Annotated in this window: 58 protein-coding genes, 3 pseudogenes and 1 other annotated feature (2 of these 62 only partly in view); of the genes and pseudogenes, 44 read left to right on the forward strand and 17 right to left on the reverse strand. The window is 59.6% G+C overall.

The window, feature by feature from the left end; all coding sequences use genetic code 11:
- On the reverse strand, positions 1–488 hold the 5' portion of the coding sequence (locus LXM96_RS12355) for an AraC family transcriptional regulator (protein WP_239998823.1). Its footprint begins 460 nt before the window's first position; only the first 488 of its 948 coding nucleotides appear in the window; it begins with the start codon at positions 486–488; its stop codon lies off the left edge, out of view.
- A gap of 137 nt (positions 489–625) precedes the next feature.
- Here LXM96_RS12355 and LXM96_RS12360 point away from each other — a divergent pair, with 137 nt between their 5' ends.
- The 5 genes from LXM96_RS12360 to LXM96_RS12380 all read left to right on the forward strand — a co-directional run bounded on the left by LXM96_RS12360 (position 626) and on the right by LXM96_RS12380 (position 5722).
- Positions 626–1876 carry an ABC transporter substrate-binding protein gene (locus tag LXM96_RS12360; RefSeq protein ID WP_239998825.1) on the forward strand — a complete coding sequence of 417 codons (1251 nt, stop codon included), beginning with the start codon at positions 626–628 and terminating at the stop codon, positions 1874–1876.
- A gap of 63 nt (positions 1877–1939) precedes the next feature.
- Positions 1940–2803: a carbohydrate ABC transporter permease gene (locus LXM96_RS12365; RefSeq protein ID WP_239998829.1), complete on the forward strand. Its 864-nt coding sequence runs from the start codon at positions 1940–1942 to the stop codon at positions 2801–2803.
- Positions 2800–3618 (forward strand): carbohydrate ABC transporter permease, encoded by an 819-nt coding sequence (locus LXM96_RS12370; RefSeq protein ID WP_239998831.1) that lies wholly within the window; start codon positions 2800–2802, stop codon positions 3616–3618. Before LXM96_RS12365 ends, LXM96_RS12370 begins: the two co-directional genes overlap by 4 nt.
- 5 nt (positions 3619–3623) lie before the next feature.
- Entirely contained in the window at positions 3624–4670 is a 1047-nt protein-coding gene (locus LXM96_RS12375; RefSeq protein WP_239998832.1) for an NAD(P)-dependent alcohol dehydrogenase, read from the forward strand.
- Positions 4670–5722 carry an ABC transporter ATP-binding protein gene (locus tag LXM96_RS12380; protein WP_239998834.1) on the forward strand — a complete coding sequence of 351 codons (1053 nt, stop codon included), beginning with the start codon at positions 4670–4672 and terminating at the stop codon, positions 5720–5722. The genes LXM96_RS12375 and LXM96_RS12380 overlap by 1 nt, the downstream gene beginning before the upstream one ends.
- Positions 5723–5768: 46 nt before the next feature.
- Here LXM96_RS12380 and LXM96_RS12385 read toward each other — a convergent pair whose 3' ends face one another.
- Positions 5769–6605 carry a helix-turn-helix domain-containing protein gene (locus LXM96_RS12385; RefSeq protein ID WP_239998841.1) on the reverse strand — a complete coding sequence of 279 codons (837 nt, stop codon included), beginning with the start codon at positions 6603–6605 and terminating at the stop codon, positions 5769–5771.
- 199 nt (positions 6606–6804) lie between these two features.
- Between LXM96_RS12385 and LXM96_RS12390 the strand changes: the two genes are divergently transcribed.
- From LXM96_RS12390 to LXM96_RS12415, 6 genes are all read left to right on the forward strand, one after another.
- The gene (locus LXM96_RS12390) at positions 6805–8028 is read left to right on the forward strand and encodes an amino acid ABC transporter substrate-binding protein (RefSeq protein WP_239998842.1); all 1224 of its coding nucleotides are present in this window, start codon (positions 6805–6807) and stop codon (positions 8026–8028) included.
- Between the two features lie 135 nt (positions 8029–8163).
- Complete coding sequence (locus LXM96_RS12395) at positions 8164–9036, forward strand: branched-chain amino acid ABC transporter permease (protein ID WP_239998844.1); 873 nt, start codon at positions 8164–8166, stop codon at positions 9034–9036.
- Positions 9033–9989, forward strand: a complete 957-nt coding sequence (locus tag LXM96_RS12400) for a branched-chain amino acid ABC transporter permease (protein WP_239998846.1) — start codon at positions 9033–9035, stop codon at positions 9987–9989. The genes LXM96_RS12395 and LXM96_RS12400 overlap by 4 nt, the downstream gene beginning before the upstream one ends.
- Positions 9986–10714, forward strand: coding sequence for an ABC transporter ATP-binding protein (locus LXM96_RS12405; protein ID WP_239998848.1), 729 nt, complete (start codon positions 9986–9988; stop codon positions 10712–10714). The genes LXM96_RS12400 and LXM96_RS12405 overlap by 4 nt, the downstream gene beginning before the upstream one ends.
- Positions 10707–11420: an ABC transporter ATP-binding protein gene (locus LXM96_RS12410; RefSeq protein WP_239998849.1), complete on the forward strand. Its 714-nt coding sequence runs from the start codon at positions 10707–10709 to the stop codon at positions 11418–11420. Before LXM96_RS12405 ends, LXM96_RS12410 begins: the two co-directional genes overlap by 8 nt.
- Before the next feature lie 34 nt (positions 11421–11454).
- Complete coding sequence (locus LXM96_RS12415) at positions 11455–12906, forward strand: aldehyde dehydrogenase (RefSeq protein ID WP_239998862.1); 1452 nt, start codon at positions 11455–11457, stop codon at positions 12904–12906.
- A 164-nt stretch (positions 12907–13070) separates the two neighbouring features.
- Here the strand turns inward: LXM96_RS12415 and LXM96_RS12420 are convergent, their stop codons facing one another.
- The 3 genes from LXM96_RS12420 to LXM96_RS12430 form a co-directional block, all read right to left on the reverse strand.
- On the reverse strand, positions 13071–13556 hold the full coding sequence (locus tag LXM96_RS12420; protein ID WP_239998864.1) for an SH3 domain-containing protein: 486 nt from the start codon (positions 13554–13556) through the stop codon (positions 13071–13073).
- Positions 13557–13845: 289 nt separating this feature from the next.
- A complete protein-coding gene (locus LXM96_RS12425; RefSeq protein ID WP_262913638.1) occupies positions 13846–14955 on the reverse strand; it encodes a sensor histidine kinase in 1110 nt (369 codons plus the stop codon).
- Between the two features lie 16 nt (positions 14956–14971).
- On the reverse strand, positions 14972–15670 hold the full coding sequence (locus LXM96_RS12430; RefSeq protein ID WP_239998868.1) for a response regulator transcription factor: 699 nt from the start codon (positions 15668–15670) through the stop codon (positions 14972–14974).
- A gap of 573 nt (positions 15671–16243) precedes the next feature.
- Here LXM96_RS12430 and LXM96_RS21845 point away from each other — a divergent pair.
- Positions 16244–16570: pseudogene (locus LXM96_RS21845) on the forward strand (phosphatase PAP2 family protein); the annotation flags it as partial.
- A gap of 71 nt (positions 16571–16641) precedes the next feature.
- Here LXM96_RS21845 and LXM96_RS12435 read toward each other — a convergent pair.
- Complete coding sequence (locus tag LXM96_RS12435; RefSeq protein WP_239998869.1) at positions 16642–17040, reverse strand: MerR family transcriptional regulator; 399 nt, start codon at positions 17038–17040, stop codon at positions 16642–16644.
- Between the two features lie 66 nt (positions 17041–17106).
- On the opposite strand from LXM96_RS12435, the gene LXM96_RS12440 reads away from it, so the two are divergent.
- The 10 genes and pseudogenes from LXM96_RS12440 (at position 17107) to LXM96_RS12485 (ending at position 26045) form a co-directional block, all read left to right on the forward strand.
- Complete coding sequence (locus tag LXM96_RS12440) at positions 17107–18090, forward strand: aldo/keto reductase (RefSeq protein ID WP_239998870.1); 984 nt, start codon at positions 17107–17109, stop codon at positions 18088–18090.
- 166 nt (positions 18091–18256) lie between these two features.
- A complete protein-coding gene (locus LXM96_RS12445) occupies positions 18257–18607 on the forward strand; it encodes an ArsR/SmtB family transcription factor (RefSeq protein WP_239998918.1) in 351 nt (116 codons plus the stop codon).
- 77 nt (positions 18608–18684) lie between these two features.
- Positions 18685–19212 (forward strand): arsenate reductase ArsC, encoded by a 528-nt coding sequence (locus LXM96_RS12450; RefSeq protein WP_239998871.1) that lies wholly within the window; start codon positions 18685–18687, stop codon positions 19210–19212.
- A gap of 1 nt (position 19213) precedes the next feature.
- Entirely contained in the window at positions 19214–20269 is a 1056-nt protein-coding gene (gene arsB / locus LXM96_RS12455) for an ACR3 family arsenite efflux transporter (protein ID WP_239998872.1), read from the forward strand.
- Positions 20266–20694: an arsenate reductase (glutaredoxin) gene (gene arsC, locus LXM96_RS12460; RefSeq protein WP_239998873.1), complete on the forward strand. Its 429-nt coding sequence runs from the start codon at positions 20266–20268 to the stop codon at positions 20692–20694. The genes arsB and arsC overlap by 4 nt, the downstream gene beginning before the upstream one ends.
- Positions 20695–20707: 13 nt before the next feature.
- A pseudogene (arsH, locus tag LXM96_RS12465) lies at positions 20708–21394 on the forward strand (arsenical resistance protein ArsH); the annotation flags it as partial.
- Positions 21395–21530: 136 nt separating this feature from the next.
- Positions 21531–21581: a sequence feature (sul1 is cis-regulatory element that is thought to sense ions involved in sulfur or methionine metabolism; They are found in Alphaproteobacteria), on the forward strand.
- 208 nt (positions 21582–21789) lie between these two features.
- Positions 21790–23280 carry a SulP family inorganic anion transporter gene (locus LXM96_RS12470; RefSeq protein WP_239998874.1) on the forward strand — a complete coding sequence of 497 codons (1491 nt, stop codon included), beginning with the start codon at positions 21790–21792 and terminating at the stop codon, positions 23278–23280.
- A gap of 13 nt (positions 23281–23293) precedes the next feature.
- Positions 23294–24148: a universal stress protein gene (locus tag LXM96_RS12475; protein ID WP_239998875.1), complete on the forward strand. Its 855-nt coding sequence runs from the start codon at positions 23294–23296 to the stop codon at positions 24146–24148.
- A 193-nt stretch (positions 24149–24341) separates the two neighbouring features.
- The gene (locus LXM96_RS12480; RefSeq protein ID WP_239998876.1) at positions 24342–24515 is read left to right on the forward strand and encodes a TraR/DksA family transcriptional regulator; all 174 of its coding nucleotides are present in this window, start codon (positions 24342–24344) and stop codon (positions 24513–24515) included.
- Between the two features lie 306 nt (positions 24516–24821).
- Entirely contained in the window at positions 24822–26045 is a 1224-nt protein-coding gene (locus LXM96_RS12485; RefSeq protein WP_239998877.1) for an MFS transporter, read from the forward strand.
- A 333-nt stretch (positions 26046–26378) separates the two neighbouring features.
- Here LXM96_RS12485 and LXM96_RS12490 read toward each other — a convergent pair.
- A pseudogene (locus tag LXM96_RS12490) lies at positions 26379–26753 on the reverse strand (ABC transporter permease subunit); the annotation flags it as partial.
- Positions 26754–26830: 77 nt separating this feature from the next.
- Between LXM96_RS12490 and LXM96_RS12495 the strand changes: the two are divergent.
- The 7 genes from LXM96_RS12495 (at position 26831) to LXM96_RS12525 (ending at position 32243) form a co-directional block, all read left to right on the forward strand.
- Complete coding sequence (locus LXM96_RS12495; RefSeq protein WP_239998878.1) at positions 26831–27859, forward strand: LacI family DNA-binding transcriptional regulator; 1029 nt, start codon at positions 26831–26833, stop codon at positions 27857–27859.
- Positions 27860–27953: 94 nt separating this feature from the next.
- The gene (locus LXM96_RS12500; RefSeq protein ID WP_239998879.1) at positions 27954–28622 is read left to right on the forward strand and encodes an amino acid ABC transporter permease; all 669 of its coding nucleotides are present in this window, start codon (positions 27954–27956) and stop codon (positions 28620–28622) included.
- A gap of 10 nt (positions 28623–28632) precedes the next feature.
- On the forward strand, positions 28633–29289 hold the full coding sequence (locus LXM96_RS12505; protein ID WP_239998880.1) for an amino acid ABC transporter permease: 657 nt from the start codon (positions 28633–28635) through the stop codon (positions 29287–29289).
- Positions 29290–29337: 48 nt separating this feature from the next.
- The gene (locus LXM96_RS12510) at positions 29338–30138 is read left to right on the forward strand and encodes a transporter substrate-binding domain-containing protein (RefSeq protein WP_239998881.1); all 801 of its coding nucleotides are present in this window, start codon (positions 29338–29340) and stop codon (positions 30136–30138) included.
- A 23-nt stretch (positions 30139–30161) separates the two neighbouring features.
- Positions 30162–30941, forward strand: a complete 780-nt coding sequence (locus LXM96_RS12515) for an amino acid ABC transporter ATP-binding protein (protein WP_317208245.1) — start codon at positions 30162–30164, stop codon at positions 30939–30941.
- A gap of 60 nt (positions 30942–31001) precedes the next feature.
- Positions 31002–31910, forward strand: coding sequence for a 2-hydroxyacid dehydrogenase (locus LXM96_RS12520; RefSeq protein WP_239998920.1), 909 nt, complete (start codon positions 31002–31004; stop codon positions 31908–31910).
- Between the two features lie 12 nt (positions 31911–31922).
- Entirely contained in the window at positions 31923–32243 is a 321-nt protein-coding gene (locus LXM96_RS12525) for an EthD domain-containing protein (RefSeq protein ID WP_239998882.1), read from the forward strand.
- 125 nt (positions 32244–32368) lie between these two features.
- On the opposite strand, the gene LXM96_RS12530 is transcribed toward LXM96_RS12525, so the two are convergent.
- Genes LXM96_RS12530 through dctP form a run of 6 tightly spaced genes read right to left on the reverse strand, consistent with a single transcriptional unit; the run spans position 32369 to position 37954 of the window.
- A complete protein-coding gene (locus LXM96_RS12530; RefSeq protein WP_239998883.1) occupies positions 32369–33094 on the reverse strand; it encodes a ribonuclease activity regulator RraA in 726 nt (241 codons plus the stop codon).
- Between the two features lie 22 nt (positions 33095–33116).
- On the reverse strand, positions 33117–34853 hold the full coding sequence (gene araD / locus LXM96_RS12535; protein ID WP_239998884.1) for an L-arabinonate dehydratase: 1737 nt from the start codon (positions 34851–34853) through the stop codon (positions 33117–33119).
- 4 nt (positions 34854–34857) lie between these two features.
- Positions 34858–35034, reverse strand: coding sequence for a hypothetical protein (locus LXM96_RS12540; RefSeq protein WP_239998885.1), 177 nt, complete (start codon positions 35032–35034; stop codon positions 34858–34860).
- A 10-nt stretch (positions 35035–35044) separates the two neighbouring features.
- Positions 35045–36361, reverse strand: coding sequence for a TRAP transporter large permease (locus LXM96_RS12545; RefSeq protein WP_239998886.1), 1317 nt, complete (start codon positions 36359–36361; stop codon positions 35045–35047).
- Complete coding sequence (locus LXM96_RS12550) at positions 36351–36872, reverse strand: TRAP transporter small permease subunit (protein ID WP_239998887.1); 522 nt, start codon at positions 36870–36872, stop codon at positions 36351–36353. Before LXM96_RS12550 ends, LXM96_RS12545 begins: the two co-directional genes overlap by 11 nt.
- Positions 36873–36928: 56 nt before the next feature.
- Positions 36929–37954, reverse strand: coding sequence for a TRAP transporter substrate-binding protein DctP (gene dctP / locus LXM96_RS12555; RefSeq protein WP_239998888.1), 1026 nt, complete (start codon positions 37952–37954; stop codon positions 36929–36931).
- Between the two features lie 113 nt (positions 37955–38067).
- On the opposite strand from dctP, the gene LXM96_RS12560 reads away from it, so the two are divergent.
- Positions 38068–38790 carry a GntR family transcriptional regulator gene (locus LXM96_RS12560; RefSeq protein WP_239998889.1) on the forward strand — a complete coding sequence of 241 codons (723 nt, stop codon included), beginning with the start codon at positions 38068–38070 and terminating at the stop codon, positions 38788–38790.
- A 312-nt stretch (positions 38791–39102) separates the two neighbouring features.
- Positions 39103–39441: a hypothetical protein gene (locus LXM96_RS12565; RefSeq protein WP_239998890.1), complete on the forward strand. Its 339-nt coding sequence runs from the start codon at positions 39103–39105 to the stop codon at positions 39439–39441.
- Between the two features lie 157 nt (positions 39442–39598).
- Here LXM96_RS12565 and LXM96_RS12570 read toward each other — a convergent pair whose 3' ends face one another.
- Positions 39599–40591: an MBL fold metallo-hydrolase gene (locus LXM96_RS12570; RefSeq protein ID WP_239998891.1), complete on the reverse strand. Its 993-nt coding sequence runs from the start codon at positions 40589–40591 to the stop codon at positions 39599–39601.
- A gap of 157 nt (positions 40592–40748) precedes the next feature.
- Positions 40749–41663 (reverse strand): LysR family transcriptional regulator, encoded by a 915-nt coding sequence (locus LXM96_RS12575; protein WP_239998892.1) that lies wholly within the window; start codon positions 41661–41663, stop codon positions 40749–40751.
- 384 nt (positions 41664–42047) lie between these two features.
- Between LXM96_RS12575 and LXM96_RS12580 the strand changes: the two genes are divergently transcribed.
- The 5 genes from LXM96_RS12580 (at position 42048) to LXM96_RS12595 (ending at position 47866) form a co-directional block, all read left to right on the forward strand.
- Complete coding sequence (locus LXM96_RS12580; protein ID WP_239998893.1) at positions 42048–43175, forward strand: efflux RND transporter periplasmic adaptor subunit; 1128 nt, start codon at positions 42048–42050, stop codon at positions 43173–43175.
- Positions 43172–43561: an efflux RND transporter permease subunit gene (locus LXM96_RS21610; RefSeq protein WP_262913622.1), complete on the forward strand. Its 390-nt coding sequence runs from the start codon at positions 43172–43174 to the stop codon at positions 43559–43561. The genes LXM96_RS12580 and LXM96_RS21610 overlap by 4 nt, the downstream gene beginning before the upstream one ends.
- Positions 43558–46251 carry an efflux RND transporter permease subunit gene (locus LXM96_RS12585; protein ID WP_317208247.1) on the forward strand — a complete coding sequence of 898 codons (2694 nt, stop codon included), beginning with the start codon at positions 43558–43560 and terminating at the stop codon, positions 46249–46251. The genes LXM96_RS21610 and LXM96_RS12585 overlap by 4 nt, the downstream gene beginning before the upstream one ends.
- Before the next feature lie 291 nt (positions 46252–46542).
- Positions 46543–47037 carry a methyltransferase family protein gene (locus LXM96_RS12590; protein WP_394801952.1) on the forward strand — a complete coding sequence of 165 codons (495 nt, stop codon included), beginning with the start codon at positions 46543–46545 and terminating at the stop codon, positions 47035–47037.
- Between the two features lie 106 nt (positions 47038–47143).
- Entirely contained in the window at positions 47144–47866 is a 723-nt protein-coding gene (locus tag LXM96_RS12595; RefSeq protein ID WP_239998894.1) for a response regulator transcription factor, read from the forward strand.
- 50 nt (positions 47867–47916) lie between these two features.
- Here the strand turns inward: LXM96_RS12595 and LXM96_RS12600 are convergent, their stop codons facing one another.
- Positions 47917–48771, reverse strand: a complete 855-nt coding sequence (locus LXM96_RS12600) for a MipA/OmpV family protein (RefSeq protein WP_239998895.1) — start codon at positions 48769–48771, stop codon at positions 47917–47919.
- Positions 48772–49078: 307 nt separating this feature from the next.
- On the opposite strand from LXM96_RS12600, the gene LXM96_RS12605 reads away from it, so the two are divergent.
- On the forward strand, positions 49079–50410 hold the full coding sequence (locus LXM96_RS12605; RefSeq protein ID WP_239998896.1) for an ATP-binding protein: 1332 nt from the start codon (positions 49079–49081) through the stop codon (positions 50408–50410).
- Positions 50411–50605: 195 nt separating this feature from the next.
- Complete coding sequence (locus tag LXM96_RS12610; RefSeq protein WP_239998897.1) at positions 50606–51187, forward strand: class I SAM-dependent methyltransferase; 582 nt, start codon at positions 50606–50608, stop codon at positions 51185–51187.
- 98 nt (positions 51188–51285) lie between these two features.
- Here LXM96_RS12610 and LXM96_RS12615 read toward each other — a convergent pair whose 3' ends face one another.
- A complete protein-coding gene (locus LXM96_RS12615) occupies positions 51286–51846 on the reverse strand; it encodes a TetR/AcrR family transcriptional regulator (RefSeq protein WP_239998898.1) in 561 nt (186 codons plus the stop codon).
- Positions 51847–51981: 135 nt separating this feature from the next.
- Between LXM96_RS12615 and LXM96_RS12620 the strand changes: the two genes are divergently transcribed.
- The 6 genes from LXM96_RS12620 to LXM96_RS12645 all read left to right on the forward strand — a co-directional run.
- Positions 51982–52713: an SDR family oxidoreductase gene (locus tag LXM96_RS12620; RefSeq protein ID WP_239998899.1), complete on the forward strand. Its 732-nt coding sequence runs from the start codon at positions 51982–51984 to the stop codon at positions 52711–52713.
- 240 nt (positions 52714–52953) lie between these two features.
- Positions 52954–53898 carry a helix-turn-helix domain-containing protein gene (locus tag LXM96_RS12625; protein WP_239998922.1) on the forward strand — a complete coding sequence of 315 codons (945 nt, stop codon included), beginning with the start codon at positions 52954–52956 and terminating at the stop codon, positions 53896–53898.
- Between the two features lie 120 nt (positions 53899–54018).
- The gene (locus LXM96_RS12630) at positions 54019–54768 is read left to right on the forward strand and encodes an SDR family oxidoreductase (RefSeq protein WP_239998900.1); all 750 of its coding nucleotides are present in this window, start codon (positions 54019–54021) and stop codon (positions 54766–54768) included.
- Positions 54769–54823: 55 nt separating this feature from the next.
- Positions 54824–55372, forward strand: coding sequence for a flavin reductase family protein (locus LXM96_RS12635; RefSeq protein WP_239998901.1), 549 nt, complete (start codon positions 54824–54826; stop codon positions 55370–55372).
- Between the two features lie 46 nt (positions 55373–55418).
- On the forward strand, positions 55419–55718 hold the full coding sequence (locus tag LXM96_RS12640; RefSeq protein WP_239998902.1) for a DUF1330 domain-containing protein: 300 nt from the start codon (positions 55419–55421) through the stop codon (positions 55716–55718).
- An 18-nt stretch (positions 55719–55736) separates the two neighbouring features.
- Positions 55737–56287: the 5' portion of a hypothetical protein gene (locus LXM96_RS12645; protein WP_239998903.1), read on the forward strand. The gene runs 31 nt beyond the window's last position; only the first 551 of its 582 coding nucleotides appear in the window; the start codon lies at positions 55737–55739; its stop codon lies off the right edge, out of view.

Below are 56287 nucleotides of genomic sequence, written 5' to 3' on the forward strand. Positions count from 1 at the left end.
ATGAAAAGGCCGAGCCGGCTGCTGCCCTGGCTCTCGTGCAGTTCAATGACTTTTCCGCCGATCTCGATCGCTTCGGGCCCTAGAATTTCTAGCCCTCTATCCGCAGAAGGCTTCAGGCGATGAAGCACCTCGAACTCACGACAGACGGAGCGGGCGCCGATTAGCGCATCGGCATCGAACTGCAGGACCAGATCGCGGCCGGGGAGGTGTGGCGCGCCCGGCGTGATCCAGTTATGGGGCAGGTTCGTCCCGGTCAGCATCAGGTGGCCGGGTTTGAACGGTCCGACATAGTCGCCAACATACGCAAAGCCTTGAGCGGCCGGAATAAAGTGAATTTCCCATTCCGGATGATAGTTCCAGATGCAGATCGGGTTCGGGTAGTCATCACGTCGGACCAGGTAGGACTTGCCCTGTGGCAGGACGATCTGCTCACGTGTCGCCGTAAACGTGTCGGAGACAGAGCGAGGGAAATCTGGTGCCACCGTCATAAGAAATCGCCCAAATGCAAAGCAGAAAGTCAAAATAGTATCACTTCGCGTCAGATTGCAAACTAGTTCACGCTCCTGACATCCACAGAATAGGCCCCGTCGACGGCCATGGGAGTTGCCGTCCGAGGGAGGAAATCATGAGATTGACTATGCTCCGCGCCGGTTGCGCGGCCATTGCAGTATTGGCGGCTTCCAATGCCTTTGCTGCGGCCCAGTGCGAGGATGATCTGCGCATCCTGGCGCAGCCGCGCGACGGCCTGACGTTGCTGGAAGACTACGTGGATGAGTTCGAGGAGCTGGCCGGTGCTGGCTTCGAGATCAGCTATCTCAACGAAAACGACCGCAGGGCGAAGTCGCAAGCGGATGCGTCGACGGTTGGAAGCTTCGACGTGTACTATGTGGATGAGGCTAATCTGGCACTCTTCGCATCCTCCGGCTGGATCGTGCCCCTGGACGGTTATTATCCCGAGCCATATGATTACAACGACTTCGACGCAGGCATGCGGGCGGCGGCCACCTATGACGGCAAGCAGTGGTTTGCACCGATCCAGGGCGGCGGCGACCTGATGGTCTACCGCACCGATCTTCTCGAGAAGGCGGGCATCCAGCCGCCAAAAACCTGGGACGAGTATGTGGCGGCCGTCGAGAAGCTGCATGATCCGGACAATGGCGTCTACGGCACGGCACTGCGCGGCCAGCGCGGTTCCGGTGCAAACGTCTGGCGCTGGATGCCGTTGTTCAAGGCCAATGGCGGCGAATGGTTCAAGGACGGCAAGCCCGCCTTCAACTCGGAAGCTGCCGTGAAGGCAACGGAGGCCTATCTCGACCTTTTCAAGTACTCGGCACCCGGCACGCAGACGGGATCCTGGGATGAGTCGACTGGTGCGTTCCGGGCCGGCAAGGTTGCAATCATCATTGAGTCCGCGCCGCTTGGCGGCATGTCAGTCGATAAGGCGCAGAGCCAGGTGGCCGACAAGGTTGCCTTCTCGGTTCCGCCGTCACCGCTGCCAGGCGGTGGTTATGCCCACGGCTTTGCCATCGCCTCCAAAGCGAACGCGTCCGAGGAAGAAAAGGCGTGCGCCGGTCTCTTCGTTGCCTGGGCAACCTCCAAGGAGCAGGAAGCACGGCGTCTGGAAGCTGGCCAGCCGGGCGAACTGACCCGCACCAGCACCTACCAGAGCCCGGAATACGCCAAGACCTTCGGCCAGAACCTGTCGGACGCCATGGCGGCAACCGGTGAAAAAACCACGGTCACCTTCTGGCAGGATCCGCGCTGGCAGGAACTCGGCAACCAGTGGGGCATCATGCTGGAAGAGCTGATCACCGGCAGCCGCACGGACATCAAGGCAACCCTTGATGAACTCGAGGCCTTCGCTGCCAAGCTTTGACGCCTCCCAAGGCACCCGGGCGCGCTGACGAAGCGCGCCCATTTCGGATGTGAAGGATCTGTCATGCGTCGCGGCCGCTCGCTGCCTTATGTGTTTCTTGGCCCCACCCTGGGCATACTGGTCGTGCTGGCACTGGTGCCGACGATCTACGCGATCAATATCTCGCTGCAGAACCGGACCCTGTCGCAGCCGATGGCCGACTATGTCTGGTTCGCCAACTATGTCGCACTTTTCTCCGATGCTCGTTTCCTCAACGCGCTCTGGGTTTCGTTCAAGTGGGAGATCCTGAGCGTCACCGCGACCATGGTCACCGGGCTGGCACTTGGCATCGCCATGTTCGAGGCGGCAAGCCCGCGGATGCGCAATATCCTCTGCGTCCTTTTCATCATCCCGGTCCTCCTGCCGCGAGTCTGTGCAGCCTTCGTGTGGAAGTTCTCGTTCCATCCCCTTTATGGCGCGCTCACCTGGCCCGTCCGAGAAATCACCGGCAGCACGCCGGACATCCTATCGACGCCGCTTGGGGCGCTGCTTGCGGTTGCCTTCGTCGATGTGTGGCAATGGGGTCTGTTCTTCGCAGTCATCATCCTGAAGCTTCTGGAATCACTGCCCCCGCAGCCGCTTGAAGCTGCCCGGATCGACCACGCCACCCGGTTTGAAGTGCATCGCTTCGTCACGCTGCCCATGCTGAAGGCGCCATTGATCAGTCTGCTCCTCGTCAAGGCGATCGAAAGCCTGCGCTCCTTCGACCTTGTCTATGTCATGACACGCGGCGGCCCCGGCATCTCCACCGAAACGCTTGACATGTACGCTTATTCGCAAGGCTTCATCGAAGCCGGCAAGATATCCTACGCCTCGTCCATGGCGGTCATCATGATGGTGCTGACGATCGTGACCTTCACCTTCACCTGGAAGAGGCTGAACCGATGAAGCTCTCGACCCTTCTACTCAGGCTTCTCTTGGCTTTGGCTGCGGCGCTCGTTGTGCTGCCGTTGTTATGGACCCTGCTCAACGCCTTCAAGACCAACGCCGACCTCCTGGTCAGCACGCCGAAGCTCGTCTTCCAGCCTGTCTGGGACAACATGAGCTATGTCTTGAATCGCCGCTCCGTGGCCCGCGCGCTGACGAACTCGCTGATCATCTGCTCGACTGCCGTGCTGATCGGCGCTGTGATCGGGGTCCCGGCCGCGTATGTCATTGCGCGCTTCAAGAATCGTCTGACCGCAGAGGCGCAATTCTTCGTCCTGTCGCTGCGATTCCTGCCGCCGGTCGCCATCGCCATCCCTATGCTGGTGATCTGGCTCGGGCTCGATCTCTACGACACGCGGCTTTCGCTGATCGTCACGTACCTGATCGTCACGGCCTCCATCACGATCTGGCTTTCGGTGCCGTCCTTTGAACGTGTCAGCCTGCATGTGGAGGAGGCGGCGCGGGTTGATGGGCTCGGGCCCTATGCGACCTTCTTCCGCATCGCGCTGCCGATCGCCCGCTTCCAGATCTTCGGCGCAATCGCCTTCTCTTTCGTGCTGGTCTGGAACGAATTCCTGCTTGCCATGATGCTCACAACGTCGAGAGCGAAGACGCTGCCCATCATAGCCTCGGAAATGTCGCAACTCGGGATGAACGTACCATGGGGCATTCTCAACGCTGCCGTCGTGCTTCTGTCGCTGCCGCCACTGATCCTGCTCGGCGTCATGGCCGGCGGGCTGAATGCCGCCTTCTCCAAGAAAACTGATCAAGGTTGATACCCATGAAAGCACTTGTCCTCGAACGCGTTGGTGAACTCTCCCTGCGTGATATCGACCTGCCTCAGGAGATGGGGCCAGACGATGTCCGTATCCGCCTGCACACGGTCGGCGTTTGCGGCAGCGACGTACACTATTACACACATGGACGGATCGGCAACTTCGTCTTGAACGAGCCGATGGTGCTTGGTCACGAGGCGGCTGGGACGATCACTGAGGTCGGCGCCAACGTCATCCATCTGAAGCCGGGCGATCGTGTCTGCATGGAGCCGGGCATTCCCGACCCAAAGTCCCGCGCTTCCCGCCTAGGCCTTTATAACGTTGATCCTGCCGTGACCTTCTGGGCGACGCCGCCGGTGCATGGCGTGCTTTCGCCCGAGACGATCCACCCGGCAAGCTTCACCTACAAGCTGCCCGACAATGTCTCCTTTGCCGAAGGTGCGATGGTCGAACCATTCGCGGTCGGCATGCAGGCGGCCACGCGGGCTCGCGTCACGCCCGGCGACACTGCGGTTGTGACCGGTTGCGGCGCGATCGGGATCATGGTGGCGCTTGCAGCACTGGCGGGCGGCTGCTCGCGGGTACTGATCTCCGACCTGTCGGAAACAAAGCTGAAGCTGGCCGAGACCTATGACGGCATCACCGCCGTGAACTTGCGTGAGCAGAACCTCCTCGAGGCAGTTGATGCGGCAACCGAAGGCTGGGGTGCGGACATTGTGTTTGAATGCTCCGGCGCGGCAGCGGCCGTGCGCGACCTCTTCAAGGTCGTGCGTCCAGGCGGCACGGTGGTTCTCGTTGGTCTTCCACCCGAGCCGGTGCCGATGGACATCGCGGCTGCCTGCTCGCGCGAATGCCGCATCGAGACCGTGTTCCGTTACGCCAATGTCTTCGACCGGGCACTTGCCCTGATCGCGGCCGGCAAAGTCGACCTGAAGCCGCTCGTCTCCGGCACCTTCTCGTTCGACCAGTCAGTCGCTGCCTTCGAAAGGGCGGCTGAAGCGCGTCCTGAAGATGTGAAATTGCAGATCATCCTGGACGGGGAGGGGAGCTGATGGCGACCGTCGAATGCCGCGACATCCGCAAGGTCTACGGCGCGCTCGAGGTCATGCGTGATTTCAACCTGAAGGTCGACGACCACGAATTCGTCGTGTTTCTCGGGCCCTCGGGCTGCGGGAAATCGACGATGCTGCGGATGATCGCCGGCCTTGAGGAGATCACCGGCGGCGACCTGATGATTGGCGGCCAGCGCATGAACGACCGCGATCCGGGTGACCGGGGTATTGCCATGGTCTTCCAGAACTATGCGCTCTACCCGCACATGAGCGTGCGCGAAAATATCACTTTCGGGCTGGAACGGTCCGGAGTGCCTAAGGCCGAGATCGACAGGCGTCTGGCGCCGGTGGTCGAGAGCCTGGGGCTTGGTATCTACCTGTCACGCAAGCCAACGGAGCTTTCAGGCGGCCAGCAGCAACGCGTGGCGATCGCCCGCGCCATGATCAAGACACCGGAAGTCTTCCTGTTCGACGAGCCACTGTCAAACCTCGATGCGAAACTGCGCGGCAGCCTGCGGGTAGAAATCGCGCGCCTGCACCGCAGCCTGAAGACGACGAGCATCTATGTCACCCACGACCAACTCGAGGCGATGACGCTTGCCGATAGGATCGTGTTGATGAAGGATGGCCGGATCGAGCAGATGGGAACGCCGGAGGAGATCTACCAGACGCCGGCCACCTTGTTCGCAGCCGGCTTTATCGGCACACCGAACATGAACTTTCTCCCGATGGAAGCGTCCGATGGAATGCTCGTTTCCGAAACGATCCGCATTCCCACCAGCCGTTCAATCCGGGCAGGGCGGGTGACGGTGGGAGTTCGCCCGGGTGCGTTCCGGCTGTCTGCCCACCCAGGAGCATTCAAAGGGCGCGTGGAACGAAACGAGTTCCACGGCGAGACGCGGCTTGCGACGATCCGTAGCGGCAGTCACGAGATCAATGTCGCGTTGCCGGCCTCCACCGTCGTTGCCGAGGGTGAGGTCGTTGACCTCGATGTCTCCGCGGAAGATCTGCATCTCTTCGAGCCGCAGACCGGCGAACGGATTGTTCTTTAGCTGACCCAAACGAGCCCTCAACCAAGCGAGATAATCATTTGTTGCCTCACGGCCAGGCGGCGAAGCTCGTTTCGCGTGGGATGCGGGCCATGGCGGCATCTTCGCGGTGGGATCGTGGAGACACGCCAGCTTCCCTCTTGAAGAAGCGGCTGAAGTAGGCGGCGTCCTTGAAACCCAGCGCCTCGGCTATTTCCGCTACCTGCATCGTCGTGCCCTCCAGCAGCATTGCTGCTTGCGACAGGATGCGTCTGTGGATGACAGCCGCCGGTGTTCTCCCCGTTGCACGCCGCACCGCGGTGTTGAGGCGGTCCGTACTGATCCCTAGGGTTGCGGCGTAGCGAGGGATCGTCCAATGCTCTCGTGCGTGAAGTTCAACAAGATGAAGAAAGCTACGAACGATCGCCCGTGGCGAGGGCTGACTTTGTTGTGCGGCCGGTTCAGAGTGGCGCCAAACTGCAAGCAGTAGGAGCGCAAGATGGTGACGGACCGCCTCCTGAGCCCCTGGGAGGTCCGCCTGCAGTTCCTGTTCGATGCTGGAGACGTTTGTCAGGTAGCGCTGCGCGTCGGCGGGCGACAGGCGTGCCCCGAGGATAGGCCTGGCAATGGCCTCTCGAACACGTGCAAAGACAGCTCCGGAGGGCATCGCCGGACCCAGAATATCGTCCGGTATGGCCAAAACCCCACCCTCGGTGCCCGCGTCAAATATGGAAGAACCAACCTCGCCAAGGGGAATCCATACGAGTAGTGGCCCCAGAAGGGAAATGTCACGGCCACCGAGCCGCAGGATCCCGCTTCCCGACCTCAGCAGGAAGATGTGGTTTTGACCCCGACTGAAGGTCCACTCCGCCCGCTGCAGGCTGGCTTTCCAGAGGCGAGCTTCCATCACATCCTTAGTTCCGGTGAGAAGTGGGTTAAACGTAGTCTCGCCAGCTCCCGTGAGAAGTACAAGTATTTCCTGTGAAAGTCTATTTCTCCCTTGCTGCGACCTGCTAACCTTTCCACGTCTGGCTTCAAACGTGGCATCGGCTGCAACTGGATAAGACAAACGGCCTGGTGGAGCAGGCCCAATGGGAGGAACTTCAATGAACATCATATCGCGCAGGAGCGCCCTGCGATTGATAGCTCTTGCTACCACCGTGCTTTCTGCCGGAGCCCTCACGCCGGTCTCGGCGCAAGAACGCACCTCTGTAAAAATTGGTTACGCGCTCTCGCTCACTGGCCCGAATGCCGGTGGCACGGGCATCACAACGTTGCCGAACTACCAGCTTTGGGTAAAGGAGGTGAATGATGCCGGGGGCCTGGAGATGCCGGACGGAAAGCGCCTGCCGATCGAGGTCGTCGAGTATGATGACCGCTCCTCGGCCGAGGAACTGGTGCGGGCACTGCAACGTCTGGCGACGCAGGACGAGGTGGACTTCATCCTGCCGCCCTGGAGTACCGGCTACAACCTTGCGGCTGCGCCAATGTTCGATCGTTATGGCTATCCGCATCTTGCAGCCACCTCTGTGACGGACAAGGCACCAGAGTTCGTCAAACGCTGGAAAAAGAGCTTCTGGCTGTTGGGCGGGGGCCACGATTACACCAGCGCATTGGCGAAGGTGCTCGTCGATGCCTCTGATAAGGGAGTGATCAACAAGAAGGTCGCGATGATCTCCATCGCTGACGGTTTCGGCATCGATCTGGTTACCGCCGCACGCCCGTCTTTCCAGGAGGCAGGCATCGAGGTGGTCTATGACAAGACCTATCCGGTGGGCACCACCGACTTCACGCCGATGATCAACGAAGCGAAGGCAAGCGGGGCAGATACGTTCATCGCCTTTTCCTATCCACCGGAGACATTTGCATTAACCCAGCAGGTGCAGGTGGCGGATTTCAATCCGAAGGTTCTGTATTTCGGTGTCGGAACGGCTTTCCCGATCTATGCCAAGAACAACGGCGATGCGATCACCGGCATCATGGGAATCGGCGGGATCGACGCGACCAGTGAAAAGGTTGCCGACTACCGTCAGCGTCACGAAGCCGCTACCGGCAAGGCACCGGACTACTGGGCAAGTGTTATCACCTACGCGTCTCTGGAGATCCTGCAGGAGGCAATCAAGCGCAAGGGGCTCGACCGCGAGGCGGTCTCCGAGGAGATCGCAACCGGAACTTTTCAGACCGTTCTCGGCGAGACGAAGCTCGAAGACAACCAGCTTCGAGATCTCTGGTGGGCTGGCCAATGGCAGAACGGGCAATTTGTTTCCATTGCCCCAGCCGATCGGCCCGGAGCAAGCCAGCCCATCATTCCGCGGCCCGAGCGTAAGTAGAAGCGACGCCGGAATTTAAGGTCTGGCTCCCTCTCCCCAGCTTGGGAGGGAGCCGTCTATCCTCGCTCGATTCCCGATGAGTAGCATCCCCACCGTCACCTGCTTGGGGATCAACCTGTAGAAAAGGGGCAGGCAATGCTCACCACCACCATCATATCCGGGCTGGTGCTTGGAGGAACCTATGCATTGATCGCCATGGGGCTGACGCTCCAGTACGGCATCGCCCGCATCATGAACCTCTCCTACGGAGAGATGATTATTGCCGCAGCCTTCCTTGCCTATGTGCTTTTCGGCCAATGGGGCGTGAATCCTGTCCTCGGACTATTGGTTGCCGTCCCACTCGGCTTCGCGTTCGGTTATCTGGTCTACGGTTTGATGCTTAGGCCGCTCGTTGCCCGTGCCGCCAGTCGCGAAAGCCTGGAGATTGACTCCATCCTCGTCACCTTCGGACTGCTGTTCGTCATCCAAGGGGCGATGCTGGTCGCTTTTGGCTCCAACTATACCAGCTACAACTATCTTAACGTCGGGATCGATGTCTTTGGTGCCGTGATCGCCGCCAACCGTCTGGTGGCGCTGGGGCTTGCCGTCGTTGCCGGCGGAGCTCTCTACCTGCTGTTCACCTATACGCTCTGGGGTACCGCCTTGCGCGCCGTTGCCGTCTCGCCGAGATCGGCGCCGTTGGTCGGCATAGACGTCAACCGGGCTGCGCGGTTCGCCTTTGCCATCGGCTGCGGCCTCGCCGCCGCGGGCGGGGTGGTGATTTCGACCTATCAGACATTCACAGCCACGGCCGGCGTGGTGTTCACGATGAAGGCCCTTGTCGTCGTGATTATGGGGGGCGTCGGAAACATCCTTGGCGCGCTTTCGGCGGGTCTGATCCTCGGGCTCGTCGAGACCTTTGTTGCCACCTACCTCGACCCCGGCCTTACGCTTGCAGCGACGTATCTCATCTTTCTGGCGGTGCTGCTCTGGCGCCCCGCCGGCCTGTTCGGGAGATCCTCGCGATGACCCTGAAGTCTTTTGGTTCCGTCCTGTTCTTCCTGGTGGTACTCGCTGCACTCGCCTTCCTGCCCTTCTATGCAGGTGAGTACGTCGTGACCCTGATGATCGGCATGACGGGCTACGTCGTTCTGGCCACCGCCTGGGCTCTGTTCTCCGGTCCCACCCGCTATATTTCGCTTGCCACCGTCGCCTTCTTCGGGATCGGCGCCTACACCGTGAGTGTCCTCAGTGAGACCTTGCCTTACGTGCTTGTGCTTCTTGCCGCAGCGCTGGTTGGCCTTGTCGTTGCCCTGGTTGTTGGGCTTGCGACACTAAGGCTCGCGGGCGTTTACTTCGTGATATTCAGCTTTGGCCTTGCTGAACTCGTGCGTCAGCTCGTGACCTGGTACGAAGTCAATATCACCGGCACGCTCGGCCGCTACATCTTCCTGCCTGTTACCTCCGACGGAATTTACTGGCAGTTGCTCGCGCTTGCGGCGGCAACGCTTCTCTTTTCCTGGGCGATCGGTCGCAGCCGGCTGGGCCTCGCGCTGAAGGTGATCGGTGACGATGAAGTGGTGGCAAGCCACTGCGGCATCAACATCGCGGGCGTGAAGCTTGCGCTGTTCTCCGTGAGCGCCGTTATCATCACTCTGGTCGGCGCCATCCAGGCTCCTCGGTGGACCTACATCGAACCGAGCATGGTCTTCAATCCGACGACGTCGTTCCTGACGCTGATCATGGCATTGCTGGGCGGCGTCGATCGCCTGTGGGGTCCGCTGCTGGGCGCGATCCCGCTCTTTCTCCTGTTCGAATGGCTGTCGGCGAACTTCCCCAACCACTACCCGATCATCCTGGGCCTGATCTTTATTGCCATCGTGTTCGTGCTGCCAAACGGTGTTCTTGCTGCGGCGGAACGGATATTTTCGAAGCGGAGGGGCGTCACAGTTCCGGCTGCGAACCAGGGGGGCGCGCTGTGACGGAGATCCTGACCCTATCCGGTATCAGCAAGCGGTTCGGCGGCTTGACCGCCGTTAGTGATCTCACCTTCTCGTTGAAGGCCGGCGAGGTGGTCGGTCTGCTCGGCCCGAACGGGTCGGGCAAGACGACTGTGATGAATATGATCTCCGGCTTCTTTGCCCCCTCGCAGGGTACCATCGCCCTGAAGGGCGAGGCCATCCAGGGATTGCCCTCGCACCGCATTGCCCCAAAGGGAGTGGCCCGGACCTTCCAACTCGTGCGTGCCTTGCCGTCACTGACTGTCGCTCAGAACGTAGAGACGGCGCTTGCATTTGGCAGGCACAAGCTGTGGGGAAGGATCGCGCGGGAACGGGCTCTTCATCACCTGGAGGAAGTTGGGCTTGCCGGTCGTGCCGAAGAACGCGCTTGCGATATCACCTATATAGATCAGAAGCGCATGGAGCTTGCCCGTGCGCTTGCCACAGAACCTGATCTTCTCTTGCTGGACGAGTGGCTGGCGGGGCTCAACCCAACGGAACTGCAAACGGGTATTTCACTCATCCGTTCGCTTGAACGGCAAGGCATGACGATACTGCTCGTAGAGCATGTCATGGACGCGATCCGCGCGCTTTGTAGCCGCTGCGTGGTAATGAATGCTGGCCGTAAGATTGCAGATGGTGCCACCGACGAGGTCTTGCGTGATCCCGATGTCGTGCGCGCCTATCTGGGGGACGATCATGCTTGAGATCAGTCACCTGTCGCTTCACTACGGTCGGCACCTGGCGCTCGACGACTTCTCGCTTTCCGTAGGCAAGGGAGAAACGGTTGTCATCCTCGGTGCCAATGGTGCTGGAAAGTCGTCGCTGCTCAAAGCCATCGCCGGGGTAACCCCGGCGGACAAGGGGACATCGATTTCCTTCAATGGCCGACCGATCCATTCGCTTCCGCCACATCAGATTGTGGAGGCGGGAATCGCCCTCGTGCCCGAAGGACGGGGCGTCTTCGGCGATCTTACCGTCGACGAGAACCTCGCACTCGGCGCTTTTGCCAAGAGAGCCCGCGCCCACGCCAACGACAGCCGGACCTTCGTCTACGAACTGTTTCCGAAGCTGGAGGAACGCCGCCGGCAGTATGTGAACACGATGTCGGGCGGCGAGCAGCAGATGGTCGCGATTGGCCGGGCCCTGATGTCGAAGCCTGACCTGCTGATGCTTGATGAGCCAAGCCTGGGTCTTGCACCTGTTGTCGTTGGGGACTTGTTCCGGAGCCTCGGACAAATCCGGCAACGCGGCTTGGCGCTTCTGATTGTCGAGCAGAACGTCAAGATGAGCCTGTCGATCGCTGACCGGGGATATTTGGCTGAGGCCGGCCGCATTACCGGCGAAGATGCCGCTACTAGTCTGCTGAGCACCCCGGCCGTGCAACGTGCCTTCCTGGGCGGCGCGGCATGACCATCACCTCAAAACAAGAACATTGGAGAACCGCATGAGCATCCTGGGCTTGAAGATCAACAACATCGAGATGGAAGCCGCCGACGGCCGGACCTTCGATCGCATGAACCCCATTACGGGGGAGGTCGCATCGACGGTTGCCGCAGCCTCCGTTGATGAAGCGCGTCAGGCTGCCAATGCCGCAGCCAAGGCCTTTCCAGTCTGGGCTGCAACCGGGCCGGGTCAACGCCGCAAGCTGCTGATGGCAGCCGCCGATCGCCTGCAGGAAAAGGTGCAGGATTTCGTTGCTGCCATGGCGGAGGAAACCGGTGCAACCGCAGGCTGGGCGATGTTCAATGTCGGTCTGGCGGCCGATATGCTGCGCGAGGCGGCCTCGATGACGACGCAGATCACAGGTGAAGTTATCCCTTCCAACCGCCCCGGAAGTCTAGCGATGGCCGTCCGCCAGCCCGCCGGCGTGGTTCTGTCCATGGCGCCGTGGAATGCACCGGTCATCTTGGGTGTCCGGTCGATCGCCATGCCTCTTGCTTGTGGTAACACCGTGGTGATGAAGACATCGGAAATCTGCCCACGCACCCACCGGCTGATCGTTGACGCCCTGCATGAGGCGGGCCTTCCGGAGGGCGTGTTGAACGCCATCTCCAACGCGCCCGAAGATGCCGGCCAGATCGTCGAAGAACTAATCGCTCATCCCGCCGTGCGCCGCATCAACTTCACCGGATCGACGCGCGTCGGGCGCATCATCGCCCAAACGGCCGCTCGTCATCTGAAGCCGGTGCTTTTGGAGCTTGGCGGCAAGGCGCCTTTGGTCGTGCTGGACGATGCGGACATAGACGAGGCCGTCGCGGCCGCGGCCTTCGGCGCCTACATGAATCAGGGGCAGATCTGCATGTCGACGGAGCGCCTCGTGGTAGACGAGCGGATAGCGGACGATTTCGTCGGCGCCATGACGGCTAAGGTGCGCACACTGAAGGCAGGTGATCCTCGCCGCAGTGACTCGCCCTTGGGTTCCCTGGTGGATCTGAAGGCGGCACAGCGGGTGGAGGCCTTGATCAAAGACGCCGTCTCCAAAGGAGCCGTGCTGGCAGCGGGAGGCGGCATCGAGGGCACGCTGATGGATGCGACGCTTCTGGACAAGGTGACGCCTGCCATGCGCATCTACGGTGAAGAGAGCTTTGGTCCCGTCGCTTCGGTGGTTCGCGTGGGATCGATCGACGAGGCGGTACGGGTCGCCAACGACACCGAATACGGCCTGTCTGCCGCCGTGTTCGGCCGCGATGTCAACCGCGCCATGAGCGTCGCACGCCGCATCGAATCCGGTATTTGCCATGTCAATGGTCCAACAGTGCACGATGAGGCACAGATGCCGTTCGGCGGGGTGAAGGACTCCGGCTATGGGCGCTTCGGTGGAAAGGCAGGGATCGCAGAGTTCACCGAGTTGCGCTGGCTTACGGTGCAGGACGGACACATCCACTATCCGATCTAAGCCTCGAGGCGGCCTCCTGTTCTACCCTTTGAAGTAGCGTCTTACCATGACGGAATTCGGCGTACTTCCGTTGGATCCATCGTCGCTACGAGGAGAAAAGTGACAGCCGCCGGTCGCAAAGGCATTTGCGAACGGCGGTACACGTCTCAGGAGGTTAGCACTTTTCAAAGATGCCGTTGATCTTGGTGGCCCGGTCGACACAGAAAGATGCCGCCCCAGTGATAGCCTGTGCCGTGGGGAGTCGCGACGACGTACCACTTGTAGTCATTGAACCAGACGCCCGTGTCCTCGAGAATCTCGATCTGGTCTCCTTCGCGGAGACTGGCAACGCGTCTATACTCCATTCCAGGGCCCGACCTGAGCACGCCGCCATAGGACATCCCTGTCATAGTGTCGTTCTGGGCCGTGTTGCGGGCATTCTGCTCTGCCTGGCCTTTACGCCCCATCTCGACCATCGGCTGGATGTCGCCGACGCATTTCGGCGGTAATTGGCTCATCATGTTCGGCTTGCTCATGCACGGTGTCAGTCCTTCATCGCCGCAGAGGATCGCGGCAATCTTGAAGCACTGGTCGCTGTCCTGAGCTGATGCAGCGTTCGAGGAGGCCAATGAAAGCACAGCGGCAACGAAGGAGACCAAAAATTTCGTCATGTTCGCTCCATTCATGCCTTTCGAAGGCAAAGGCTGATTGCTCAGCGCCTGATGTTAGCGGCAATGAGCATTGCTGGGAAGAGCGCGTAGGCGGTCCGTCATAGACGTGTGCAATTGTTAGCTTTCGACACTGCGGAGCGGTCTACGACCGTGTCGTTGAGCCGCGACGCCGGCTACGACCTCCGCCCACAATCCAGGACCCGTCATCGCCCAGCCTCCAGAGCCTTGCCGATCGGGGCAGTTCTGAATATCCCCCACGGCTTTGTAGAAAGGCCGTTTTCTCCCGGATCTAGAACGTGATGGTCGCGTAAGCACCTCCGTCAGCGTTGTTTCCTACTTCGAGCCGCGCGTTGTGCCCTTCCGCAATGGCCTTGACGACCGTAAGACCAAGCCCGGATCCGCTTGAACCACGGCCGTTAAGCCTCTCGCTTCTCCAGAACATATCAAAGGAGGAGTGCTGGACATAGTCCGGCAGTCCTGGCCCTTTGTCTCGAACAGAAATGAAGGAGCGCTCGGTTTCGTCCAAACCGGTATGAACCTCGATTGGCCCGCCATCACCGGCGTATTTGCGCGCGTTTTCGAGCAGAGCGAGAAGAGCCTGGCGGAAACGGTCCGGATCGATCTTCGCCGGTGCAGGTTGAAGGTAGGTTCGGACCTTGACGGCGCCGCCTGCGGAGGTCTGAAACAAGGTCACCGTTTCAGAAACATGCAGGGCCAAGTCGGTTGTCGTGGTTGCTGTGACAAAGTTGGTGGTGCCTGCCAATGAAAGTGTGTTCAGTTGGTCTACGAGACGCGACATCCCCTGTGTTTGCACCAGCAGCGCGCGCAGGTGTTCCTCATTGGCGGAAATCACACCGTCTGTCATGCCCTGCAGATTGCCCTGCAATACGGTAAGCGGCGTGCGCAATTCATGAGCGACCGCCCGCGTGTTGAATTTCAGACGCGTTTCCAACGCGAGCAAGTCGCTGGCCATGCTATTGATCGTTAGGGCCAGCGTTTCGACCTCTTTGGTTGCGCCGGGTTCGACAGTGACTTGGAAATCGCCTTGCCGAATCTTTTCCGCGGCCGCAGTCAATCGGGTCAGCGGCGCCACGAGCCTGTACGCCAAGACGACCCCGATGATGCTTGTGAGAACGATCAGTGCGAAACCGAAACCCAAGACACCCTGAACGGGCGATGCCTCTGTTGCCTCCTCCAACTGCGGGTAAAGGGGCGCGAGTGCCGCGAGGGCGTTTGGATCGGGGATTTCGCCACGATTCAGGCTCACCAAAGCCGCTCTTGCATCCTGAGGGAGCTTTTCAACGGCAGCTACTTCAGCGTGATCGATATACCAATCAACTGCGACGTAAAGCACCGCTATCGTCACAAGTTGAATGACAGACGCCAATGCGGCTGTCATGGTCGAGAGAGCGGGTCTAGACACCTGTCGACCTCGCGAAACGATACCCGATACCGCGGACTGTCGTGATGTACCCGTCTTGGCCAGATTCTGTGAGCTTCCGCCTCAGATTGGCGATATGCGTGTCAATGGTGCGATCGAGAGCGTCGCTTTCGGGCAAACACGCGTCCAACAGAGATGTTCTTTCAAACGTCTTGAAGGGGGAGCTTATCAAACAGACCAAAAGGCGAAATTCCGTTGCCGTCAGCGGCAGTTCAATCCGGCCTTTTTCGGTTGAGGCGATCGCCAGGTGCGAATCCAGTTGGACCTCGATGGCGTCGTGCCGGATAACCTCACTACCGGCGATACCTTTTGTTCGCTTGAGTACGGCCCCCACACGTGCCACGACCTCCTGCGGGTTGAACGGTTTCGTGACGTAGTCATCCGCGCCGAGCTTCAAGCCGAGCAACTTGTCCGTGCTGTCGTCCATCGCGGACAAAAATATCACTGGCACGGTGGAATTTCCCCGAACCTTCGTCAGAAGGTCGAAGCCGTCAATATCGGGGAGGCCGATATCGAGCAATATCAGGTCCGGCTGTAATCGCTGTACATGGGTGAGAGCCGTGAGGCCTGTTGATGCTTTGGTCGTCCTGTAGCCGGCTCTTGCGAGATATTTTTCCAAGAGGGCCGCTATTTCTTCGTCGTCCTCGACCACCAGCACGAGAGATGAAATCATAGTCAAACTCACTGATTTTTAACATGCTCTTCTCCGGTCCTCTGTCAAATCTTGACAATCGGACGAGAGAACGCGGCCCTCAATCGAGGGACCACCGATGAACCTAACTCACCTAAATCACTTTCAAAATGCAATTTCACAAACCGCAGATGATCATACTCGCAATTTGCTTTCGTGGGCGCTTATACTTTTGGGTTTCGCCTCCATGATTTTTGCGGCGGTTCCAGAACTTGACCTCATGGTCAGTCGCGTCTTCTGGGAGCCTGCCGCTGGCTTCGTATTCACCAACGAATTCCTTATTGGAGTTCGCGACTTCAACAGGTTTCTCCCCTGGATCTTGATCGGTAGCGCAACGGCGCTGTTGATTGCAAATCCGTTCCTTAGGCAGCTGAAGTATAGACCTGCGCCGCACAAATTATTGTTTTTTCTTGCTTTCTTTGCAGTGGGTCCAGGGTTGAGCGTTCACCTGATCAAGATGTTGGTTGGGAGAGCGCGTCCAAAAGCACTCGAAGAGTTTGGTGGTAAGGCCTCTTTACGCCTCCATGGGAGCTCACCGATCACTGCGTCAGGCATTGTTCCTTTATCTCGGGAGAGGCGGCGAGTGCCTTCGCGCTGCTCACACTCGTTGTGTTCATCAGTCCCAGATACTCGAAACTCTATCTCGGCGCGGTTGGCACTGTCGCGTTGGCCTTCTCACTCAACCGAGTGGTGTTCGGAGCCCATTTCCTGTCCGATGTGGTGATCGCCTGGAGTGTGATGTTCGCTTTGGCGGTGCTCCTTTGGCGAATGTTTTCACGAAACGCGTCCCAGATCGATGCGATATTCACCCGTGGTACCGGCTTAGGCCAGAAGCCGGCACGGCATCGCCTACACAGAACGCGATCGGACTCCGATCGCTGACCAAGAAAGAACGTGCCCCGCTCGGAGCCACCGTCGATATGGTCGCCGACTTTGGTTAGGCGGATGTCTGTTCAGCACTGATAGTCGTCTAGACGCGGCGCCGGGTCCGGCTTTCCGGACTTTATCCAGGCGACCTTCCCGCGCAGAAAACTCAGGGCCGCTTCGAGCGCGTCTTTGCGATGCTGAAGTCGTTCTATCTGTAGTTCCAGAACCTCAATGGTCTGTTCCGGGGAGTGCTCGCCCGCTCGGTACTTCTCGTTGAGAGCAAGGATTTCTGCCAGCGTATAACCGAGCGTCTGCTGGAGCCGGATCATGCGAGCGGCGGTCACATCCTCAGGATTAAACAGTTGGTACCGGTTCGAGCCGCCCTTGAGGCTCCGCTCAGGTGTCAGAAGACCCTTGGCTATATAGAACCGGATCGTGTCGACCGGGAGACCCGTGGCTTTCGCAAATTCCGAAATGAGCATCATGAACGCTTGACCCTGGAGTGCACTCCACACTTATAGACGGTGCTTGTCAAAATGTGGAGATCCGACATGACAAGCGAAAAGACACCCCTCTCTCAGGTCCAGCTCGGCCAGAATGGCCCCATGATCGGTGTCCAGGGCCTCGGCTGCATGGGCATGAGCGAATTCTACGGCGACACAGACGAAGCCGAGTCTCGATTAACATTGGAGAGAGCGATAGAGCTCGGGGTCAATATGTTTGATACCGCCGATATGTACGGTGTCGGTGCCAACGAAGAGTTCTTGGCTTCCTTCCTTTCGGTACACCGCAAACAAACGATCATCGCCACGAAGTTCGGCTACCGCCGTACACCGGAGCGCCCCGATGACTGGAGCATCGACAATCGCCCGGAATATATACGGGCAGCCGTCGATCGATCCCTCCAGCGCCTGGGCACCGACGTTATTGATCTCTATTACATGCATCGCCGCACCGACGGCGTGGTGCTGGAAGATTCCGTCGGTGCCATGGCGGACTTGGTCAGGGCAGGAAAGGTGAAGTGGCTCGGCTTGTCTGCGGTCACCGCGTCGGAGCTTCGCGCGGCACATACCATTCATCCCATCGCAGCCGTGCAGTCGGAATGGTCGATCTTTACGCGCGCTATCGAACAAGACGTGGTCCCGGCCGCGGCCGAACTCGGGGTGACCGTCGTGCCCTACTCACCCCTTGGGCGTGGCATGCTGACTGGCCGAGCTTTTGCAACATCGTTGACGGCCACCGATGCACGCCAGCAGTTCCCGCGGTTCTCAGCCGAGAACCGTGCGGCTAACATGCTGCTGGTCGCAAAGATCGAGGATATTGCGTTGTCACGCGACGTGTCGTCGGCCCAAGTCGCGCTGGCCTGGCTTTACACTCAAGGTCGCAAGCTCAAGGTCAAGACGGTGCCAATTCCGGGAACGCGCAAGCGCAGCCGTCTTATGGAAAACGTGGCGGCTGCGTCCTTGGTGCTTTCCGAACCGGAGATGGAAGCGCTGGCGCCGCTCGCCTCCGCAGTCCAAGGGGTCAGCGTATAGAGTGTTTCTGGAGCGCATCGTCTCATGCGGGAGCCCCTTCGGCTCCAGGCATTGAGACTTCGTGATCACGATCCTCCAGCCGCGCTTGATATTGCCTTACTTCACCATTGCTATCTCCCGCCACTCGCGATATCTACAGATTAAGATTTCAAAGGTTGTAGAAATGTTGAATCAGAAGCAGGCACTTGGTGTCTTCAGTGCCCTCTCACAGGAGACCCGCCTCTCGATCGTGCGATTGCTCGTCGTCGCGGGGCCGGACGGCATGGCAGCGGGTTTGCTCGCCGAGAAAGCAGGCGTCTCGCCCTCCAACATCTCTTTTCACCTGAAGGAACTCGAACATGCCGGACTGGTGTCCCAGCAAAGGGAATCACGTTCGATGATCTACCGCGCGAATATCGGGATGCTCGGAGACCTGGTTCGCTTCCTGATGGAAGATTGCTGTGCCGGGCATCCGGAAGTATGCGCCCCGGCCGTACAGGCAGCATCCTGCAGAACGCCCGCCCAGACCACGTCGTGAATTCATGAAGTCATCCGGCTGCCAATGGTGAGCCGGAAACCAGATGTCTGTCATCCACCGTTACCGAGGACAAAGTCATGTCGGAGCGCATCTACAATGTTCTGTTCCTCTGCACGGGCAATTCGGCCCGCTCCATCCTTGCCGAAGCCATCCTGAACAAGGAGGGCCGTGGACGCTTCAGGGCATTTTCTGCCGGGAGCCAGCCGAAGGGGGAGGTGAACCCGCATGCGCTGAAGGAACTGGCCGTTCTCGGCTATCCGACGGAAGGTTTTTCCTCGAAGAGCTGGGACGTCTTCGCCGAACCTGGCGCTCCCGAGATGGATTTCATCTTCACGGTCTGCGACAGCGCGGCCGGCGAAGCATGCCCGGTCTGGATCGGCCATCCGGTAACCGCCCATTGGGGCGTCGAGGATCCGGCATCCGCTGTTGGAACGGAAGCGGAGGTGCAGCGTGCCTTCGCTCAGGCTGCCCGCTATCTGAAGAACCGCATCACCGCATTCCTCGCTCTTCCCCTCCAATCCATCGACCGCATGGCGCTTGAGGCAAAGCTGCGGCAGATCGGCTCCATGGAGGGAAGCACTAACCTGGAAGAAAAGGCGTCCTGACATGTCGACGTTCGAACGATATCTGACCCTCTGGGTGGCCCTCGCGATCGGTACGGGCATAGCGCTCGGTTCGATCTTTCCCGATCTGTTCCGGTTGATCGGTGCGGCGGAGATCGCAAAGGTCAACCTGCCGGTCGCCGTCCTGATCTGGCTGATGATCATTCCCATGCTGATGAAGATCGACTTTGCGGCAATCCGCGAAGTTGGAAGGCATTGGCGCGGGATGGGCGTGACCCTGTTCGCCAACTGGGCAGTCAAGCCTTTCTCGATGGCCGTGCTCGGCTGGATATTCATCGGCTGGCTCTTTGCACCTCTGCTGCCCTCGGACCAGATCGACAGCTACATCGCCGGCCTGATCCTGCTCGGAGCCGCACCCTGCACCGCCATGGTGTTTGTCTGGTCCAATCTCACGCGGGGTGACGCTCCGTTCACGCTCACCCAGGTCGCGCTCAACGACGCCGTTATGGTTCTCGCCTTCGCTCCTATCGTCGCGATCCTGCTCGGGGTATCCTCCATCGTCGTGCCGTGGGAAACCCTGCTGATCTCGGTCGCCCTCTTCATCGTGGTTCCGGTCGTCGTGGCGCAGGCGCTGCGGCGTATCCTGGGGGGCGGCGACGGTCGCGCCATGCGGCGGTTCCAGGACAAGATCCAGCCGCTGTCGATCGGCTCGCTGCTTTTGACGGTGGTGCTGCTTTTCGCCTTTCAGGGCAACCAGATATTGGCGCAGCCGGTCGTGATCGCGATCCTCGCCGGCCCGATCTTCCTGCAGACCATCTTCATCTTCGGCTTCGCCTATATGCTCAACCGCATGACGGGGGAGGTGCATTGCGTCGCCGGTCCCTCCGCCCTGATCAGCGCATCGAACTTCTTCGAACTGGCCGTGGCAACCGCAATTAGCCTCTTCGGTTTCAGTTCCGGGGCCGCACTTGCTACCGTTGTCGGCGTCCTCATCGAGGTTCCGGTGATGCTGATGCTGGTGGCGATCGTCAACCGATCGAAGGGCTGGTACGAGGCTGCACCCTCCGTTTCCCGCAACACGCTCAGCGAAAGCGCATGACCATGGACGTCACCATCTATCACAATCCGGCCTGCGGAACGTCGCGCAACACGCTCGCCCTGATCCGGGCTGCCGGGATCGAGCCGAAGGTCGTCGAATACCTGAAGACCCCTCCGAAACGCGACGAGCTGGCGAGGGTGATTGCCGATGCAGGCCTGACGGTCAGGCAGGCGATCCGGGAAAAGGGGACGCCCTTTACGGAACTGGGCCTCGACAGTCCGGACCTGACCGATGAGCAATTGCTGGACGCGATGCTGAAGGACCCCATCCTCATCAACCGACCGTTTGTCGTGACACCTTTGGGCACGCGGCTTGCCCGCCCGTCCGAGGCTGTCCTCGACATCCTGCCGGAGACGTTCAAGGGCTCCTTCGTCAAGGAGGACGGCGAGCAGGTCCTGGACGAGAGGGGCAAGCGCATTGGCTGAAACATTCCCTGCTCTGGACGAAGGGCATCTCCACGCAATAGACTTGGAATGCTTGCGGCCCCCGTTCTCGACACACAAGCCTCGCATCCTCATCCTCTACGGATCTCTCCGCGAGGTCTCCTACAGCAGGCTGCTCGCCCACGAAGCGCGGCGTCTGCTGCAACGCCTCGGCTGCGAAGTGCGGATGTTCGACCCGAAGGGACTGCCCCTTCCGGACGAGGCGCCTGCGACCCATCCGAAGGTCCAGGAGCTCCGGGAACTCTCCGAGTGGTCCGAGGGGCAGCTGTGGGTGAGCCCCGAACGGCATGGCGCAATGACCGGCATCATGAAGGCGCAGGTCGACTGGATTCCCCTGTCGCTTGGATCCATACGCCCGACGCAGGGAAGGACGCTTGCGGTGATGGAGGTTTCCGGAGGCAGCCAGTCCTTCAATGCCGTGAACCAGATGCGCATACTGGGTCGCTGGATGCGGATGATCACCATCCCGAACCAGTCGTCGGTGGCACGCGCCTATCAGGAGTTCGATGCCGACGGCAGGATGAAACCCTCCTCCTATTACGACCGTGTCGTGGATGTCTGCGAGGAACTGGTGAAGTTCACGATCCTGACGAGAGACGCTTCCTCCTATCTGACGGATCGCTATAGCGAGCGGAAGGAAGATGCGGCGAAGCTTGAAGACAGGGTAAAGTTGACGTCAATCTGGTCAACTCGAAGGATGTTACAGCTTGCCAGTGAAAATGACGGCTCGAGCCATACTCGAGACCAAAACCTGGAATCGGTCACCGCAAATTTCCGCTTGATCGGGTTTTGGTTTCCCGCAATATTGCGGCGCATCAACCGGACCCGCTCGCGGGTGGCTTCTCCGAGCGCCTATCCCTCGGCAACCAGCTAACTCCTGCACATCTCATTTCAGATACCGCAGCGAGCCTTCCGATTGGACCTTCCAAATGACTGCGACGGCCTGATCACGTCTTGAACTGATGCCGCCAGCTTCGCTTGCGCGTTCGCGACTGAACGGCTGATGCGGCTACTTCCCCGTACATTTCGCTGACCGGCGGCCTCCTAGGCGCCGGACAAGCACAGGAGAACCTCAACTTGAACCAGGATTTTCTTGGCAATCTCAAATCCGAGTGGTTCGGCAACGTCAAAGGTGACGTTTTGGCCGGACTTGTCGTGGCGCTGGCCCTCATTCCCGAAGCCATCGCTTTCTCTATCATCGCCGGTGTCGATCCGAAGATCGGGCTGTACGCCTCCTTCTCCATTGCTGTTCTCATCGCCTTTGTTGGCGGACGTCCGGGCATGATCTCGGCGGCAACTGCCGCAACGGCCGTCCTGATGGTGACGCTCGTTCGTGATCACGGCCTGCAGTATCTTCTGGCCGCCACTGTGCTCGCAGGCCTGATCCAGATCGTCGCCGGTGTGTTGAAGCTTGGCTATGTCATGCGCTTCGTCTCACGCTCGGTGATGACCGGCTTCGTCAACGCGCTGGCCATCCTGATCTTCATGGCGCAACTGCCGGAACTGATCAACGTCCCGATGCTGACCTATCTGATGGTCGCAGCAGGTCTCGCGATCATCTACCTGTTTCCCTACCTGACGAAGTCGATCCCGTCGCCGCTCGTCTGCATCGTTGTCCTGACGGCGATCTCCATCCTCTTCGGCTTTGACATCCGTACCGTCGGCGATATGGGCGAACTGCCCTCGACGCTGCCGGTCTTCCTGATCCCGGACATCCCGTTCAACCTCGAAACGCTGATGATCATCCTGCCTTATTCGGTGGCGGTGGCGGCGGTTGGGCTCCTGGAATCGCTGATGACGGCGCAGATCGTCGATGACCTGACCGATACGCCGAGCGACAAGAACCGTGAATGCGTTGGACAAGGCATCGCCAACACCGCCACCGGCTTTATCGGCGGCATGGCGGGCTGCGCTATGATCGGCCAGTCGATCATCAACGTGAAGTCCGGCGGTCGGGGACGTCTATCGACGTTTTGCGCTGGGATATTCCTGCTGTTCATGATCCTGGTCTTGGGTGGCCTGGTCAGCCGTATCCCGATGGCCGCTCTGGTCGCGATCATGATCATGGTCTCCATTGGTACCTTCTCCTGGTCGTCGATCAAGAACCTCAAAGATCATCCTCGCTCCTCCTCCATCGTGATGATCGCGACGGTGATCGGCGTGGTGTACACCCACAATCTGGCAATCGGCGTTTTGATTGGCGTTTTGCTGTCGGCGATTTTCTTCGCCTGGAAGATCGCACAGATTTTCCGGATCACCTCGGTCCTTTCATCCGATGGCAATCATCGAACCTACAAGGTCGAGGGCCAGGTCTTTTTCGCTTCGGTCGCCGACTTCAACAATGCCTTCGATTTCAAGGAAGCCTTGGACAAGGTCACCATCGACGTCAGCCAGGCGCATATCTGGGATATTTCCAGCGTTGCCGCGCTCGACATGATCGTGCTCAAGTTCCGTCGGGAAGGCGCCGAGGTCGAAATTCTGGGTCTCAACCAGGCCAGCGAGACCATCGTCGACAGGCTGGCGATCCATGACAAGCCCGGCGCCATGGAACGCCTGATGGGCCACTGAGGGAGGAACGATAATGACAAAGGTACTCGCACTCATCGACGGCTCGCAATACGCTCAGAGCGTCTGCGACCACGTCGCCTGGATTGGCAGCCGCACCGACATTTCCGTCGACCTCTTGCACGTGATTGGCCGCCGTGACCTCTCGACGGAGCCGGTCAATCTCAGCGGTAATATTGGGCTTGGCGCCAGGACGGCGCTGCTGGAAGAACTGAGCGAACTCGATGCCCAGAAGGCAAAGGTCGCCCACAAGCGTGGCCGTCTCCTGCTGGACGGCGCAAAGGATCTGCTTAGTGCGGCAGGCGTTGCGCAGATCGAGACGAAGCTGCGCAATGGTGACCTCGTTGATACCGTCCTCGACTTCGAGAAACAGACGGATCTGATCGTCATCGGGAAGCGAGGCGAAGGAGCCGACTTCGCCAAAGGACATCTCGGTTCGAACCTTGAACGGGTCGTCCGCTCAACCCGCAAGGCGATCGTCATAGCATCGCGGGCGTTCAAGCCGATCCAGAAGGTTCTGATCGCGTTTGACGGCGGATCGACGGCGCTCAAGGCCATCGATCAGGTGGCGCGCAATCCGATCCTGCAGGGCCTGCCCTGCAAGCTGGTAATGGCGGCAGCCGACACGGCGGAGAACCGGAGGAAGATCGAGGACGCCTCCATCATTCTCAAGGCTGCAGGGTTTCCTGTTGAGACGGAGGTGGTTCAGGGCGAGCCGGAGAAGGTGATCTCGGAGATGATCGAGCGAGACAAGTTCGATCTCCTGGTCACGGGAGCCTACAGCCATTCACGGCTGCGCAGCCTGTTTCTTGGTTCCACCACGACCGAGATGATCCGCTCCTGCAAGGTGCCCGTCGCCATAATCAGGTAATGCATACGGGAGGATGCGATGCGGACCATTGAAGATCCTGGCATCGTGGAGCAGTCCGAGGCAAGGCTACGGACGGAACTGAACTGAGACAGTAGCGCTGAGCGAGGAAAGCGGGGAGTATCGCGCTCCCGTCGAACTCGATCAGCAGAGCGTCGGGCGCCTCTCGCGGACGGATGCGATGCAGCAACAGGAGATGGCCAAGAACCTCACGCGCCGCGGGCAGCACCGCAAGGTGGCAATAGAGATGGCGCTGTCGCGTGTTCGGGACGGCGACTATGGCTACTGCACCGCATGCGGCGAGCCGATCGCAGTCCGCCGCCTGGAGATCGATCCGACGTTCGAGCAGTGCGTGAGGTGCGCCCCTTAGCCAGGCGCAGGATCGAGGAGATGTTGAAGAGGAACCGGGTTTTGGTGATCACCGATGGCAGCCACTGTTGTGGTGGTGCCGGAGACGAAAAGCTGGCGCCTCTTTGCCTCGCATTCAAAGATCGAAGAGTGCACATACGCTCATGTCCATGCTTGACGACCCGTTATCGCGCCTCCGCCAATCCTGCAGGACGTGCCGACAACTTGGATGTGGCGGACCTGCTCGACGCAGTTGCCATTTATGCCCTGGCAGGCAGTCGATGCGACGCTAGATGACGACTGACCCTCCTCCTGTTTCCATCGGCACATGATCAAGAGCTATATAGATTTCTCGCGGCGTAACTGGTCGCTGCTGCTCTTCGGCGCGATGTTGATGGCGCTCTCGAGCTTCGGCCAAACCTTCTTTGTCGCCATGTCTGGCGCCCATTTCCGTGAAGCCTTCAACCTTAGCGACGGCGGCCTCGGCACCGCCTATGCCGTCGGCACCTTCGCCAGCGCCATGACGCTGACCTGGGCGGGGCGTTTGATCGACTATACGACCGTTCGCAGGTTCACCTGGTCGGTCGCTTTCCTGCTCGCGTTTGCCTGCATCCTCGTCGCCGTCAGCCCCAACTATTTTGCGCTCGCCATCGCGTTCTATTTCCTGCGCCTCGGCGGCCAAGGCTTGATGACGCACACCGCTCTGACGGCAACGGCCCGGGCATTTCCGCAGGATGCCGGAAAGGCACTTGGACTGATCGCGCTCGGGCTCTCCCTGTCGCAGGGCATTCTCCCGTTTGCCACCGTTTCCGTCATGGACGCGTTTGGCTGGCGCAACGGCTGGCTCCTGAACGCGTCTGCTGTTCTTCTCGGGGTGACGGTGGCGCTACGCTTTCTCCCTGTCGCGGGAGATATGCCCTTGCGCAGCAGGACGTCTAACGATCCTACGGAGTCAACTCCGTCAGTGCCGCTGTGGCGCGACCGTCGCCTCCTGCTGACACTGCCTGCTGTGCTGGCGACGCCCTTCGTCGTGACGGGCTTCTTCTTTCATCAGGCTCGTCTGGCAGAGCAGAAGGGGTGGGACATTGCGACTGTAGCCGGAAGTTTGGGGGCCTTTGCCATAGTTCAGGCTGCCGCACTCATCCTGATCGGTCCCGTCATCGACCGGTGGGGTCCAAAGCGGCTACTCCCACTCTTCCTTCTGCCGCAGGCGGCTGCCATGCTGCTGTTAGGGATTGCGAGCCATCCTCTTGTCGCGCCAATCTACATGCTTCTGATGGCGATCAGTGCTGCATTCGGTTCCACCCTCGCCACCGCCCTGTGGGTTGATCTTTTCGGTGCAAGGGAGCTCGCTCGGGTGCGGTCTGCGGTTGAAGCGGGAGCTGTCCTGGCGAGCGGCGCCTCGCCAATTATCATGGGACTGCTGATCGACGCGGGGGTGTCGCTCAGCCTTCAAGCCTTCGGCTGCTGCGTCTACAGCATCGGGGCATCAATCGTTGCGCGCGGCGTGCGAAAACGAGCGGTCGAGACAGTGGGAAAAACGATCACCTGAAGTTCGTCGGACGACAGTCTTTCCTTCGGCAGAAAAGGCGGCCTGAGCATGACCAAGACGCATGCCCCCTTGTGGACCTTCACCTCGGCACGCCCGTTGGTTCACCTTTTGCGCCCGACTTCTCACACTGGGGGTGTTTGGGATAGGCGGCGAGCTGATTGGCGAAGCCAAGCGCAGCTATGGTCGCCTGCAATTGTGGGTCTTCCAGCAAAACAACCAGGCAATCAGCTTCTATCAACGGCATGGCTTTGTGAAATTCCGTGAAACTGATGGCTCGCAATGCGAAGACAAATGCCGGACGCGCTTTTCGGATGGCGTCCTGCCACTTCCGTCACCTTTCACACCTGATGAGATCATAACCGCCTCTGTTACCTTCTTCTGGAAGATCAGATAGGCAATCGCGACCGGCATCGTTCCCAAAAGGGCCACAGACATCAGACGAGCGTAGAAAACTCCGAAGGCGTCGTTCACTTGCGTAATCCCGACGGGGATCGTCATCATGTCATCGGTAGTGACCGCTAGGACCGGCCAGAGAAACTGGTTCCACGCCATGATGAAGGTGATGATGGCGAGCGCGGTTGTAATGCCCCAATTGAGGGGCAGGTAGATCTTGAACAAAAGCGTGTAGTCGCCGCCGCCACCTAACACCACGGCCTCTCGCATTTCCTTCGGGACCGCATCGAAGAACTGTTCATAGACGATGATAAGGTCTCCCCGACCCCGGCCGCTGCTCTTGCTGCCTGACGTGATGCCCATTAACGATGGCGATCCTGTGGTGCGAAGAGATGTCCAGGCAAGATCAGAAACGGAACAAGGTAACGCTGCTCGACGTCGCCAAACACGCCGATGTTTCGCGTGCGACAGCGTCACTCGTCGTTCGAAAGAGCCCATTGGTGGGAACTGAGACGCGCCAGCGGGTCGAAGCCGCGATGCGCGAGCTCGGCTATGTCTACAATATGGGTGCTGCGAGGCTACGCGCCGAACGAAGCCACACTATAGGTGTCGTCGTGCCCAACCTCACCAACCCCTTCTTTGCGGAGTTGCTCGGTGGAATGGAGGCCTCGGTCGGCGCAGCCGGATTGGTAATGATCATCGCCAACAGCGGAGACGGCCCCTCTCGGCAGGCAGCAGTCCTTCAGCGTTTGCGGGAGCATGGGGTTGATGGGATCATCCTGTGTCCGGCGGCCGGCACGACCGACGAACTCGCCAGCCAGGCCAGTGGATGGAAGTTGCCATTGGTGCAGGCACTGAGACATGTCACAGACGAGCTAGACTACGCCGGTGCAGATTATGTTGCGGGAATGGAGGAGGCGGTCGACTATCTCGTTTCCCTCGGACATCGAACAATTTGCTTTGCGGTCCACGGCCCGATCCACTCGGCCTATCGGGAGCGCGTTCAGGGCTTCCGGGATGCGATGAAGCGGTCTGGTCTGCAGCCTGAGCTTGTGATTCGTGTTCCCGATCGCGTAGACCAGATCGCTCAGGAAGCCGATGCAGTCTTTGCGCAGGGCAAGGCTCCGACGGCTGTGATCTGCTTCAACGACCTCGTCGCACATGGACTGGCCGCCGGCTTCTATGATCGCGGTTTGAAGATAGGTCGTGACATCTCGCTGATCGGTTTTGACGATGTGGCGGATGCCGAAGCGATGCGACCTCGTCTGACCTCCGTTTCGACGGCACCCAACGAGATCGGCCGGCGGGCTGCAGCGCTGCTCCTCGATCGTATCGCCCGGCCCGCTTTGCCTCCACGTCGGTGGATCAACCCCACCAGGCTCCATATCCGCGATTCCTGCAGCCCGCTGTCCTCTTCGTGAAACCGGCGGGCCAACTTCGCGGTTGACTCATCGATGCCTGGATTTTAGATCGATCTAACGGCGTTATGAGGAGCGCCGGCCTTGGGAGGCCCACGTGTATGAATTCAACTTCGCGCCGGTATTTGCGTCGTTTGACCAGTTGCTGCTGGGCGCTTGGCTGACGATCCGTCTGTCTTGCGCTGCAATGCTGCTTGGACTGATCGTCTCGATCATCTGCGCCTGGGGCAAGACTGCTGGTCCGTCGTTGATCCGGTTCGTCATCAACGCCTACATCGAGATCATTCGCAACACGCCGTTCCTGGTCCAGATCTTCTTTATCTTCTTTGGTCTGCCATCGCTCGGCCTGCGACTTTCGCCGAATAGCGCGGCTTTGCTGGCACTCGTCGTCAACTTTGGCGCCTATGGCACTGAGATCATCCGCGCCGGCATCGAATCCATTCAGAAGGGGCAGGTGGAGGCAGGGACAGCACTCGGCCTGTCGAAGCTGCAGGTCTTTCGCTACATCATCATGAAGCCGGCGCTGCGCACTGTTTATCCGTCTCTGACGAGCCAATTCATCTACCTGATGCTGACGTCGAGCGTTGTCTCGGTGATCTCTGCGGACGACCTCGCGGCTGCCGGCAACGACCTGCAATCGGCAACCTTCGCGAGCTTTGAGGTCTATATTGTCATCACCCTGATGTACCTCGCTCTGTCGATCGGCTTCTCGGCGATCTTCGCCGCGATCGAGAAGATGGCGTTCAAGTACCCGCTGAGCCGATAGGAGCGACAGGATGATCAGACCCTTTGGCTGGAACGAGTTCCTCATCATCGTCATGGCGGCGCAGTGGACGATCGCGCTTTCGGCGATCGCCTTTGCCGGCGGCGGGATCGGCGGTTTGCTGATTGCCCTTGCCCGTGTCTCCGATGTCCGGCCGCTGCGCTTGGCGGCTCTCGGCTTCATCCGCGTCTTCCAGGGGACGCCGCTTCTGATGCAGCTCTTTCTGGTGTTCTTTGGGATGAACATCTTTGGCCTTGCCATCAACCCATGGATTGCCGCAACGATCGCGCTGACGCTGCACGCGAGCGCATTCCTAGGAGAAATCTGGCGGGGCTGCATCGAAGCGGTGCCGTCGGGCCAGCGTGAGGCGGCGACTGCACTTGGGCTCAAGTACTATAACCGGATGCGCTACATCGTGCTCCCTCAGGCGGCGCGGATTGCTGTGGCGCCAACCGTCGGTTTCCTGGTCCAGCTCATCAAGGGCACTTCGCTTGCCGCCATCATCGGCTTTACCGAGCTCACACGACAGGGGCAGATCATCAACAATGCCACCTTCAGCCCGTTCATGGTCTTTGGAACGGTGGCCGTCCTCTATTTCATCTTGTGCTGGCCGCTTTCGTTGTTGGCACGGCGCATGGAACTGAAGTTTTCTCGAGCAACGCAACGTTGACGAGACCCCGTCGGCGGGAGGGCCGGCAGATCAAGAAAGGGTAGGAAAATGAACATCTCCAGACGCGCAGCAGTCGCCGTGATCGGCGCAGGCCTGATGGCCGCGATGGCCTCGTTCCCCGCGATGGCGCAGACCGTCGAAGACATCAAGTCTGCCGGCACGGTCAAGATCGGAATGCTGGTGGACTTCCCGCCATTTGGGATCATGAACGAGAACAATCAGCCTGACGGCTATGACGCAGATGTGGCAAAGCTACTTGCAAAGGAATGGGGCGTCGAGGCGCAGATCGTTCCGGTGACCGGCCCGAACCGGATCCCCTACCTCCAGAGCAATCAGGTGGACCTGCTTGTCGCATCCTTGGGGATCACTGAGGAGCGTGCAAAGAGCGTTGACTTCTCCGAGCCGTATGCGGGCATCTCGATTGGTGTGTTTGGCGCCGAGGACGTGGAAGTCACCAAGCCGGAAGATCTTTCCGGCAAGACCATTGGTGTTGCTCGCGCCAGCACACAAGACACTGCCGTGACGAAGATTGCTCCGCAGGACGCAACGATTCAGCGCTTCGATGATGATGCGAGCGCCGTACAGGCCCTGCTGTCTGGTCAGGTGGAACTGATCGGTGTCTCGAACGTCGTGGCCGCCCAGATCGAAGAGGCCGCGCCCGGACGCTTCAACCAGAAGCTCGAACTGAGCCAGCAGGTCCAAGGCATTGCGGTTCGCAAGGGGTCCGATGAACTGTTGGAAGCCGTCAATGCATTCCTCGAGAAGGTCAAGGCGGACGGCCAGCTCAGCGCGATCCACGAAAAGTGGCTCGGCACGCCGCTGCCGAACTTCGTCGCCGAAGGCAAGTAAGAGAAAGAAGAGGAGTTCCTCGCATGGCTGATACTCATGCTCACACATCGAAGGCAGACGTGCGGGGAGCTTCTGGTCCAGCGGTGACGATGGAGGGCGTCAACAAGTGGTACGCTGAGTTCCACGCACTGAAGGACATCAACCTCTCGGTGGATCGCGGAGAGCGCATTGTCATCTGCGGTCCCTCTGGTTCCGGCAAATCGACCCTGATCCGCTGCATCAACCAATTGGAGATGATCCAGAAGGGGCGCATCGTAGTCGACGACCACGACCTGACGGCGGGCGGCAAGAATGTCGACATCGTGCGGCAGGAGACCGGCATGGTCTTCCAGAGCTTCAATCTTTTCCCCCACATGACCGTTTTGGAGAACTGCACGTTAGCGCCCATGAAAGTCCGTGGAATTTCCAAGGCGGAGGCTGAAGGAACGGCCATGCAGTTCCTGGAGCGGGTGCGCATCCCGGAGCAGGCTGAAAAATACCCCGCCCAGCTTTCCGGCGGCCAGCAGCAGCGCGTGGCCATCGCTCGGGCGCTGTGCATGAACCCGAAGATCATGCTGTTCGACGAGCCGACCTCTGCGCTCGACCCGGAAATGGTCAAGGAGGTTCTCGACACGATGATCGATCTTGCCAATGAGGGGATGACGATGCTGTGCGTCACGCATGAAATGGGCTTTGCCCGCCAGGTCGCCGACCGCGTGATCTTCATGGACCGTGGAGAGATTGTTGAAGTCGGTGCGCCGGAAGACTTCTTCAACAATCCGCAGCATGAGCGGACGCGCAACTTCCTCGGCCAGATCTCCTGAGCCCTAGGGCTAAGGGACGGAGTACCCAAGATGAAACCTGAAATCCTGCTGGTCGAGCCGATGCTCGACGTCATCGAGGCGCGTCTCGATGACGCTTACCTTGTTCACCGTCTGTATGCTGCGAATGAGAAAGAGGCCATCGAGAAAGCCATGCCGGCCATACGCGCCGTGGTGACGGGCGGGGGCACCGGACTATCCAACGATCAGATTGATTATCTGCCGGCGCTCGGCCTCATTGCCATCAATGGCGTAGGGACCGACAAGGTCGACCTTGTCAACGCCCGAGGGCGTGACATCAACGTCACCACGACGCCGGGCGTGCTGACCGACGACGTCGCCGATACCGGCATAGCGCTGATGCTCTCCGTTCTCCGTCACATCGCAAGCGGCGATCGCTTCGTTCGTGAAGGACGCTGGGCGAAAGGCGATACCTTTCCGCTGGGAACGAGCCCGAAGGGCAAACGCATGGGCATCCTCGGGCTAGGTCAGATCGGGCGCGCCCTCGGCCGCCGCGCAGAAGCCTTCGGCATGACCATCGCGTATTGGAACCGCTCGCCTCAAAGCGATACCGGCTGGATTTCATATTCTACGCCCAAGGAACTTGCCGCAAACAGTGACGTGCTTGCCGTTTGCGTGGCCGCCAACGCGGCGACCGAAGGCATTGTCGATGTGGACGTGCTGGAGGCTCTCGGGCGGGAAGGTGTCATCATCAACGTCGCGCGCGGTAGCGTCGTGGACGAGAATGCGCTGCTTCAAGCTCTCGAGGATGGCACGATTGCTGGGGCGGGCCTGGACGTCTTCGTCGGGGAGCCACGCATCCGAAAGGAATTCCTTACCTCACCCAACACGGTGTTGATGCCGCATCAAGGGAGCGCGACGCGCGAGACGCGGATTGCGATGGGTGAGCTTGTCCTTGCCAACCTCCACGCATTCTTCAACGGCGAAAAGCCGCCCACCACGGTCAACTGAATCGGACGTATTATGATCATTCGCCAGGCAGTCTTCGAAGGTCGTATCCACGAGGGCAAGGAAGCCGCCTTCAAGGCATATGTGGCGGATAAGCTGATGCCGATGTGGCTGGACATCCCCGGCGTTCGCGAAGTCCGCGTCCTCTATGCTCTAGAGCGGGACGAGGGCGCTCCCGCTTATCCGATGGTGCTGTCCACCATGTACGACAGCCGGGAGGCGCTGACGGAGGCGCTTGACTCGCCGGTCCGCTACGAAAGTCGCGAAATGACAAAGGGCTTGCTCACCATGTTCGACGGCGTCATCCATCATCACGTATTTGATCTGAAGGCTTAGCTTTGCGGTGACGCTAGAGCAGTAACGGCGGGCTCGATCAGACTGTCCGCGTCGCGTTCAACGCCATTAGACATGCCTCAGTGGGCTTTCGAACCGCTGAGGCAGGTCAAATCCCACCGGTAGTGTCAGCGTCCTTCTCGCTTTCGCCACTCAGCATAGTCGGCCTGCACCTGGTCGTTGGTCGCAGGGTAAAGCCCGATAATGGATGCACCATTGTTGACCTGGTCGAGTACGAAGTCCTCGAAACTCTCCATGCCGGCGCATTCCTCGGCAATTTCGTCAGCCAGATGCGCGGGAATAACCATGACGCCGTCGCCGTCACCTAAAAGCACATCACCGGGGAAAACCGGGGCGTCGCCGCAGGAGATGGGGACGTTGATGTCGAGCGCCTCATGCAAGGTGAGGTTCGTCGGTGCCGATGGACGCTGGTGGTAGGCCGGCATATCCAGTTTGCCGATCCCTTCTGCATCGCGGAAGCCGCCATCCGACACGACGCCGGCGCAGCCGCGAACGGCGAGACGGGTAACGAGGATCGAACCGGCAGACGCAGCGCGTGGATCCTTTCGGCTGTCCATCACAAGAACCCAGCCCGCTGGGCAGGTGTCGACGGCGACGCGCTGAGGGTGGTCGGCGTTGCGGAAGACCGTGATCGGATTGCGATCCTCGCGCGCCGGAATATAGCGAAGCGTGAACGCCTGTCCGACCATGTTCTTACCCTTCCAGGAAACCGGCCGGACACCCTGGATAAACTGGTTGCGAAGGCCTCGCCTGTAAAGCGCGGTCGCCACAGATGCGGTCGATACCTTCATCAGCTTGTTGCGTGTGTCGTCGGAAAGCACATAGTCGGGCATCTTGTTCTCCGGGTCTTGGACGTCAGTTGATCACAGGTTCTTCGACCTTCGGACCGAAGTCGGTTTTCAGGAAATCGAAGTCGCAGCCCTTGTCGGCCTGCTCGATATGCTTCGAGAACATCAAGCCATAGCCACGACCATAGCGAGGTTCCGGTGCAACCCACGCTGCTTGGCGTTCAGCAAGCTCCGTCTCTTCGACCAGCATGTTGAGGCTGCGGTTCGGGATATCGAGTTCAACAATGTCTCCTGTCTTCAGGAGAGCCAGCGGGCCACCGACATAGGCTTCCGGGGCGGCATGCAGGACGCATGCGCCAAACGACGTGCCGGACATCCGAGCATCGGATATGCGAACCATGTCTCGCAGACCGAGCTTCAAAAGTGCTTTTGGCATCGGGATCATCCCCCATTCCGGCATGCCGGGGCCGCCCTGCGGACCGGCATTGCGCAGCACCAGGACCGTGTCGGGCGTCATCGGGTAGTCTGGATCATCGATGATTGTCTTCAGTTCAGCATAGCTATCCGCCACCAGCGCCGGTCCACGGTGATGATGGAACTTGGGATCGCAGGCAGCAGGCTTGATCACAGCGCCATCGGGGCAGAGATTGCCCTTGAGGACGGCAAGCGAACCCTCGTGGTAGACCGGGTTTGAGAGCGGCCGGATCACATCGTCATTCCACACCTTCACAAGCTCAAGCCCGTCCGTCAGCGGCTGGCCCGTGACGGTGATCGCGCTGGCGTCCAGCTTGTCGCCGAGCTGCTTCATCAATGCTCGAAGTCCGCCCGCGTAGTAGAAATCCTCCATGAGGTACGTCGTGCCTGACGGGCGGATGTTGGCGATGACGGGTGTCGTGCGACCAACACGGTCGAGATCGTCGAGCTCCAGCGGCACGCCGGCCCGACGGGCCATGGCGATCAGATGGATGATCGCGTTGGTGGAACAGCCGGTCGCCATCGCCACCGTAACCGCATTTCTCACAGCAGCCGGCGTGATGATTTGGTTTGGCGTCAGGTCCTCCCAGATCATGTCGACAATCCGGCGTCCGCACTGGGTCGACATGCGTTGGTGCCCGGCGTCGGCTGCGGGAATGGAGGAGGCACCGGGCAGGGTCAGGCCCATGGCTTCGGCAATTGCCGTCATCGTGCTGGCCGTGCCCATCGTCATGCAATGGCCGTAGGATCGGGCGATCCCGCCTTCGATGCCCTGCCACTCTTCCTTGGAGATCGTGCCAGCACGGCGCTCGTCCCAAAACTTGAAGCCGTCGGTACCGGAGCCAAGATGCTTTCCTGCCCAGTTACCGCGCAGCATCGGTCCCGCTGGAAGATAGATGAATGGCAAGCCCATGCTCACCGCACCCATGACAAGGCCCGGTGTGGTCTTGTCGCATCCGCCCATGAGGACGGCGCCGTCCACTGGATGGGAGCGCAAAAGCTCTTCGGTCTCCATGGCCAACATGTTGCGGTAGAGCATGGTCGTCGGCTTCACGAAGTTTTCCGACAGCGAGAGCGCTGGGAGCTCCATCGGGAAGCCGCCTGCCTGGAGCACGCCGCGCTTCACCCACTCCACGCGGTCCTTGAAGTGCATGTGGCAAGGCTGCGCGTCCGACCAGGTGTTGATGATCGCGACGATCGGCCTCCCCTCCCAATCGGCCGGGTCGTAGCCCATCTGCATGGTGCGCGAACGGTGGCCGAAGGAGCGCTGGTCATCCGGTACCATCCAGCGGGCAGAGCGGAGTTGTTCATAGGTCTTGCGGGGGCTCATGGTCTTATCCCGTAAATGCAAAGGTGAACCAGATGAGGAGGAGAGTGGCGAAGGCGCCGATGATTTCGGGCCAATTGCCGAAGTCGGCCTCTGCGGTTTCGTCGGCTGCGAACTCCGTAGGCGCGATGTCCTCGTCGTCGCCCTTCATGAGGTTGCGGTTCGTCTCGTTTTGATCGCTCATCGTCGGCTCCTCAGTTCAACAGGCTCGGGATGAAGAGGGCGATCTGCGGGAAAAACAGCACCAGCGTTAGCCCAACCACCTGCAAGGCGATGAACGGAAGGACGGCGGCAAAGATGTCCTGCAGACTGACTTCTTTCGGAGCGACCGACTTCAAGAAGAAGCAGGCAGGCCCGAACGGCGGGGAGAGATAGTAGATCTGGATATTCATCGCGAAGAGCACGCCGAACCAGATCGGATCAAATCCGAGGTCGATCACGACCGGCGCGAAGATCGGCACCGTGATGAACAGGATGGCGATCCATTCAAGAAAGGTGCCGAGCACCATGACGATCAGCATCATCACCATGATGACCGCAAGCGGCGGGATATCGAGCGAGGTGAGAATCCCACGCAAGAACTCGCCACCGCCGATGCGGTTATAAATGCCGATCAGGGCGACAGCACCGAGGACAAGCCAGATGATTGATCCAACCGTGAGGACTGTCTGCCGCATCGCATCCCGCATCATCACCCAGTTCAGTTCCTGGCGTACGGCAGCCACGACGACGGCGCCCACCGCGCCAACGGCGGCAGCCTCGGTGACCGTCGCGATCCCAGAATAGATGATGCCAAGCACCGCGCCGATCAGCATCCCCGGAAGGATAACGCCCTTCAGGAACGGCAGGCGCTTGACGAACGGAAGTCCTGTCTCGGGGATATCGTAGATCGGCGCCATCGACGGGTTAAGCCGCACTCGGATGAGGATATAGATGATGTAGAGCGAGGCAAGCAGCAGCCCCGGACCAAGCGAGGCAGCGAAAAGGGCGGTGATAGAGACCTGAGCGGCCAATCCGTAGACGATCAGGACGACCGAAGGCGGAATGAGCGTCGCCAATGCCCCGGCGGCGCAGATGATGCCGATGGCGAGCTTCTTGTCGTAGCCCAGCCGAAGCATCTGGGGCAGGGCGATGAGGCCCAGCATGACGATCTCGCCTCCCATGATGCCGGACATGGCGGCGAGAATGACAGCGACAATGCAGGTCTGGACGCCGACGGAACCGCGGAACCGGCCGCCGATGATCGCCATGGACTCAAAGAGCGAGTGCGCAATCCCGGAGCGCTCGAGGATGTTCGCCATGAACACGAAGAACGGCACCGAGATTAGTTCGTACTTGTGCAGGACTTCGGTGACGTTGGCGGAGACGATGAAGAAGCCGGCGCGTTCCCCGAAGTAGAGAAGCGCGGTTCCGAGCGATACGAGCAGTGTGGTGACGCCGAGCGGAATGCCGACCGCCATCAGCGCCAGCAGCGACCCGACGATCAGGAGGGTGATATATTCAATGCCCACCGAAGCTCTCCATTTCGGTGCGCTGGAACCAGCGGATGATGTTGGCGAGGAGCTGCAGCAGGTAGAGCACGCAGCCCACCAGAAGCAGAACCTTGAGATAGCTTGGCTGCAGGGAGTTCATCGCCGTGCCAGAAAATTCCGGCCGCGACAGAACCTTCATGGCCGGTCCCCAGACAGCGCGTGCGAGAAATGAAACGGCCAAGAATGCCGCGAGCAACTGAAGCAGACGAAAAAAGCGCCAGATGCGAGGACCGACGACGATCTCTAGCATCGTAATGGAGATGTGGCGATTGCGTTCGGTGACATAACCGACAGCGAGAACCCAGGCGGTGGCACAGAGCGTCATCGACAGCTCTGTGGACCAGCTCGTGGGCCGGTCGAAACCGTAGCGCATCACCACTTCGAGTGCTGATGCGATGATGCAGGCAAAAAACAAGACGGAGCAGCTATGGCCGACAAAGACGCTGACGCGGTCCATGGACGAGGCATAGCGCGCAAGAAGATCTCTCATGGTCCCCTCGATCGCGACAGGTGAAAAGCCCGGCCGGGACCGGCCGGGCACAAGGATCAGTTCTTGAGAAGGCCGATCTTTTTCATGTAGGCGAGGTTGGCATCGAGCGCCTCCTGAGCCAGTTCGCTCTTTTCGGCAAACTTCAGCCATTCGGCCCGCGCCACTTCACGCAATTGGTCGCGATCTTCCTGAGCCCAGTCGATGACTTCGATTTTGCCGCCGGCAGCGTCTGCCTTGGTCTTCTCCTGGTCCTGCTGGTCAACCACCTTGGTGAGGTCCTCCATCGCCGCATACCACCAGTCGCGCAGCGCCGTCTGATCCTCGGGCGAAAGTTCCTCCCACTTCTCCGTATTCATCGTGAACTGCATCAGCGGCATGGAGTGGATGCCCGGATAAAGCGGGAAAGGTGCAACGTCGTGAAGGCCGGTCGCGACATTGTTGACGTAGGCCGAAGCGTCAGCGGCATCGACGATGCCCTTTTCGAGGGCACCGTAGACTTCGGAGAACGGGATCGAGACGGGGCTGGCGCCGGCCGCGGCGAATACGGCTGAGGCAAGGCCTTCGGGTGCACGGATCTTCTTGCCCTTCAGGTCCTCGAAGGTTCGAATGGGCGTGCGAGCCGGCAGCGACTCACGGCTGTAGGGTCCGCAGGCAATCAGCTTCACTTCGCCGCCGGTAACGTCATCGAGGATCTTCTGCTGGATTTCCTCGCCGCGATCCTTCTTGCAGAAGTTGAGCATTTGCGCCGGCGTATCGTAACCAGAGATCAGGTCCGCCATGATGGCAAAGGCCGGCTCAATGCCTGAGAAGTAGTTCACCGAGGTGAAGTCGCCGTCAAGGACGCCGGCCGAAACGGCTTCGATCGTGTCCTTGGCTGGCACCACCGAGGCGTTCGGCGTCAACGTGATCTCAACGCGGCCATCGGTCATTTCCGAGATCTTCGGAAGCCAATTCTCCGTCAGATACTGCATGGAGAAGTCGCCGGCATTGAATGACGACTGAATGGAATAATCTGCGGCGTGAGCTGCGGATGAGAAGCCGGCCATGGCGATGCCAGCAAGAAGAGCGTTTTTCAGGCGCATTGGATCCCTCCCTTTGAAACCATCGAGGACCTCCACCCCCGCAAGAGATGCACTAATATATTAGTTTCGTAGTGTCAACTGATGCGCTATATCAGTGCTATGAAGGATACAAAATGACGACATTGCTCTCACACGAGCTCTCCTTGAGCGCCGTCTCCTCAGTCTCAAGTTCCGGGATTCGCAGGACGTCGACCTCCCATCAGCTCTACGAGCAACTGAGGGAGCGTATCATTGCGCTCGAGCTTCCGCCGGCTCTTCAGCTCTCTCGCAATGAACTGGCCGAGGCCTACGGTGTAAGCCAGACGCCTGTGCGCGATGCTCTCCAGATGTTGGAGAAGGAAGGCTTGGTTATCGTCTATCCGCAATCGCGGACGGAGGTTACCCGGATTGATCTACGGCACGCACGTGAGACGCAGTTCCTGCGCATGTCCCTCGAATTGGAAGTCATCCGGGCTCTGACTGTGGAGCAGGGGCACCCTGCGGTGGATCAAGTCGCGCGTCTTGTTCAGCTACAGGATACTGCACTCAATGTTGATAAGGACCTCGAACGGTTCGCGCTTCTGGACAGGCAGTTCCATCGTGTGATGTTCGAAGCTGCCGGCGTCCCGGACCTATGGGCTCTTATACAGTCACGCTCGGGGCACATCGACCGTCTGCGCAAGCTGAACCTGATGGACCCTGGCAAAGCCGCGACCATTCTGGCTGCCCACCGCGAGATCGTTGGTCATCTCCAGGCTCGGGACCTTTCCTCCGCGCACGAAGCCGTACGCCGTCATCTCTCAGGCACACTAGCGAAAGTGGAGGAGATCCAGCGGGCTCACCCGGAGTTTTTTTAAAGGGGTCTGCAGGAAGCGCGGCCGCTCCTTCAATGCAAGGCTGTTTAAGCTTCCCATTTCTCGCACGCCGCCTTACCAGCACAAAACGTCCACCCAGTTCCAGATCAGGAAGAGGCCTTCCCCTTCGGCAAGAGGCGCTGGCGTTATTGTCGTACAAGTGCCTGTCAGGCTAGAGGAACGCTTCGACCTGAGGCCATTTCGGTGACAGTTACAGATGCACCTAAACAGGGCCCCGAGCGCAAATATCTGAAGGGTCTCAAGCCTCCGCCAAAGCCAAGGGCATTGCGTGTAAGTCATTGCGAAGACTTCGAGATGCTTCAGGAAGTGCTGCAGATTGCCAAAGTGCTTGCGGATGGTCCCGGCCGTCAGGCCGACCTTTGCCTTGATTCCGGAGGCTTCAGCCGCTTCGCGCAGTTTTTCGCCCCCTGCGCGGAGTTATGGGGCAGACATGATCCTCATCCGGCTGCTTCGGCCCCAGTCCGCCGGAATGTGGTTGGAGTGTTGCCGCAACTGACCGATGTGAAACTGCGCGATCTGTCCGGAATGCTCGACCCCATGTTCCTCGAGCACTGTGTTGAACATCCTGACCAGGGCTATCGCGTCGCGCCCGGTGTGGCATCGGCTCGCCTACGCGGAACAAAAGAGCGATAGGTTTGATTCTGGTAGGGCAACCACTGCCCGGCCCATATAGGGGTCGTTGGCCCTGACCCTATTGAACTTACGCTTCCCCATGTGGGGCCTGATATGCAGCCCCCACCACTCATCGGGCGACCTACCCTTCAAGGGCAAGCTACAACGTCAACTAAAGTCACTTGATGACCCCGCCTTCTCCGTCAGAGTAATTGATCGGCATCCAGATAAAATGCCCCTTTTCTTGTAAGACGTTACCAATTCCTGGAAATGCAATGTGCGCACCGGCCACGAGATATCCTTCTCGGACTGCTTCGACAAAGGCTTGCTTGCGGGACCGTACCGCCATTGCCCGATCGACATCGAATTCGATGGTCACGTCAGGCTGCTCGAACTGCACGATGTCACCGTGTGTGATATCTCCCCAGAACACCAGCTTCCTGCCCCCACTCTCAACCACAATGGAGCTGTGGCCCGGAGTGTGTCCAGGGCGCAAGATCGAACGGACGCCGGCGATCACCTCTTCATTATCCTGGAACGTTTTCACCCGACCCCGCTGAAGGTATGGCCGCAGGCACTCCTCCGCTTCCTTGAACAGTTGCGCGTTCAAGGCCTCAGGCCGCGCATCCGCCGGCGTCTCCACCCAGAAGTCCAACTCGCGACGGGGAACGTGGATGGTCGCATTTTCGAACAAGGCCTTTCCGTCTCGGGCGAGGCCGCCAGAGTGATCTGTATGAACATGGGTCAAAATGACATCATCAATCTGAGATGCCGTATAACCCGAGGCTTCAAGGTTCGACATCAGATGCCCGACCTCGTTTCCGAGATAGTGCCCGGTTCCAGTATCGATGAGGATGAGGCGCTCGCCATCGTTGACCAGGAATGCGTTGACCGACGTGTCGGTGGGAATATCGCGGTAGGCTTCATGCAGAAGTTGAGCGGCATCCTCGGCGGCGACATCGCGGTACATCTCCGGAAGCGGAAGGGGCAAGGTCCCATCCAGGAGTGCCGTAATCTCTAAATCGCCCAGTGCCATCCGGTAGAAACCAGGGGACTGAAAGTACTGCTTCGGAGCGGCCGCAAAAGTGAGAGAGGGGGCTCCGGCGATGGCCGCGACAGTTGCCAGTGTGGACGCGCTCAAGAGGACATTCCGTCTTGTTACGTTGTTCATGATGATCCCTTCGTTCCATCTGCGCCGCCCACGACCGTTCGGATCGGCAGCGCTTGCGGGATGAAGGGTAAGTGGAGTGGGTTGATGTGATTAGTCGCTCATACACGATCGCGCTGTCAGCGATCGGGCTACAATGTGGATGCTGCGAGCAACGTCCTCAGGACATCTGGAGCACCTCGTCGAGGTGTTCCGTCAGGTAGTCTATAAAGGCTCTCACCTTGCGAGGTTGAACGCGCCCGCCGGCTCTGACGGCATAGAGTGTAGCACTTGGCCCTGACCAATCGGGCAGTATTCGTATGACCTCGCCGGAGGCGACAGCCGTGTGCACGAGGTGCGGATTGGTGAGCTGGATGCCTTGCCCGCGGATTAGGAACTCAAACAGTGCTTCCGGGTCCGTGGCGACGACTGCTGGATTGATCGGGTAGTTGATGACCTCGCTCTGCCTGGTGAGCGGCCACGAGTGCTTAGGTCGACCGTAGAACAATTGCGTGACGAGACAGGCATGGTCTCTCAACTGGGACGGATGTTCTGAAACGCCGTATTGTTCAAGATATGTCCTGGAGGCGTAAAGGCCTGTTTGGATCTCCGCCAACCGACGAGCGGCGAGGTTGGAATCAGGCATCGGGCCGTTCCAAAGGCGACAAGCCACGTCAATGTCCTCATGGACAATGTCTTTGACGTCGTGATCAAGTAACAACTGAAGCTTGACCTCCGGATAGGCTTCGCGGAAACCGACCAGGAGAGGCGCGATAGCTCTGCCAACCAGCCAATGCGGCGCCGTCACTCTTAGCCAACCAGACGGCTTGCCATGCACCTGTTCGACTGCGCTTTCATCGTCGTCAATAAGCTGGCCAAGACCACGGCACCGTTCAAAATAGATGGAACCGGCTTCCGTTAATCGAGTGTTTCGCGTTGTTCGGTGGAGGAGCTTCACCCCCAGCCTTTGCTCCAGATCCTGCACCTTCTTGCTGACCCGTGCCTTGGACGTTCTCAGGCTCTCGGCCGCGGCAGTAAAGCTTCCCCGCTGCACGACCTCAAGAAATGCCAGCGTGTCACTCATATTTCGAAGCATAAGTGGGGCTCCTCAGTTTCCGCGGCACAGTTGCCTACTGTGTAATACCCCAACCGGTTGTCAGCCCCCGGCGGATTCTCATGCGCCTTCCCAAGGGGAGACAAAGCGGCTTTGATCGCCGCAGCTCTATGCGCTTCGTTCCCAAAAGTCATTCAGCTTGCTCATCAAGGCCCGCCTGCGGCAATGTTCTGTAACACCACAAAACACTGTGAGACTGAGGGTCGACTAGAGTTCGACCTGTTATCCGGAGGCGCAGATGCCTACGGGCAAATGTGAGGTGGTGTTATGGTCGCGGTCCCGAAGTCGCTCCTTTCGAAGGCGTTAAGCGTTGGCGCCGTTTTCCTCCAACTTGCGGTCGTTTCAACGCCGCAAGCCAAGGAGCAAATGCCAGTTACCGTCGTCGTCGCCCGAAATGGCGAAGTGACAGAACGAATCCCTGTGGTCGGTTCGCTGGCGGCAAAGGAGGAGGTTCAGGTTCATTCCCTCGTTCAGGGGCAGGTAATTGAGAAAATCCTGGTGGAGAGCGGGGATTACGTCAAAAAGGGCCAAGCCTTGGCCGTGCTGGATACGACTGATGCGCATATGCAGCTCGAGAAGAACTTGGTGCGCATGCGGCGGGCGAAGGCCGCTGTGTCGGTTGAGGCCAGAAAGGTCGACGTCGCTCGCGTCAGCGAACTGGAGACCAGAAAGACGTTGGAGCGCAGCCGCGCCTTGCACCCTAAGGGTGCCGTTTCCCAGCAGTTGTTAGATGAACACGAGAATGCCCATGCCCGCGCACTGGCGGAGATGAGCCTAGCGCGTCAGTCGCTGGTGCTTGCCGAAGCTGATGCGGAGATCATTGCACGCGAGCGCAGGGAAATCGAGCTGACAATCGGCCGTAGCACCTTGCGGGCGCCCGAGGCGGGGCTTGTGCTGAGGCGATCAGCGCGGATTGGCGCCATGACCTCGGGTTCCGGTACCCCCCTTTTCGTAATAGCCAAGGATGCGGCTATCGAGTTCGTTGCCAAGGTCACGGAAACGAGTTTCGTACGACTGAGCAAAGGCATGCGTGCGGATATCGCGTTGCCGGGGCACGAACGTCCTGTTGGCGGGACTGTAAGACTGCATGCAGCCGAGCTTGACGCCACGACGCGGAGCGGAGAGGTGCGGATCGAGCTCGACGCGGTAGACGGCCTGAAGCCAGGCATCTTTGTGCGGGGCAACATTAACACCTCGGCTCGCCGAAACATTATTCTGCCGGGCAGCGCGGTGCGGACTGCAGGCGGTTCAAGCAGCGTGCTTGTAGTGGAGGGCGATGTCGTAGGCACCCGACAGGTGTCTGTCGGAGCGCGCCAGGACGGGCAGGTCGAGATCATCGGTGGCATCAACGATGGAGAGATGATCGTGCTCAAGTCAGGTGGCTTTCTGAAGCCGGCGGACCGGGTGTTGCCTGTCATGGCCGCTGATCGGTCATCGCAAGATGATTTGGCAGCCTCACTTGCCACGACGGCAGAGGCCGGAGCCGTGCAATGAATGGCAACATCTCGGCTTGGGCGATCCGTAATCCGCTCCCGTCCATTCTTCTCTTCTTGGTACTCACGGTCGTTGGGCTCTACAGCTTCGCCAAGCTGCCCATTACCTATTTCCCTAGCATCGTTACGCCTGCGGTGAAGGTGACCGTTGAACAGTCCGGCGCCTCGCCGGTGGGGCTCGAGACTGAGGTTACGCGACTTATTGAGAATGCCATTGCGTCGCTGCCGACCGTCAAGGAAGTCTCCTCGACGGTTGGCGAGGGCCAGTCGGTCACAACCGTGGAATTCGAACTCGGAATGGTGTCGCCAGACAGGGCGATGGACGACGTGCGCGACGTAGTCCCCGCATCAGGGGAGACCTTCCCAGTACTATCGACGAACCGGTGATCGAACGGATCGAGGAGGAGGCCCAGTCGGTCGTTACCTACACCGTTACCAGTCAGGACATGACGGTGGCGGAACTCTCTTGGTTCATCGAAGATACCGTAATACGCGATTTGCAGGGTCTTGCGGGTGTCGGGCGGGTTGAAAGGATCGGCGGCGCGGATCGGGAAGTCCATGTCGAACTGGATGCCGATCGGCTGCAAGCGCTTTCGCTTTCCGTGAGCACGATCAACGACGCCATACGGGAGAGCCAGCTCGACCGGTCAGGCGGGCGAAGCGAGTTGGAGGGCAGGGAGCAGGTGCTGACGACCGCGGCGGCGGCACCGACCGTTGCTGATCTTGAAAATCGGCGCATCGCCCTTTCCGGCGAAAACTCTGTACGTTTGGCAGACCTGGCCACTATCCGAGACACAATTGCAGAGCCGCGAAGCTTTGCAACGCTCAATGGCGCTGATGTCGTCGGGTTCGCCGTCTATCGCGCCCAGGGCGCAAGCGACGTGGCTGTCGCGGCCGCTGTTGCCGAGGCCATCGACGGGCTAGGCACGTCCCGTCCCGACCTGCTCTTTACCCTCGTCGACGACAATGTGGCCTATACGGCGGGTAACTATCATTCTGCAATGAACACGCTGCTCGAGGGCGCTGCCCTTTCGATCGTCGTCGTGTTTCTCTTCCTGCGCGATTGGCGAGCGACCTTTGTTGCTGCGGTGGCCTTGCCCTTGTCGATCATACCGACGTTCTTTGCGCTCGATCTGCTTGGCTTCTCACTTAACATTCTCAGTCTTCTGGCCATCACGCTGGTAACCGGCATTCTCGTCGATGATGCAATCGTCGAAATCGAGAACGTCGTGCGTCACCGCAACATGGGCAAGTCTGCCTATCGCGCGGCGCTGGACGCATCCGACGAGATTGGCCTTGCCGTCATCGCAATTTCGGCGACCATCATCGCTGTCTTCGCGCCGGTAGGACTGATGAGCGGCGTCGTTGGCCTCTACTTCCGAGAATTCGGCCTGACTGTCGCCGTTGCCGTCTTTTTCTCGCTGGTGGTTGCTCGCCTGATCACTCCGATCATGGCAGCATATGTGATGACCGGTGCGCCAATGGCCGAGGGCAGCAAAGGCCGATTGTCATCAGCTTATGAAGCACTGCTGCGCCTTAGTTTACGCTGGAGATGGATAACGGTCAGCATCGCCTTTGCGCTGTTCGGTATCGCGATGACGTCGCTGCTTTCGGTGCCCACGACGTTCTTGCCCGCAGAGGATACCGGGCGGTTAGTGCTGACGGTCGAGCTGCCGCCGGGCGCAACACTTGCCGACACCCGCGCCACGACGGATGCGATAGCGGCTCAGATGGGCAAGGTGGAGGAGGTGGAGGGCGTCCTTGTCCGTGCTGGATCAAGCATCGGCGGTCGCCAGGACGTGCGTTATGCGATCGTGTCGATCGATCTGAAACACAAGTCGGAACGGTCCCGCTCGTCCTTCGGCATCGAGGCTGAGATCGAGAACCTTCTAGCGGCCATACCCGATGCCCGCCTCAGCTTCCTCAACAATCGCGGCGGTCGCGACGTCTCCGTCTCCGTCCTGGGCAGCGACGGCGATGCGGTGCAGAGGGCGGCCACCACGATCTTGGAGGAGATGGCGAGCGAGCCGAGCTTTGTGGCTCCAATCAGCGACAACGTCACAACACGTCCGGAACTGAGGGTGAACGTGGTCACGGACAAGGCAGCAACACTAGGGGTGTCCGCAGCAACGATTGCCAGTACGCTGCGCATATCGACGGTCGGCGACGTCGATTCCCGGCTGGCGAGCTTCGTTGACGGTTCCCGACAGATTCCCGTTCGGGTGCTCCTCAATCCTGCTGCCCGAGGGAATATGGCAGTCCTTGAAACACTTGGCCTGCCTGCGTCGGATGGCGGTCAGGTGCCTCTAACGGCCGTGGCGGAGATCAGCTTCGACGAAACCGTGGCTGCTATCGACCGCTACGACCGCCAACGCAGCATTGAGATCGGCGCGGATGTCGCGGCGGGTCTGACGTCGGGGCAGGGGATGGAACGGCTGCTGCAGCTCCCGAGTGTCAAGAATCTGCCTGATGGCGTTCGCGTTCAGGCAACCGGCGATTCCGATACGGAAGGGGAAGTGTTCGAAAGCTTCGCCGTCGCCATGGGGGCAGGCATCATGCTGGTCCTGATCGTGTTGATTCTGCTGTTCAAGAGCGTGCTGTCGCCTCTCACCATTCTGGCATCCCTCCCTCTTTCGGTCGGCGGCGTTTCGGCAGCTCTCCTCCTGAGCGGTTATCCCATCTCCCTTCCAGTCGTGATCGGCATCTTGATGCTGATGGGTATCGTCACCAAGAACGCCATCATGCTCATTGATTTCGCCCTTGAGCGGGAGGCGCAGGGCCTGTCACGTGTCGATGCAGTAATCGAGGCGTGTCTGGAGCGGGTTCGGCCGATCGTCATGACGACGCTTGCGATGGCAGGCGGCATGCTGCCGTCGGCCCTCGGCGTCGGGGATGGGGGAGAGTTCAGAGCTCCCATGGCAATCGCCGTCATCGGAGGGCTCTTAGTTTCCACGGTTCTGTCGCTGATCGTGATCCCCTCCCTGCATCTCATTCTTAGCGGTATCAGTGATCGCCTCAACCGCAGCTTCAGGCCGTTCCTCCAGCCGGCTGAAGCGCATGGTTCTGGCGACTGCTGACGGTTGCGTGTCACGAGTTTAGACGCGCAGTGACGGGGCCGGCAATGGTCGGCTGGCCCCGTCATTCTTCTCCGCATCTCTTAACACAGCACAACACTTCATCACGCCGAAGCGGCCACGGCTCAGCGAAAACCTCAGAGCGATATTTTAACTCTTAGAGGTTTCGACCATGACTCACGCCCAGGTTCCATTCTTCCAGCTCTACCGTATCAACGCTCTCCGTGCACTTGGAGCGCTTTCGTTCGGCATCTGACCGTCACCGCTGCTCCACCAGTCGCTCCACTGGTTGGCATCGTTCTCGAAGTACTAGGCACGGTCGCGATTTTTGCCGCAATCGCGGGTCGCGCCTGGTCGCTCCTCTATATCGGCGGGCGGAAGAATGCCGAACTCGTGACCGACGGACCCTACTCGATCAGCCGCAACCCCCTCTATCTCTTCAGTCTTGTAGGGATTGCAGGAATCGGGGCGCAGATTGGAAGCGTGCTAGCGATTGTTGTTCTTGTGTTCGCGGCCTATCTGGCCTTCGACATGGCGATCCGTGGCGAGGAAAAATACCTGCGCAAGCGTCACGAGAATAGCTTCGCTGACTACAGCGGGTCCACCCCGCGTCTTTGGCCGGACCTGTCGCTCTGGCGCGAGAGTGACAACCTGCCGCTACGCTCCGCGAGCGCCATGAGGAGCCTACGCGATGGCATGGTATTCTTGGGCGCTTGGGCTGCCGTCGAGATGATCAAGCTCGCCCAGTCCCTCGGTGTCCTCCCCATCCTTTGGACACTGCCGATCTGACAACGGCACAAACCTTTCCAAGCGCTGCAACAAAACTTAATAATCCGAAACATCTGCGGCCTGCGGCAAGGATAGTGTCTGCGCTTCAGCCAGGAGAAGAACCGCGATGCAAGTGACAAGCGCGAACGCAAAGATTCTGATTGTCGAGGATGATCCGGACATCGGCAGGCTCCTGGCACTAACCGTTCAGGAGAACGGCATGACGCCGACTGTCGCCGAAGATGCGCATGTCATGAATGCTCTGCTGCGCAGCAACGAATTTGATCTCATCATTCTTGATGTCATGCTGCCGGGAGAAGATGGCGTGAGCATCTGCCGCCGCATCCGCTCAGAGAAGACCACGCCCATCATCCTCTTAACGGCGCTCGGCGAGGAAATAGATCGCATCGTGGGGCTGGAGGTCGGTGCCGACGATTATGTCACCAAGCCCTTCAGCCCGCGCGAGGTCGTCGCCCGCATCCGAAGCCTTCTGCGGCGATCGTCCTACGGTCTCGTCAACAACGCCGGCCAGCGAAAGCTTCGCTTCGAGGGATGGCAGATCGATCCGTTGCGCAGGCAATTGCACGATCCGAGCAGCGCTCGTGTGGCTGTGACGACGACGGAGTTCGATCTTCTGCTGGCCTTCTGCCGAAATCCCGGCCGGATCATCACCCGAGAAGAGTTGCATTCGCTCACGCACACGGGTCTTGCGGGACCCATCGAGCGCAGTGTTGACGTCCATATCAGCCGTCTGCGCCAGAAGATTGAAGCCGATCCACGCAATCCGGTCCTGCTGCAGACGGTCAGGCTCGGCGGCTACGTGTTTGCCGCGACCGTCGAGCAGGTTTGACAGCAAAAAGCCGGGCGTGGCCCGGCTTTCTTGTCGTCGCGCATAGACTGCTAGAACTTGTAGCCTACGAAGAGCGAAGCGGAAGGCTGCACGTCCTTCTCGACGATCGGGCTATCGGCGGCATCGCCCGTGAGGAAGCCGACGCCCGCTTCTCCACGCACCAGCCAGTTCTCCGTCATCATGTAGGTTGCCGAAGCAGACAGGTCGACGCGCTTGAGTCCGGCCTGCGCCTTGTATTCAGGCAGACCAGACCGCGCTGACTGGGCTGCGTTCACGCCGAAATAGGCTTCCATGTGCTTGTCGTTGGCAACGGTCGCCTCGACGCTTGCACCCAGGATCAATCGATCTGTGACCGGCGCCTTATACTCGGCGCCGAAGGTGCCAATCAGGCTTTCGCTCCCGTCGATGGTTTGGTCGATCGCTGCATAGAGCTCAAAGCCGTTCCAGGTGTATGATGCCTTTGCACCGACAGTTGCTGCGAAGTCGATCTCACCCAGCCCCCTGAGGCGGTCACCGTCGTCCTCGTCGCGCCCGCTCTCATAGCCGACCTTGGCCGCGAGCGCGAAACCATCATGTCGAAGCGCGGTAATCGTTACGCCCGTGGGGTCGATTTCGAGCCACTCCCCGTAAGTGAAGACCACGACGGGGATCGGGCTGAGCTTGTATTCGTCACTGCCCTCATATTCCGGTTCGTAAGAACCACCGGCACCGACGATAAGGCTCCAGTTGCGCTCCGGTGGGCCGTCGAACCGTGTCTGGTCAAATGGTGGTTCTGGCGGCTGCACGGCTACGCCGGCATCGGCCGCTTTGGCGTTCGACATGGGAATGGCAGCAAGGCTGACGGCGACGACGCCGGGGAGGGCGCTCGAACGGCAATATTGGATCGTCCGTTGGGTAAAAGACATGGGTGCTCCAGTGATTTGACACGGAACCTCAGACATCTGTCCAAGCGCCGTGGTGCAACACCCGATTTCCTGGCATGGAAGGATCTACCACGGCATGTCTTTTTGTTGCGCTTTGTTTCCAGTAGGCAGGGCTAAGGCGGCTGCGGGAGGAAAGTGTCAGCATCCGTGCCCTGATCTAAGCTTTGCTACACAGACACAGAACTTAATATTCTTATCAGGCGGAAGCATCTAAGCTGGTCAGCGCGCGAAGTGTCAGGTGACGCGGCCCTGTTGAATGCATCATCCGACGAAAGCTTCTGGAGGCAAATTGCGACCTCGCATCCCCCTGCCGTTCACAACGATCCACGGGCAGATCACCGCCATCATTCTCATCTGCTTGGCTATCGTGATCATTGCCGGCTCAACACTGGAGCGGTGGGTCGAGGCGGATTACGGCGTTCCCGACATCGAAAGCTACTCAGACAGACTGACTGCAATGGCTTCTGTCCTTGCTCTTGCGACGCCCGAAGAGAGAGCCACGATTGTTGAGGCGGCAAACCGCAGTGGCTGGCGTCTCTCATTGAAGCCAAGCTCCTACGCCGAGCGTTTCGTGACCTCCTCGCGGCAAGAACCATTCATTCATGTGGCGATAGACTGGCTGTTTCCCCCGGACAACGTCGCTGAACCGATTGGCGGTTGGCGCACCTTCGTAGGGACGCAACGCGTCGTGGCGGCTAAGGTCGACGACAGTACCATCCTCGTCATGGAGCGCCTACCGAGCGGCTTCCTGCGCAGCGATGCGCTCAGCTTCGGCTCAAACTATCTCGTGGCCCTCGTGACGCTGATCATCTTGTTCTCTTCTTTCGCGGTTTGGGCGATCACTCGTCCCTTGCGACGGATCGCGGCGGCAGCGATGAAGGCAGACATCTCGGTCCAGTCGGCACCGTTCGAAGAGCGTGGCAGCGGCGAAATCGTGGCCCTTGCGCGCGCACTGAACGCCATGCAGAGCCGGATCTCCAATATGGTCGAGGCGCGCACCCGCATGCTGCGCGGCATCAGTCACGATCTTCGTACGCCATTGACGCGGCTGCGACTACGCGCAGAGCGCGTACAGTCAGGTGAACTCCGTGACGCACTGCTCGTCGATATCCAGCGGATCGACCACCTTTTGCAGGAAAGTCTCGGATACCTGCGAGACAACCACAGTCAAGAAGCCTTCCAACGCGCCGACCTTGCTTCGATCCTCAGAACAATTTGCGACGAGTTTGCCGACATGGGGCATGACGTGACATACAGCGGTCCGCCGCGCCTAGCAGCGCAATTCAAGGCGCTCGCCTTGACCCGAGCCATCACCAACCTTTGTCATAATGCGGTGAAGTTCGGCACAGAGGTGCGTGTCTCACTTTCGGAGGTCGGAGGAACTGCGGTGATTGAGGTGACCGATAATGGCCCTGGAATTCGAGAGGAATACAAAGCTCGTGTTCGAGAGCCCTTCTTCAAGGTCGATCCTGCGAGAGGTGGCGCGGATGCTGGTTTCGGCCTTGGATTGTCCATCGTGTCGGAGATCGTCGAAACGCATCACGGGAGCTTCCAATTACTGGATCGGCAACCCACAGGCCTCATCGCGAGAGTAACCCTGCCGCTGGCGCCGAGTGCTTAGACCTCTAAGTCCTCTATTCGGACCATCGAAGGATCGGCCCAATGCAAATCGAACTGCACGACAATGGATAGACAGACCAAGATGGCGGATGATGCAACAGTAAGCGCACAAGAGCCATTCGAAGATCCGAGGCTCGTGAGCACATACGCTGATCTGACTCCGCAACGTGTGCCGGGCTTTTTTGACCTTCATCGCATGGCACTGATCTTGCTGTCGGAGCAGGCGCCCCAAGATGCCCGAGTTCTCGTGCTAGGCGCCGGCGGCGGGCTGGAGTTGAAGACATTCGCAAGCGAGCGGCCGAACTGGACCTTTGTCGGCGTGGATCCCTCAAGGCAGATGCTCGGTTTGGCCGCGATCACCCTTGGGCCTTTGCTGGACCGTGTACATCTCGTTGAAGGTTACATCGAGGACGCACCATCCGGGAGGTTCGACAGTGCGACCTGTCTCTTGACATTTCACTTTCTCAACCGGGCGGAACGCTTGCAGGTGTTGCGGCAGTTGAGGGATCGGCTCAAGCCCGGAGCGCCCCTAGTTGTGGCCCATCACGCCTGCCCGGCGGGGGCAGACTCGGAGGAATGGCTGGCCCGCTCAGTGGTGTTTGCGGCAGGGAGTGAAGCGGATCCTGCCAAAGCCGTCGCCTCGGCCAAAGCGATGATGGAGCGCTTGTCGATTCTGAGCGACGAAGAGGAGGTGGAGCTGTTGCGGCAGGCAGGTTTTGCAAAGCCTGCGCTTTTCTACGCCGGTTACACGTTCCGCGGCTGGGTCGCCTACGCCTAAGCGTTCGGCCGCTATCAAACTGCAATTGGGCTGACGAATTCCCCTATTGAGGCGGTGCACCAAGCCGTAGGTCTAGCTGGGGCCTGATCCGGCGTGGCCTACGTGGCTTTGAGGTAAGAGAGACACATCTTCGCCAGCTCGCCGCGTAGCTTGTTCTGCAACGGGGCGGGAAGATCTCTCTCAAAGACGTTGCGAACTGTCCCGAAGATGACCGCCAGCAGGGTAGTGGTGACGAGGGTCGTGTCGGAGTGTCTGGCGTCCGATGCAGTGCGGAGCATGGCCTCAGTTGCCGCGTTCGTCCTGCGGGCGAAGACTTCGATGAGGGCATCATTGTCAAGCTCGGCGACTGAACGATAAAGGGCGCGTGTCAGATCGGCGCGCTCCATTTTCGCCTGCCAATAGACGCCGACGAGTTCCTCGACCATGTCCGCCAGACATGCACCCTGCATCCGCGCGCAACACGTCTCCACCTTCACTGCGACTACATCGAGATAGTGCTCGTTGAGCGCATAAAGCAGGGACTGCTTGTTGGGGAAGTATTGGTACAGCGTGCCGACCGACACGCCAGCACGGGCGGCCACGCGGGTCGTGGTCAACTGGTCCAGTCCCTGCGTCAGCAAAACCTGAACAGTTGCCTCGAAGATGGCGTCAACAGTCACGGCTGCGCGCTTCTGATGCGGCCTTTTGCGGGGGAGCAGACGGGCAGGCGGCGTGACGGCCATATGCGAATCCCAGACGTGAACAATGCTTCATATATTATTCGCAGGTTTTACCAACATTTGAAGGAAGCATTGATGACTGACACGAAGAAGATTGCGCTCGTCACCGGCGCCAACAAAGGCATCGGGCTGGAGATCGCCCGTCAACTGGCGGAGGCGGGCATTGTCGTCCTCATGGGTGTCCGAAGCCTTGAGCGGGGTCAGAATGCGGCCCGGGAACTGGCCGATGCAGGACTTCATGTGGAAGCCATTCGGATTGATCTCGATGATGAGGCAAGCATTGCATCTGCCGCCGAGCTTATATCCAGCCGATATGATCGACTTGATGTTCTAGTGAACAATGCGGGCATCCTCGATGCCGAGGACGGCCCACCGACCGTAGCAAGCACCGCTGCCGTACGCCGGACCATGGCGACCAATTTCCTTGGCACACTCGCAGTAACGCAGGCCATGCTGCCGCTCCTGCGCAGCTCTCCCGCGGGACGCATCGTCAACCTGTCCACTACGCTCGGGTCACTGTCGATCAACGGCGATCCGACATCGCCGTACTACGAGGCACGGCTGCTGGGATACAATGCGTCAAAGGCTGCGCTCAACATGCTGACAGTTCAACTAGCGGCCGAACTCCGCGACACACCGATCGCGGTGAACGCCGTCGCTCCCGGTTACGTCAGAACGGACCTCACGGGAGGACGTGGTTTCCTAACGCCTGCCGAAGGCGCTCGCTTGCCGGTTGAATACGCCTTGCTAGGAGATGATGCGGTGTCTGGTCGCTTTGTTGAACCGCAAGGCGCCGTGCCCTGGTAAATTCGCCACCTGGCGAGCGGAAGTGCGCGGTCTGGTGGAGGTGCCATGAAACCAATCATTTAATCGCATTATTAACAAGAGCCGGTTTGCAGACCATTAGACGAGCAGGCGGGCGCCTATTCAGTATGAACACTTGATTTCTCTATTCCAGAAAGGATGTTCATCATGGAGTTGCTGGATAGTCCGGATGCGCATCGCACCACTCTTCAGGGCTGCAACGGGCACGCGCGCCAGACCACGATGCGAGGTTCCTTCCGTGAGGAAGCCGTGGCCGCTCGCACCTCTCCCAGCGGTCTGGAAAGGTTCATCGCCGGTCGCACCCTGGTGAGCGGTGATGGACCAGCCTGGAAAGATCTGTTCGTGCAAGTGTTTTCCCGGCGCAGCGAGCAGGAGCCGTTCCTTGTGCCCGCTGTTGCCGAACCGCTCGTCGTTTGGGTGATGTCCGGCGAAGCACTGGTGGAGGAGCGAGACCTGAATGGTGAGTGGACCGCCAGCCAAGTCAGGGTTGGCGACTTCTTCTTGACCCGCTCCCAAACGCCTTATGAAATGCGCTGGCGCTCCATTGGCCCTTCGCCTTTCCAGGTGATGCATCTCTATCTCTCCGTGCCTCTTTACCGGCGTGTTGCCGAGGACGTGCTAGGCTGCACCATGCCCCCGGCGCTCCGGGACATATCCGGCGGCAAGGACCAGCAACTGTCACACCTTCTGGCCCTTATCCATCAGGAACTGACTGGCGAAGGGAAGGGGAGCGACCTCTTCATTCGCGGGCTGGCCCACAGTCTGGCTGTTCATTTAGTCCGCAACTACGCCGCACGCGAGACGGAGAAGGAGGACAGGCAGGCCTCACTGCCGGGCTTCAAGCTTCGGCGGGCAGTTGCTCATCTTGAGCAGAACTTGGCCGCTCCCTTCAATCTAGGGGGATTGGCCGAAGCCGTCGGCATGAGCGAGTTTCATTTCAGTCGTTTATTCAAGAAGGCGACCGGGTTTTCCCCATCCCGCTACTTCATTCGCCAGCGCGTCGCCCGGGCCCAGCAGCTTCTGCAGGAAACGGATCTTAGCATCATCCAGATCGGCATGTCCGTAGGCTATTCGAGCCCGAGCCACTTCGCCCAGGTCTTCCGGCGCGAGACGGGGATGACGCCGCGGCACTACCGCGCGGCTAAATCTATCTCTGTCGCGATTTGAGCAAGATCGCGACAGCTCGAGCAAGGGCCCGTGAGAAAGCTGCGGCCGAACACTATAGCTTCTTCCCTGTCAGAACGAAACGCCGCCGCTCAGGCGGCCTTCAAGACAAGGAGTGAGACAATGACCAACCTCAACGGAAAGACCGCATTGGTAACCGGCGCGTCTAGCGGTATTGGCGCCGCGACGGCCGCAAAGCTTGCAGAAGCAGGAGCCAAGGTCGGCATTGCTGCCCGGCGTGCGGAGAAGCTCGAGGATCTTAAGACGAAGATCGAAGCCAAGGGTGGCGAAGCTCTTGTTCTTCAGATGGACGTGGTCGATCAGGCCTCTGTCGAAGCAGGTGTCAAGAAGCTCGTCGACGCCTATGGCTCGATAGACATCCTCGTGAACAATGCAGGCCTGATGCCGCTGTCGGACATCGACCAGTTCAAGGTTGATGAGTGGCACCGGATGGTGGATGTGAACGTGAAGGGTCTGCTGAATACGACCGCCGCGGTTCTGCCCCAGATGACCAAGCAGCACTCCGGGCACGTCTTCAATATGTCCTCGATCGCCGGACGGAAAGTGTTCAAGGGCTTGTCTGTCTACTGCGCCGCCAAGCATGCCGTCACAGCCTTCTCGGACGGCCTCCGTATGGAGGTCGGACCCAAACACAATATCCGCGTCACCTGCATCCAGCCAGGCGCGGTTGCGACCGAGCTTTACGATCACATTACCGACGCAGGCTACCGCCAGCAGATGGACGAACTTGCCGGCCAGATGACCTTCCTGCAGGGCGAGGATATCGGTGACACGATCGTTTTTGCCGCCCAGGCACCGGCGCATGTGGATGATGCGGAAGTGTTTGTCCTGCCGGTTGAACAGGGTTGGTAACAGTCTGCCCTATCGGTCCCTGCTTTGCGCGGGGACCTCATCAAGGGAGATTGCCATGAAGGAGGTACCCGCATCGCACGCCTATCGACTGCTGGAGCCAGGCCCGATCGTCATGGTCTCTACCACCGCCAAGGGACTGTCCAATGTCATGACGATGGGCTTTCATATGATGATCCAGCACGAGCCGCCGCTGATCGGCTGCGTGATCGGTCCATGGGATCATAGCCACCAGGCGCTTCGGCAGACAGGGGAATGCGTAATTGCGGTTCCTGGGCTCGATCTGGCGGAAACGGTAGTGGACGTCGGCAATTGCTCCGGGCAGCAGGTCGACAAATTTGAGAGGTTCGGCCTCAGGCTCCGGCCTGCCAGAGATGTGTCGGCGCCCCTCCTCGATGACTGCCTCGCCAATATCGAATGCCGAGTTGTCGATACACGGCTATCTGACCCCTACAACCTCTTCATCCTGGAGGCGACAAGGGTCTGGATCAACGAGAGCCGGAAGGAACGGCGAACTCTCCATCACCGTGGCGGTGGGTGCTTTACCATCGATGGGGGCACCCTGGACCTTGGAGAACGCATGGTGAAATGGCGCCACCTCCCTTGAAGGGTGCCATTGCAGATCACGTAATAGAACCAGAAGGAGACCACCCATGGCTGCCTATCTCGTCGTGGAACTCGATATCCACGATCTCCAATCCATCGAGGATTATCGATCCAAGGCATTGCCGCTCGTCGCAGAGGCCGGCGGACGCCTTATCGCGCTCGACGCCGAGCCGCTTGAACTGGAGAGCTGGCCAGCGAGCAACATGCTGATCATCGAGTTTCCCGCCAAGGAGGCAATCTGCAAGCTGTTTGCCTCGCCCGACTATGCGCCGCTTGCAGCCCAACGCCAAGCGGCGGCAGGCTCCCGCATCATCGCGCTCGATGGCGTCAACAGTCCAACACCCTAGTCTAGAAGGAACGGTAGAATGCCGATGACGACGATCAACACCATCACCCTTGCTGCGATCGCCCTGAGCGGCTTCGGCGATTCAGCGTTCGCACAAGATGCCGCCGCCACGTGCCCGCAAGAAGGGCCAGGTTCCCCACTGGCCCTGCATGAAGAGTGGATCATGGAAGGGTGGGAGCGCCGAGAAGGCGATCCGGCTTTCGTGTTTGCGGACAAAATGGGCAAGTATTACGATCTCGAGGATGCCGCTGGCATCTACTGGGACAACTACGCGCCGGGCGATACGCAGCTCTTTACGGATTCTGGCGCTTACGGTGCCAACTGGGAGGGCCTCCAAAACGGGGCACGATCGGTCCTGCACGGCATGACCGACGGTCATCACGTAGTCGCGGGAGACAAGGTTGCCTCTTCGGCCGTCGGGTTCGTTGGCCGGCTAGAGCGCCTGGATGGCAATGTCGTTGCCTTCGACGCGCGCTCCCAACTCGGCTGGGCCTGTGTCGACGGGAACTGGAAGATCAAGCACGAGCTGAACTATGCGTGGGAGGTCGAGCCGGAGGCGATTGAGAAGAC

Origin of the sequence: Rhizobium halophilum (assembly GCF_021648825.1) — a bacterium.
GTDB lineage: Bacteria > Pseudomonadota > Alphaproteobacteria > Rhizobiales > Rhizobiaceae > Neorhizobium > Neorhizobium halophilum.

Coding starts and splice junctions, on each gene's coding strand:
- LXM96_RS12360 (WP_239998825.1), top strand. CDS start 626: ATGAGATTGACTATGCTCCGCGCCGGTTGCGCGGCCATTGCAGTATTG.
- LXM96_RS12365 (WP_239998829.1), top strand. CDS start 1,940: ATGCGTCGCGGCCGCTCGCTGCCTTATGTGTTTCTTGGCCCCACCCTG.
- LXM96_RS12370 (WP_239998831.1), top strand. CDS start 2,800: ATGAAGCTCTCGACCCTTCTACTCAGGCTTCTCTTGGCTTTGGCTGCG.
- LXM96_RS12375 (WP_239998832.1), top strand. CDS start 3,624: ATGAAAGCACTTGTCCTCGAACGCGTTGGTGAACTCTCCCTGCGTGAT.
- LXM96_RS12380 (WP_239998834.1), top strand. CDS start 4,670: ATGGCGACCGTCGAATGCCGCGACATCCGCAAGGTCTACGGCGCGCTC.
- LXM96_RS12385 (WP_239998841.1), bottom strand. CDS start 6,605: ATGGAAGCTCGCCTCTGGAAAGCCAGCCTGCAGCGGGCGGAGTGGACC.
- LXM96_RS12390 (WP_239998842.1), top strand. CDS start 6,805: ATGAACATCATATCGCGCAGGAGCGCCCTGCGATTGATAGCTCTTGCT.
- LXM96_RS12395 (WP_239998844.1), top strand. CDS start 8,164: ATGCTCACCACCACCATCATATCCGGGCTGGTGCTTGGAGGAACCTAT.
- LXM96_RS12400 (WP_239998846.1), top strand. CDS start 9,033: ATGACCCTGAAGTCTTTTGGTTCCGTCCTGTTCTTCCTGGTGGTACTC.
- LXM96_RS12410 (WP_239998849.1), top strand. CDS start 10,707: ATGCTTGAGATCAGTCACCTGTCGCTTCACTACGGTCGGCACCTGGCG.
- LXM96_RS12415 (WP_239998862.1), top strand. CDS start 11,455: ATGAGCATCCTGGGCTTGAAGATCAACAACATCGAGATGGAAGCCGCC.
- LXM96_RS12420 (WP_239998864.1), bottom strand. CDS start 13,556: ATGACGAAATTTTTGGTCTCCTTCGTTGCCGCTGTGCTTTCATTGGCC.
- LXM96_RS12425 (WP_262913638.1), bottom strand. CDS start 14,955: ATGACAGCCGCATTGGCGTCTGTCATTCAACTTGTGACGATAGCGGTG.
- LXM96_RS12430 (WP_239998868.1), bottom strand. CDS start 15,670: ATGATTTCATCTCTCGTGCTGGTGGTCGAGGACGACGAAGAAATAGCG.
- LXM96_RS12435 (WP_239998869.1), bottom strand. CDS start 17,040: ATGATGCTCATTTCGGAATTTGCGAAAGCCACGGGTCTCCCGGTCGAC.
- LXM96_RS12440 (WP_239998870.1), top strand. CDS start 17,107: ATGACAAGCGAAAAGACACCCCTCTCTCAGGTCCAGCTCGGCCAGAAT.
- LXM96_RS12450 (WP_239998871.1), top strand. CDS start 18,685: ATGTCGGAGCGCATCTACAATGTTCTGTTCCTCTGCACGGGCAATTCG.
- arsB (WP_239998872.1), top strand. CDS start 19,214: ATGTCGACGTTCGAACGATATCTGACCCTCTGGGTGGCCCTCGCGATC.
- arsC (WP_239998873.1), top strand. CDS start 20,266: ATGACCATGGACGTCACCATCTATCACAATCCGGCCTGCGGAACGTCG.
- LXM96_RS12475 (WP_239998875.1), top strand. CDS start 23,294: ATGACAAAGGTACTCGCACTCATCGACGGCTCGCAATACGCTCAGAGC.
- LXM96_RS12480 (WP_239998876.1), top strand. CDS start 24,342: ATGGCCAAGAACCTCACGCGCCGCGGGCAGCACCGCAAGGTGGCAATA.
- LXM96_RS12485 (WP_239998877.1), top strand. CDS start 24,822: ATGATCAAGAGCTATATAGATTTCTCGCGGCGTAACTGGTCGCTGCTG.
- LXM96_RS12495 (WP_239998878.1), top strand. CDS start 26,831: ATGTCCAGGCAAGATCAGAAACGGAACAAGGTAACGCTGCTCGACGTC.
- LXM96_RS12505 (WP_239998880.1), top strand. CDS start 28,633: ATGATCAGACCCTTTGGCTGGAACGAGTTCCTCATCATCGTCATGGCG.
- LXM96_RS12510 (WP_239998881.1), top strand. CDS start 29,338: ATGAACATCTCCAGACGCGCAGCAGTCGCCGTGATCGGCGCAGGCCTG.
- LXM96_RS12515 (WP_317208245.1), top strand. CDS start 30,162: ATGGCTGATACTCATGCTCACACATCGAAGGCAGACGTGCGGGGAGCT.
- LXM96_RS12520 (WP_239998920.1), top strand. CDS start 31,002: ATGCTCGACGTCATCGAGGCGCGTCTCGATGACGCTTACCTTGTTCAC.
- LXM96_RS12525 (WP_239998882.1), top strand. CDS start 31,923: ATGATCATTCGCCAGGCAGTCTTCGAAGGTCGTATCCACGAGGGCAAG.
- LXM96_RS12530 (WP_239998883.1), bottom strand. CDS start 33,094: ATGCCCGACTATGTGCTTTCCGACGACACACGCAACAAGCTGATGAAG.
- araD (WP_239998884.1), bottom strand. CDS start 34,853: ATGAGCCCCCGCAAGACCTATGAACAACTCCGCTCTGCCCGCTGGATG.
- LXM96_RS12540 (WP_239998885.1), bottom strand. CDS start 35,034: ATGAGCGATCAAAACGAGACGAACCGCAACCTCATGAAGGGCGACGAC.
- LXM96_RS12550 (WP_239998887.1), bottom strand. CDS start 36,872: ATGAGAGATCTTCTTGCGCGCTATGCCTCGTCCATGGACCGCGTCAGC.
- dctP (WP_239998888.1), bottom strand. CDS start 37,954: ATGCGCCTGAAAAACGCTCTTCTTGCTGGCATCGCCATGGCCGGCTTC.
- LXM96_RS12560 (WP_239998889.1), top strand. CDS start 38,068: ATGACGACATTGCTCTCACACGAGCTCTCCTTGAGCGCCGTCTCCTCA.
- LXM96_RS12565 (WP_239998890.1), top strand. CDS start 39,103: ATGCTTCAGGAAGTGCTGCAGATTGCCAAAGTGCTTGCGGATGGTCCC.
- LXM96_RS12570 (WP_239998891.1), bottom strand. CDS start 40,591: ATGAACAACGTAACAAGACGGAATGTCCTCTTGAGCGCGTCCACACTG.
- LXM96_RS12575 (WP_239998892.1), bottom strand. CDS start 41,663: ATGCTTCGAAATATGAGTGACACGCTGGCATTTCTTGAGGTCGTGCAG.
- LXM96_RS12580 (WP_239998893.1), top strand. CDS start 42,048: ATGCCAGTTACCGTCGTCGTCGCCCGAAATGGCGAAGTGACAGAACGA.
- LXM96_RS21610 (WP_262913622.1), top strand. CDS start 43,172: ATGAATGGCAACATCTCGGCTTGGGCGATCCGTAATCCGCTCCCGTCC.
- LXM96_RS12595 (WP_239998894.1), top strand. CDS start 47,144: ATGCAAGTGACAAGCGCGAACGCAAAGATTCTGATTGTCGAGGATGAT.
- LXM96_RS12600 (WP_239998895.1), bottom strand. CDS start 48,771: ATGTCTTTTACCCAACGGACGATCCAATATTGCCGTTCGAGCGCCCTC.
- LXM96_RS12610 (WP_239998897.1), top strand. CDS start 50,606: ATGGCACTGATCTTGCTGTCGGAGCAGGCGCCCCAAGATGCCCGAGTT.
- LXM96_RS12620 (WP_239998899.1), top strand. CDS start 51,982: ATGACTGACACGAAGAAGATTGCGCTCGTCACCGGCGCCAACAAAGGC.
- LXM96_RS12625 (WP_239998922.1), top strand. CDS start 52,954: ATGCGAGGTTCCTTCCGTGAGGAAGCCGTGGCCGCTCGCACCTCTCCC.
- LXM96_RS12630 (WP_239998900.1), top strand. CDS start 54,019: ATGACCAACCTCAACGGAAAGACCGCATTGGTAACCGGCGCGTCTAGC.
- LXM96_RS12635 (WP_239998901.1), top strand. CDS start 54,824: ATGAAGGAGGTACCCGCATCGCACGCCTATCGACTGCTGGAGCCAGGC.
- LXM96_RS12640 (WP_239998902.1), top strand. CDS start 55,419: ATGGCTGCCTATCTCGTCGTGGAACTCGATATCCACGATCTCCAATCC.